This window comes from Staphylococcus sp. URHA0057 (assembly GCF_000620265.1).
In the GTDB taxonomy this organism is placed as follows: Bacteria; Bacillota; Bacilli; order Staphylococcales; family Staphylococcaceae; genus Staphylococcus; species Staphylococcus pasteuri.
Genome location: NZ_JHVS01000001.1, coordinates 288,358 through 346,028 on the forward strand (window position 1 = coordinate 288,358; position 57,671 = coordinate 346,028).

The 57,671-nt window shown below is 32.1% G+C and carries 47 protein-coding genes (1 of these 47 running past the window's edge); 3 read left to right on the forward strand and 44 right to left on the reverse strand.

Annotation, left to right across the window (positions count from 1 at the left end; genetic code table 11):
- Positions 1-180: 180 nt before the first annotated feature.
- From N524_RS0101305 to ylqF, 20 genes are all read right to left on the reverse strand, one after another.
- Positions 181-4,491: a PolC-type DNA polymerase III gene (locus tag N524_RS0101305; protein WP_155979879.1), complete on the reverse strand. Its 4,311-nt coding sequence runs from the start codon at positions 4,489-4,491 to the stop codon at positions 181-183.
- Between the two features lie 285 nt (positions 4,492-4,776).
- The gene (locus N524_RS0101310; protein WP_029055442.1) at positions 4,777-6,477 is read right to left on the reverse strand and encodes a proline--tRNA ligase; all 1,701 of its coding nucleotides are present in this window, start codon (positions 6,475-6,477) and stop codon (positions 4,777-4,779) included.
- A gap of 19 nt (positions 6,478-6,496) precedes the next feature.
- On the reverse strand, positions 6,497-7,783 hold the full coding sequence (gene rseP, locus N524_RS0101315; protein ID WP_017638373.1) for an RIP metalloprotease RseP: 1,287 nt from the start codon (positions 7,781-7,783) through the stop codon (positions 6,497-6,499).
- A 242-nt stretch (positions 7,784-8,025) separates the two neighbouring features.
- Positions 8,026-8,808 (reverse strand): phosphatidate cytidylyltransferase, encoded by a 783-nt coding sequence (locus N524_RS0101320; RefSeq protein WP_017638374.1) that lies wholly within the window; start codon positions 8,806-8,808, stop codon positions 8,026-8,028.
- A gap of 6 nt (positions 8,809-8,814) precedes the next feature.
- Complete coding sequence (locus tag N524_RS0101325) at positions 8,815-9,585, reverse strand: isoprenyl transferase (RefSeq protein WP_029055443.1); 771 nt, start codon at positions 9,583-9,585, stop codon at positions 8,815-8,817.
- A gap of 230 nt (positions 9,586-9,815) precedes the next feature.
- The gene (gene frr / locus N524_RS0101330; RefSeq protein ID WP_017638376.1) at positions 9,816-10,370 is read right to left on the reverse strand and encodes a ribosome recycling factor; all 555 of its coding nucleotides are present in this window, start codon (positions 10,368-10,370) and stop codon (positions 9,816-9,818) included.
- A 15-nt stretch (positions 10,371-10,385) separates the two neighbouring features.
- Positions 10,386-11,108 (reverse strand): UMP kinase, encoded by a 723-nt coding sequence (gene pyrH, locus N524_RS0101335; RefSeq protein ID WP_017638377.1) that lies wholly within the window; start codon positions 11,106-11,108, stop codon positions 10,386-10,388.
- A 138-nt stretch (positions 11,109-11,246) separates the two neighbouring features.
- On the reverse strand, positions 11,247-12,125 hold the full coding sequence (gene tsf, locus N524_RS0101340) for a translation elongation factor Ts (RefSeq protein ID WP_017638378.1): 879 nt from the start codon (positions 12,123-12,125) through the stop codon (positions 11,247-11,249).
- 151 nt (positions 12,126-12,276) lie between these two features.
- Entirely contained in the window at positions 12,277-13,065 is a 789-nt protein-coding gene (gene rpsB / locus N524_RS0101345; RefSeq protein WP_029055444.1) for a 30S ribosomal protein S2, read from the reverse strand.
- A gap of 293 nt (positions 13,066-13,358) precedes the next feature.
- Positions 13,359-14,132 (reverse strand): GTP-sensing pleiotropic transcriptional regulator CodY, encoded by a 774-nt coding sequence (codY, locus tag N524_RS0101350; RefSeq protein WP_017638380.1) that lies wholly within the window; start codon positions 14,130-14,132, stop codon positions 13,359-13,361.
- A 23-nt stretch (positions 14,133-14,155) separates the two neighbouring features.
- The gene (hslU, locus tag N524_RS0101355; RefSeq protein WP_017638381.1) at positions 14,156-15,559 is read right to left on the reverse strand and encodes an ATP-dependent protease ATPase subunit HslU; all 1,404 of its coding nucleotides are present in this window, start codon (positions 15,557-15,559) and stop codon (positions 14,156-14,158) included.
- Between the two features lie 90 nt (positions 15,560-15,649).
- The gene (gene hslV, locus N524_RS0101360; RefSeq protein WP_017638382.1) at positions 15,650-16,192 is read right to left on the reverse strand and encodes an ATP-dependent protease subunit HslV; all 543 of its coding nucleotides are present in this window, start codon (positions 16,190-16,192) and stop codon (positions 15,650-15,652) included.
- 3 nt (positions 16,193-16,195) lie between these two features.
- A complete protein-coding gene (gene xerC, locus N524_RS0101365) occupies positions 16,196-17,086 on the reverse strand; it encodes a tyrosine recombinase XerC (RefSeq protein ID WP_017638383.1) in 891 nt (296 codons plus the stop codon).
- 165 nt (positions 17,087-17,251) lie between these two features.
- Positions 17,252-18,559: an FADH(2)-oxidizing methylenetetrahydrofolate--tRNA-(uracil(54)-C(5))-methyltransferase TrmFO gene (trmFO, locus tag N524_RS0101370; protein ID WP_029055445.1), complete on the reverse strand. Its 1,308-nt coding sequence runs from the start codon at positions 18,557-18,559 to the stop codon at positions 17,252-17,254.
- Between the two features lie 112 nt (positions 18,560-18,671).
- The gene (gene topA / locus N524_RS0101375) at positions 18,672-20,747 is read right to left on the reverse strand and encodes a type I DNA topoisomerase (protein WP_029055446.1); all 2,076 of its coding nucleotides are present in this window, start codon (positions 20,745-20,747) and stop codon (positions 18,672-18,674) included.
- Between the two features lie 177 nt (positions 20,748-20,924).
- Positions 20,925-21,794: a DNA-processing protein DprA gene (gene dprA / locus N524_RS0101380; protein ID WP_017638386.1), complete on the reverse strand. Its 870-nt coding sequence runs from the start codon at positions 21,792-21,794 to the stop codon at positions 20,925-20,927.
- A gap of 224 nt (positions 21,795-22,018) precedes the next feature.
- Positions 22,019-22,924: a succinate--CoA ligase subunit alpha gene (sucD, locus tag N524_RS0101385; protein ID WP_029055447.1), complete on the reverse strand. Its 906-nt coding sequence runs from the start codon at positions 22,922-22,924 to the stop codon at positions 22,019-22,021.
- A 21-nt stretch (positions 22,925-22,945) separates the two neighbouring features.
- Positions 22,946-24,112, reverse strand: a complete 1,167-nt coding sequence (gene sucC / locus N524_RS0101390; RefSeq protein WP_017638388.1) for an ADP-forming succinate--CoA ligase subunit beta — start codon at positions 24,110-24,112, stop codon at positions 22,946-22,948.
- A gap of 110 nt (positions 24,113-24,222) precedes the next feature.
- Positions 24,223-24,990: a ribonuclease HII gene (locus N524_RS0101395; protein ID WP_017638389.1), complete on the reverse strand. Its 768-nt coding sequence runs from the start codon at positions 24,988-24,990 to the stop codon at positions 24,223-24,225.
- Entirely contained in the window at positions 24,983-25,858 is an 876-nt protein-coding gene (ylqF, locus tag N524_RS0101400; protein WP_029055448.1) for a ribosome biogenesis GTPase YlqF, read from the reverse strand. The genes N524_RS0101395 and ylqF overlap by 8 nt, the downstream gene beginning before the upstream one ends.
- 261 nt (positions 25,859-26,119) lie before the next feature.
- On the opposite strand from ylqF, the gene N524_RS0101405 reads away from it, so the two are divergent.
- Both N524_RS0101405 and N524_RS0101410 read left to right on the forward strand, forming a co-directional pair.
- Entirely contained in the window at positions 26,120-28,720 is a 2,601-nt protein-coding gene (locus N524_RS0101405; protein WP_029055449.1) for a YfhO family protein, read from the forward strand.
- Entirely contained in the window at positions 28,713-31,322 is a 2,610-nt protein-coding gene (locus N524_RS0101410) for a YfhO family protein (RefSeq protein WP_029055450.1), read from the forward strand. The genes N524_RS0101405 and N524_RS0101410 overlap by 8 nt, the downstream gene beginning before the upstream one ends.
- 200 nt (positions 31,323-31,522) lie before the next feature.
- Here N524_RS0101410 and rplS read toward each other — a convergent pair whose 3' ends face one another.
- The 17 genes from rplS to N524_RS0101495 form a co-directional block, all read right to left on the reverse strand.
- A complete protein-coding gene (gene rplS, locus N524_RS0101415) occupies positions 31,523-31,873 on the reverse strand; it encodes a 50S ribosomal protein L19 (protein ID WP_017637117.1) in 351 nt (116 codons plus the stop codon).
- 105 nt (positions 31,874-31,978) lie between these two features.
- Positions 31,979-32,716 carry a tRNA (guanosine(37)-N1)-methyltransferase TrmD gene (trmD, locus tag N524_RS0101420; RefSeq protein WP_029055451.1) on the reverse strand — a complete coding sequence of 246 codons (738 nt, stop codon included), beginning with the start codon at positions 32,714-32,716 and terminating at the stop codon, positions 31,979-31,981.
- Positions 32,716-33,219: a ribosome maturation factor RimM gene (gene rimM, locus N524_RS0101425; protein ID WP_017637119.1), complete on the reverse strand. Its 504-nt coding sequence runs from the start codon at positions 33,217-33,219 to the stop codon at positions 32,716-32,718. Before rimM ends, trmD begins: the two co-directional genes overlap by 1 nt.
- A gap of 166 nt (positions 33,220-33,385) precedes the next feature.
- Positions 33,386-33,661: a 30S ribosomal protein S16 gene (gene rpsP, locus N524_RS0101430; RefSeq protein ID WP_017637120.1), complete on the reverse strand. Its 276-nt coding sequence runs from the start codon at positions 33,659-33,661 to the stop codon at positions 33,386-33,388.
- Between the two features lie 598 nt (positions 33,662-34,259).
- Positions 34,260-35,627 carry a signal recognition particle protein gene (gene ffh / locus N524_RS0101435; RefSeq protein WP_029055452.1) on the reverse strand — a complete coding sequence of 456 codons (1,368 nt, stop codon included), beginning with the start codon at positions 35,625-35,627 and terminating at the stop codon, positions 34,260-34,262.
- A 19-nt stretch (positions 35,628-35,646) separates the two neighbouring features.
- Complete coding sequence (locus N524_RS0101440; protein WP_029055453.1) at positions 35,647-35,979, reverse strand: putative DNA-binding protein; 333 nt, start codon at positions 35,977-35,979, stop codon at positions 35,647-35,649.
- Entirely contained in the window at positions 35,966-37,213 is a 1,248-nt protein-coding gene (gene ftsY / locus N524_RS0101445; RefSeq protein WP_017637123.1) for a signal recognition particle-docking protein FtsY, read from the reverse strand. Before ftsY ends, N524_RS0101440 begins: the two co-directional genes overlap by 14 nt.
- Positions 37,210-40,779, reverse strand: coding sequence for a chromosome segregation protein SMC (gene smc / locus N524_RS0101450; protein ID WP_029055454.1), 3,570 nt, complete (start codon positions 40,777-40,779; stop codon positions 37,210-37,212). The genes ftsY and smc overlap by 4 nt, the downstream gene beginning before the upstream one ends.
- A 146-nt stretch (positions 40,780-40,925) precedes the next feature.
- The gene (gene rnc, locus N524_RS0101455; RefSeq protein WP_017637125.1) at positions 40,926-41,654 is read right to left on the reverse strand and encodes a ribonuclease III; all 729 of its coding nucleotides are present in this window, start codon (positions 41,652-41,654) and stop codon (positions 40,926-40,928) included.
- A gap of 110 nt (positions 41,655-41,764) precedes the next feature.
- A complete protein-coding gene (locus tag N524_RS0101460; protein WP_000426914.1) occupies positions 41,765-41,998 on the reverse strand; it encodes an acyl carrier protein in 234 nt (77 codons plus the stop codon).
- Positions 41,999-42,428: 430 nt separating this feature from the next.
- Positions 42,429-43,163, reverse strand: a complete 735-nt coding sequence (gene fabG, locus N524_RS0101465; RefSeq protein WP_029055455.1) for a 3-oxoacyl-[acyl-carrier-protein] reductase — start codon at positions 43,161-43,163, stop codon at positions 42,429-42,431.
- Positions 43,163-44,083, reverse strand: coding sequence for an ACP S-malonyltransferase (gene fabD, locus N524_RS0101470; protein ID WP_029055456.1), 921 nt, complete (start codon positions 44,081-44,083; stop codon positions 43,163-43,165). Before fabD ends, fabG begins: the two co-directional genes overlap by 1 nt.
- On the reverse strand, positions 44,076-45,062 hold the full coding sequence (gene plsX / locus N524_RS0101475; protein WP_029055457.1) for a phosphate acyltransferase PlsX: 987 nt from the start codon (positions 45,060-45,062) through the stop codon (positions 44,076-44,078). The genes fabD and plsX overlap by 8 nt, the downstream gene beginning before the upstream one ends.
- Positions 45,055-45,624 carry a transcription factor FapR gene (gene fapR, locus N524_RS0101480; RefSeq protein WP_017637129.1) on the reverse strand — a complete coding sequence of 190 codons (570 nt, stop codon included), beginning with the start codon at positions 45,622-45,624 and terminating at the stop codon, positions 45,055-45,057. Before fapR ends, plsX begins: the two co-directional genes overlap by 8 nt.
- Before the next feature lie 148 nt (positions 45,625-45,772).
- Complete coding sequence (gene recG, locus N524_RS0101485) at positions 45,773-47,821, reverse strand: ATP-dependent DNA helicase RecG (protein WP_029055458.1); 2,049 nt, start codon at positions 47,819-47,821, stop codon at positions 45,773-45,775.
- 245 nt (positions 47,822-48,066) lie between these two features.
- Positions 48,067-49,716, reverse strand: coding sequence for a fatty acid kinase catalytic subunit FakA (gene fakA, locus N524_RS0101490; protein WP_017637131.1), 1,650 nt, complete (start codon positions 49,714-49,716; stop codon positions 48,067-48,069).
- Between the two features lie 14 nt (positions 49,717-49,730).
- Positions 49,731-50,105: an Asp23/Gls24 family envelope stress response protein gene (locus N524_RS0101495; protein WP_017637132.1), complete on the reverse strand. Its 375-nt coding sequence runs from the start codon at positions 50,103-50,105 to the stop codon at positions 49,731-49,733.
- 307 nt (positions 50,106-50,412) lie between these two features.
- On the opposite strand from N524_RS0101495, the gene rpmB reads away from it, so the two are divergent.
- On the forward strand, positions 50,413-50,601 hold the full coding sequence (gene rpmB, locus N524_RS0101500; RefSeq protein WP_002435210.1) for a 50S ribosomal protein L28: 189 nt from the start codon (positions 50,413-50,415) through the stop codon (positions 50,599-50,601).
- Positions 50,602-50,765: 164 nt separating this feature from the next.
- On the opposite strand, the gene N524_RS0101505 is transcribed toward rpmB, so the two are convergent.
- The 7 genes from N524_RS0101505 to rsmB form a co-directional block, all read right to left on the reverse strand.
- A complete protein-coding gene (locus N524_RS0101505) occupies positions 50,766-51,410 on the reverse strand; it encodes a thiamine diphosphokinase (RefSeq protein ID WP_029055459.1) in 645 nt (214 codons plus the stop codon).
- Positions 51,411-51,415: 5 nt separating this feature from the next.
- Positions 51,416-52,060: a ribulose-phosphate 3-epimerase gene (rpe, locus tag N524_RS0101510; protein WP_029055460.1), complete on the reverse strand. Its 645-nt coding sequence runs from the start codon at positions 52,058-52,060 to the stop codon at positions 51,416-51,418.
- Positions 52,061-52,936: a ribosome small subunit-dependent GTPase A gene (gene rsgA / locus N524_RS0101515; protein WP_029055461.1), complete on the reverse strand. Its 876-nt coding sequence runs from the start codon at positions 52,934-52,936 to the stop codon at positions 52,061-52,063.
- A 140-nt stretch (positions 52,937-53,076) separates the two neighbouring features.
- On the reverse strand, positions 53,077-55,089 hold the full coding sequence (pknB, locus tag N524_RS0101520; protein ID WP_029055462.1) for a Stk1 family PASTA domain-containing Ser/Thr kinase: 2,013 nt from the start codon (positions 55,087-55,089) through the stop codon (positions 53,077-53,079).
- On the reverse strand, positions 55,086-55,829 hold the full coding sequence (locus N524_RS0101525; protein WP_029055463.1) for a Stp1/IreP family PP2C-type Ser/Thr phosphatase: 744 nt from the start codon (positions 55,827-55,829) through the stop codon (positions 55,086-55,088). Before N524_RS0101525 ends, pknB begins: the two co-directional genes overlap by 4 nt.
- A 5-nt stretch (positions 55,830-55,834) precedes the next feature.
- A complete protein-coding gene (gene rlmN, locus N524_RS0101530; RefSeq protein ID WP_029055464.1) occupies positions 55,835-56,929 on the reverse strand; it encodes a 23S rRNA (adenine(2503)-C(2))-methyltransferase RlmN in 1,095 nt (364 codons plus the stop codon).
- 1 nt (position 56,930) lies between these two features.
- Positions 56,931-57,671, reverse strand: partial view of a 16S rRNA (cytosine(967)-C(5))-methyltransferase RsmB gene (rsmB, locus tag N524_RS0101535; RefSeq protein ID WP_029055465.1) — the 3' portion only. The gene runs 567 nt beyond the window's last position; only the last 741 of its 1,308 coding nucleotides appear in the window; the start codon falls outside the window, past its right edge — the gene reads right to left on this strand; it ends in the stop codon at positions 56,931-56,933.

The following is a 57,671-nucleotide window of genomic DNA, read 5'->3' on the forward strand; positions in this document are numbered from 1 at the left end:
GCAAATAGAAAAGAGCGGGTATATGCCCACTCTTTTGCCTGAGTTACTAATTTTTTAAGCAACATAAGTATATCATAAGTTTCACTTGTAAACAAATCACAGCATAATCACTATGGTTGTTCATTAAAATGAAATAGTTATTCTATAAATTGATTACTAAAATTAACTCTTATTTTTAATTTACATATCGAAAATTGATAATTGTGCTTTATCAGGTAAGCCTGGTAATGAACCTAAATCATCTAAGTATTCAATTACCTTTTGTGATAGACCTGCTTTTTTATTTAAGTCTTCTTTTGATAAAAATGGTCCTTCTTCTCGCGCTTCAACAATTCTCTTAGCAACGTTTTCCCCTAGTCCTGGAACAGCAATAAACGGTGGAATTAAACTGTCATCTTCAATTATGAAATCGAATGCTTGGCTTTTTTCAAGGCTGATAGGCTGCATGCGGTAACCACGATGTGCCATTTCATTCATAATTTCAAGAACAGTTAACACGTCTTTTTCTTTTTTGCCTAAATCCATATATCTTGAGTACATATCTTTAACTGTATTTTTAATACTTTCTTTATCTTTAATCATTGTAATTAAATCAAAATCAGATGCTCTAACAGTAAAGTATGACGCATAATAATATAGTGGATGATGCACTTTGAAATACGCAATACGAACTGCCATTAATACATAGGCAGCTGCATGGGCTTTAGGGAACATGTATTTAATCTTACGACATGAATCTAAATACCAATCAGGGACATCATTTTCTTTCATAGCTTCAACCATTTCATCAGTCAAACCACGACCTTTACGCACAAACTCCATCGTTTTGAAGGCCATAGAAGGCTCTAAACCTGCATACATTAGATACACCATAATATCATCACGACAACCAATTACTGATGATAGATCACAAATGCCTGCACGGATTAATTCTTGTGCATTACCTAACCAAACGTCTGTACCATGAGATAATCCTGAAATTTGAACTAACTCAGAGAAAGTAGTTGGCTTAGTATCTTCGAGCATTTGTCTTACGAATCCAGTACCGAATTCAGGGACGCCAAACGTACCTGTTTTACATAAAATTTCTTCTTCAGTAACGCCTAAACTTTCAGGACTACTAAAGATTTTCATCGTCTCTTTATCATCAACAGGTATCGTATGAGGATCAATGCCAGATAAATCTTGTAACATACGTATCATTGTAGGATCATCGTGTCCAAGTATATCGAGTTTCAATACATTATCATGAATTGAATGGAAATCGAAGTGTGTTGTCATCCAAGCTGAACTCTGATCATCGGCTGGATATTGTATTGGTGTAAAATCATAAATATCCATATAATCTGGAACAACGATAATACCACCAGGGTGTTGACCTGTAGTTCTCTTAACGCCTGTACAACCTTTAACTAAACGGTCAACTTCTGCGCCACGTTTGTGAATACCTTGATCATTTAAATAACCTTTAACGAAACCGAATGCTGTTTTTTCAGCAACTGTACCGATAGTACCTGCACGGAAAACTTTATCTTCACCAAACAATACTTTTGTATAGTTATGTGCATTGGGTTGGTATTCACCACTAAAGTTCAAGTCAATATCTGGTACTTTGTCCCCTTTAAATCCTAAGAATGTTTCGAACGGGATATCTTGTCCTTCTTTAATTAAATCATTACCACATTGTGAACATTTCTTATCAGGTAAATCAAAGCCTGAACCAACAGAACCGTCATCAAAGAACTCACTCGTTTTACAATGCGTACAAATGTAATGAGGTGGCAATGGATTAACCTCAGTAATCTCTGTCATCGTTGCCACAAAACTTGATCCAACTGATCCACGTGAACCAACTAAATAACCATCATTTAATGATTTTTTAACTAAACGTTGTGAAATTAGATAAATAACTGAGAATCCATTACCTATAATACTATCTAATTCTTTCTCTAAACGATCAATAACTATTTGAGGTAGGTCTTCGCCGTATAATTTTTTAGCATTGCTATAACTTAATTCTCGAATTTCCTCGTTAGCTCCATCCATTCTCGGTGTATATAGTTTGTCTTTAATCGGAACAACACGTTCAATTCGGTCAGCTAAAGCATTAGTATTAGTTACTACGAGTTCATATGCTTTTTCTTCGCCTAAAAAGTGTAACTCATCTAACATTTCATCAGTTGTTCTAAAATGTGCTTCTGGTAATGTCGAACGATTTAACGGATTACCTGGTTGTGAAGCAATAAGTATTTTACGTGCAATAGCATCATGTTCATATAAATAATGTGCATTACCTGTCGCAATAACTGGGATATTCGCACTTTTACCCGCTTCTATTAATCGATTATAGATTTCATGTAATGTTTCAGTATCTCTGATAAGTTCTCGATCGATTAAATCTTGATACAATGCAGGAGGTTGTACTTCTATAAAGTCATAATATTTAGCTATTTTTTCAACTTCAGATTGATCACGTTGCATTACTGCAGTGAATAACTCACCTTCATCGCATGCAGTTCCAACAAGTATACCTTCTCTATATTCATTTAATAACGATCTAGGGATTCTAGGTGTTCTGTAATAATAAGTAACTAGCGATTCACTTACTATTTTAAATAGATTTTTCAATCCTTGTTGGTTTTGTACGATTAAAGTGACGTGTGAAGGTCTTGCCCTTTTATAAGCATCTTCATTGGTTAACTTTTTATTTATATCAATATGGTTAGTTACACCTAATTCTTTCATTTGTTGTACCATTTTAATGAAAATATAAGCAGTTGCTTCGGTATCATAAATGGCTCTGTGATGTTGTGTTAAATCCACGCCATATTTTTTGGCAAGGAAATTCAAACCGTGTTTTCCGTATTCTGTATTGATTGTACGTGATAATTCTAACGTATCAATAACTCCGTTAGTTGATGGTCCAAAGCCTAATCGTTCATAACCCGTGTCAATGAATCCCATATCGAAAGAAGCATTGTGAGCTACAAATATTGCGTCGCCAACCCATTCTTTAAATTCTGTAAGCACTTCTTCGATTTCTGGAGCATCTGTTAACATGTCATCTGTAATATGTGTCAAGTTAATGATTGTTTCGGATAGTTTTTCATGTGGGTTACTGAATCTCTCAAATTTATCAATGATTTCTCCATCGTGTACTTTAACGGCAGCTAATTCAATAATCTTATCGTATTGGTTTGATAAACCTGTAGTCTCAACGTCGAATACTACATAGGTAGCATCTTTTAAATCTCGATCAGTAGGTTTATATGCAATTGGAACGCCATCGTCTACTAACATACCTTCCATACCATATATCATCTTAATACCATTTTTCTCAGCTGCTGCATGGGCATCTGGAAATGCTTGAACAACATTATGGTCAGTAACAGCTATAGCTTTATGTCCCCATTGAGCGGCTTGGTCAACATATCCGCTAATATTAGGAATACCATCCATTTGACTCATTGATGTATGTAAATGGAATTCAACTCTTTTTTCTTCAGCTTTATCTTTTTTAGGAGATTTTTTAATTTCTTCTATGTCAGACATCATCATAACTAGGTCTCTGACAAATGTATCTTCTTCGATACGACCTTGTGCACGTACCCATTTACCTACACTTAATGCTTTAAAATGATCTAAATCATTTTTATTTTTACGTGTAAACATTTTTAACACTAATGAATCGGTATAATCTGTTACTTTTAATTCTACAATGTGGCGTCCACTTTTTAACTCTTTTAAGTTGATATCAAAGATAACACCTTCTACAGCCACTTTAAATTCTTCTTCGATAATAGACTCTATAGAACGTATATTTTCAACTTGAATTGGTTTACCAATTTGACAATTATCTACATCACTTTCATTATTATCTTGTTGTTTAGCTTTTTCTGCTTTCATTTTTTCTAATTTTTCAGTAGCTTCTCGTGCACTTTGTTCATCTTCTTCTTGAATATGTGCTTCTAGTGATGCTAAGTCATCATCATGATTGGTATTATCTGTTTCAAACACAATTTTATCAATATCAAATCCGCAATTTTTAAATGCTGCTATTAAACTACCATTACATGCTTTATCAAAGTGATTACGCTCGATATCATTAGATACCATTACTTTTAAAATGTTACCTGACATAATCAAACGTTTTTGTTTTAACTGACCTTTAACTTTAGGTGACAATGCTGTTTGGTCAATACAATGCCCAAAATATTTGATAGCATGTTCATCTTGATTATCAGTATTTTTTACTGTGAAATAGCATTTTACAGTAGCTATTTCTTTAAACTCTTCTACTATTGCATGATTAAAGAGTAGGTAGTCTTCATGTGATAAAAAATGCGGCAATGTAATATGAAATTCCCATGTTCTGTTTTTACTTGAGACATCAATTCTTGTTAACTCGCCTTGCTCTATGATTTCTGAATCTAGCTGATTAGAAATTTTAATTTGATCAGCAAGTACTTTAAATTTTTCCTGATTTGTCATTGCCAATACGAAAACCACCTTAAATATATAATTCTCTCGAAAATTTCCATGATTAATATGATAACAACGCTACAAATTATACTGATTTATGCTATGAAGTTCAAAGCAAATTTATATTATATTATACGCTTAAATGACTTATATTTCATTGATTACATTTTGAAATTTTAAAAGAAAATAAAGGAGTGGATAAGAACTCAATTTGAATTCGTTATCACACTCCTACTCAATGCTCGAATACTAAATAATGTAAATATTTCTTATACAATATTTATTAATCGTAATTTAGTTTAATGTTAAATATAAATCTTTAATGTAATCTTCTAATTGATCAATATGAATTTCTTCACTTTCTCCTGTTGAACGTTGTTTTACTTCAACAATTCCTTCTGAAGCAAGTTTACCCACAACAACTCGAATAGGTAATCCAATTAAATCTGAATCATTAAATTTAACGCCGGCACGCTCTTGTCTATCGTCATATAATACATCATATTGCTTCATTAATTGATTATAAAATTGGTCTCCAAGTTCGCGTTGGTCATCTTTTTTAGGATTAATAGTGATTAAATGTAAATCAAATGGTGTTACTGATTTAGGCCAAATAATTCCATTATCATCATTATGTTGTTCAACGATTGCACTTAACGTTCTTGATACACCAATTCCGTAACATCCCATAATAAGTGGCTGAGCTTTTCCTTGATTATCTAAGAACGTTGCGTTCATTGCTTCAGAATATTTAGTACCGAGTTTGAATACTTGTCCTACTTCAATTCCTTCAGCAAATTGTGCAGCAGAACCATCAGCTAATGTTTCTCCTTCGAGAATGAATCTAAAGTCTCCAAATTCATCTACTTTAAAATCACGGTCTAATTGTACATTATCGAAGTGATATCCATCTTCATTTGCACCCACAACTAAATCAGATAAATCTTTCACAAAATGATCTGCGTAAATTTTTATATCTTTATCGTGAACTGGACCTAATGAACCAGGACTAGCACCCAATAAATTGACAATTTCATCTTGCGTAGCCATTTCAATATTATCAGTACCAAAATAAGCTTTTAATTTTACGTCATTTAATTCATGATGCCCTCTAACCAACACCATTATAAATTCGCCATCTACTTTGAAAATCATTGTTTTAACAATCTCATCTAACGGTCTGTTTAAAAAGTCTGCTAATTCTTGAGATGTTTTAACACCTGGTGTAGCTATTTTTTCCATAGCTTTACCGCTTGATTCTTTAGGATTGGCATGATATACGACTTCAGCTTTCTCAATATTCGCAGCATAGTCTGTCTCGTTACTATAAACAATAGTATCTTCACCAATTTCACTTAATGCCATAAATTCGTGAGTATGACTACCACCAATAGCACCAGAATCTGCTACAACTGGACGCGCATTGATACCTACACGTTTAAAGATGCGATCATATGCGTTATACATGTCTTGATATGTTTCATCTAATGAAGCTTCATCGGCATGGAAAGAATATGCATCTTTCATAATAAATTCTCTTCCACGTAGTAAGCCAAAACGAGGACGTTTTTCGTCTCTGAATTTAGATTGAATTTGGAATAATGTTATCGGTAATCGCTTATATGATTTTAATTCATCTCTTACAAGTGATGTTACGACTTCTTCATGTGTAGGTCCTAATGCAAATTCGCGTCCATTACGGTCTTTTAAACGCATTAATTCAGGACCATAGGCACCCCAACGACCTGATTCTTCCCATAATTCAGCTTGTTGTAGCGCTGGCATTAAAATTTCTACTGCATCAACGCTTTCCATTTCTTCACGAATAATCTTAGAAATGTTATTAAGTACACGAGTTGCTAGTGGTAGATAACTATAAATTCCACTCGTACTTTGTTTAATTAAACCTGCTTTTAATAGTAATCTATGACTTAAAGCTTCTGCTTCTGCAGGTACTTCTCTCATTGTTGGTATAAAAACTTTAGATTGTTTCATAGTAACTTTGCCTCCCTATTTATAAGAAATATCGTTGTATGTCATTCCAAGTAACTAAGATCATAATAATAATTACGAAAATAGCACCGACTGCAATAATAGTCGTTTCTGCTTTTTTGTTTATAGGTTTTCTAAATATTGCTTCGTAGAAAACAAATAAAATACGTCCGCCATCTAATGCAGGTATTGGTAATAAATTCATAATCCCTAGGTTAACACTTAATAGTGCTGTATAAGTAATTAAATTAATGATACCTGATTTCACCACTGAATCCACATTATGGTATATACCAACAGGACCATTTAACATATCAAATGAAAATCCGCCTGTGAAAATACTAGCTATCATTCCGACAACAGCTGTAAATATTAAAGTGCCTGCTTTGAAGAATTGTTCAACACCCATAACTAAAGGTTTAAATACGGTGTGTTCTTTCTCTGGTATAAAACCAATTTGATAAACGGTTTCAGATTTATTTTTAGTTTGTTTGATTTCTCTTTTCTTAGGTTCTAAATCAATTGATTTAGTCTTGCCATCTCGATCAACTTTAATAGTTGTTTTAGCAGATTTATTTTTATCTAAAACCTTTTTAATATCATTGTAGTCTTTAACCTTATGATTGCCGACTTGTACAATTTTATCTCCAGCTTTTAGGCCTGCTTTTTCAGCTGGTAAACCTTTTGCCAAATCTCCTACTGTTGTTGTAGGTGTACCTTGATAATAAGCTAACCCAATAAATAAGACGATTGCTAAAATAAAATTGAATAATGGTCCTGCAAATAATGTTAAAAATTTAGGTAAAGGTTTTTTATGTGTGAATTGACGATCTCTTGGGGCAATTTGAATTAAACTACCATTTTCAACAAAATATGCTTTCTTAGCAATATTAAAGTGATGTCGTTCTTCATCATATGAAGTAATTCCTTCAATAAATAAATTATCTTTAAAATCACATTGTTTTACTTCAATTGCTTCAATTTGTTGAAATTTGTGTTGATCATCTAAGATGATATGTGTAATTTCATCTTGTTCATTTAATTTAATTTTAACGTTCATACCAGGTTCAACAGGTGGTTCTTCAAGTCCATCTCCTGCCATACGAACGTACCCACCTACAGGTAAAATTCGAATTGTATATAAGGTTTCATCTTTTCTAAAACTAAATATTTTAGGGCCCATACCAATAGCAAATTCCGGGCACATAATGCCTGCTCTTTTAGCAAAGAACATATGTCCATATTCATGAACAGTGACTAGTACACCAAATACTATGATGAACGCTAATATTGTAATTAAATAGCTCACGCGCTACACCTCAATTTTTTAAGTAATATTTCAATTTATAACTTCCATTAATAATAAGACAATAATAAAAACATTATATTACGATTACCAAATTTAGCATACAAATTTGGATAAGCTTTTCAAAATTTCTAATTTTTCCATAAAAGTTATGTATGAGTTATGAAAAGGAGTTAAGAAATGATAATACATTTCAATAACTCCCCCATTATAACATTATATTTATTTGAAAATGATTGATGATATTAAATTTGAATTAAAAGAATGTTTAATAATGGTAATACAAACATAAAGCTATCAAATCTATCTAATATACCACCATGTCCTGGTAAAATTCTTCCTGAATCTTTAACACCAAAATGTCTTTTAAATCCTGATTCTACTAAATCACCTAATTGACCAAACATGCTTAAAATAATAGTTACAAGCAATAGTAACCATACATTTAAGTTGAAGTCTACAAAAAATTGCATGAGTAGAGGTACTAATAAACTACAGAAAATACCACCTATAAATCCTTCAATTGTTTTATTAGGACTAATAACCGGCCATAATTTGTGTTTTCCCATTAAACGTCCAAACAAATAAGCACCAGTGTCAGTTAACCAAACAATCAAGAATGCAAATAATATATAATGTAAACCTTCAGAACGTGTTTCATAAAAATACATAAAGCCTATTCCTACGTATGCAACACTCATTAAACAAAATGCCGCATCCATAAAACTAAATCTATTTTTAGATAAAACAGTATAACTTAACACTATAAAACTCATAGCAATTAAACTTTTCAATTGAATGACTTGTACCCAATTTCCAGCATCTTGTGGCAACATAATGATAATTAATCCAATAGCACTAATAATCCCTGGAATTGATACAAATTTAATCATATTCATATTTAAAAGTTCTTTTAATGCAATTAATGCTAATAAATTAGCAAAAAGCATTAGTACTAATCCACCCTTTAATAGGATGGGCAAGAATATTAATAGAGCAATAATTGCTGTCAATGTTCTTACTTTCATACTACTTTACTCCTCACTCAATCCTCCAAAACGTCTTTGGCGAGATTGGTAAATTTTTAAACAATTTTTCAATTCTTCACCATCAAAGTCTGGCCATAATTTTTCATTAAAAATGAATTCACTGTATGAAACTTGCCAAATTAAAAAGTTACTTATTCTTTGTTCGCCAGAAGTTCGAATTAATAATTCTGGATCAGGATAATTTTGGGTCATTAAATGCTGATCTATCATCGTTTCATTAATATCATTACTATTAAGTCCTTTTTCTTGAAACTCATCAAATATCATCTTCATACTTTGGACAATTTCAGCACGACCACCGTAATTAATTGCAAAAATTAATTTCAATCCTGTGTTATTTTTTGTCTTTTCTTTGGCATGATCAATAGCTTCGATTGTTGATTTCGGTAACCCTGTTTGAAAACCAATTGTTTCTACTTTAACATTCTTTTCAATTAATTCAGGTAAAAATGTTTTTAGAAAATTAACTGGTAAATTCATAATATAGTTTACTTCACTTTCAGGTCTAGACCAATTTTCAGTGGAGAAAGCGTATAAGGTAAGATATTTGATACCGATATCACTAGCTTCTCTTGTGACTTTCTTGATTGTTTGCATACCTTCATAATGTCCTTTTATGCGAGGCATTCTGCGTTTTTTAGCCCAACGCCCATTTCCATCCATAATAATAGCAACATGTTCAGGTATATTATGTAAATCTAAATCATTAAATTGATTATTTTCACTCTTGTTATTATTTCTAAGCTTTTTAAACATGGTCTTTCCTCCGAGCCTGATCATCTCTGTAATATAGTATAGGTTGTTTAAACAATCATCTACCATTTTATCATACTCATTTATAGCATTGAATAAGCAAATAAAAAAACTGTACCAAAGTCTTACTTGGTACAGTTTAGACTAGAATGAAAATAGCATCATTTTGTCTTTCAATTTCATCTCCAGATGTATTGTATCTGGCAAGATGAAACTATCGCATTAAAGTTTAATTACACTGACATAATGTCTTTTTCTTTATCATCTACTAATTGATCAATTTCTTTAATTGAATTATCAGTAGCTTTTTGAACATCGTCTGTTTGACTTCTTAAATCGTCTTCAGTAATGTCACCATTTTTTTCATCTTTTTTGATTTGGTCGTTTACGTCACGACGGATGTTTCTTATAGAAACTTTTGCGTCTTCACCGATTTTTTTAACTTCTTTAACTAATTCTTTACGACGTTCTTCAGTTAAAGCAGGTACAGAAATACGAATTACTTCACCGTCACTAGTTGGATTAACACCAAGGTTAGCAGCGTTTATAGCTTTTTCGATATCAGCAACAGATGATTTATCATATGGTGAAATAACAAGTAATCTTGCTTCAGGAACATTAATACTTGCTAATTGTTGCACTGGCGTTGGTGCACCATAGTAATCTACATTTACACCATTTAATAAATTAGAATTGGCTCTTCCTGCACTAATATTAGCTAATTCTTTAGATAAACTATCGATTGATTTTTGCATTCTTGATTTAGTATCTTTAATAATGTCACTCATTTTTTACACCTCGTATTATTTTGTAATTAATGTACCAATTTTATCGCCCATAACAGCACGTTTAATGTTGCCTTCTTCCATAATTGAGAACACATTTAATGGAATATTATTATCCATACAGAATGATGATGCTGTTGAGTCCATAACTTGTAATCCTTCTTGTAACATTTGAATATGTGTTAAATGTTCATATTTAACTGCATTTTTATCTACTTTAGGGTCAGCTGAATATACGCCATCAACATTATTTTTACCCATTAAAATGACATCAGCTTCGACTTCAGCTGCACGTAAAGCTGCTGTAGTATCCGTAGAGAAATAAGGATTTCCAATTCCAGCCGCAAAGATAACAACACGTTTCTTCTCTAAGTGACGAATAGCACGACGACGAATATATGGTTCTGCAACTTGTTTCATTTCGATTGAAGTTAATACTCGAGTATCGCAATCTAATTGTTCAAGGCTATCTTGTAAAGCTAAAGCGTTCATAACTGTAGCTAACATGCCCATATAGTCAGCAGTACCGCGATCCATACCTAAATCGCTTCCTGTTTTACCTCTCCAAATATTACCGCCACCAACGATGACAGCAATTTCACAATCCATTTTTGCTACTTCAGCAACTTGTTTAGCTACACTTTTAATGATCATTGGATTTATACCAAAACCTTTGTCACCTGCAAGTGCTTCACCACTAAGTTTTAAGACTACACGTTTATATTTTGAAGTTTGAGCCATTTTCTTATCCTCTCTATAGTAGAAATATGTAAAAGTATATAAGTAAAGAAGACACGGATGTCTTCTCTAAAGCAAAGTATCTACTTCACTTTGAGAAAACCTTTCAGGTGTCTTCTTTCTTGTTAACAATATGACTAATTATTTCATTTGTCCTTTAACTTCATCTGCGAAGTTTTCTTCACGTTTTTCCATACCTTCGCCTACTTCATAACGTACGAAGTCAACAAGTTTACCACCTTTAGATTTTAAGAAAGCTTCAACTGTTTCGTCTGGGTTTTTAACGAAGTTTTGGTCAACAGCACAAATTTCTTGTAAATATTTACGTAAACGACCTTCAACCATTTTTTCAACGATGTTTTCTGGTTTACCTTCGTTTAATGCTTGTTGTTTAAGTACTTCTTTTTCATGGCTAATTTCATCTTCGCTTACTTGATCAGATGAAACGTATTTAGGGTTGATTGCAGCGATATGCATAGCAACATCTTTAGCTGCTTCTTCGTCAGTAGTACCTTCAACAACTGTTAATACACCGATACGTCCACCCATGTGTAAATAAGCACCAAAAGCATCGTTATCAGTTTTAGTTCTAACTGAGAAACGACGGATACTTAATTTTTCTCCAATTGTAGAAATAGCTTCTTTCATTTTTTCGTCAACAGTTTTACCGTCTTCAAATTTAGTTTCCATTAATGCATCAACTGATTCTGCTTTTGTAGCAAGAACTTGGTTAGCAATTTCTTTAACTAAATTTTGGAAACCTTCGTTACGAGCAACGAAGTCTGTTTCTGAGTTGATTTCAACGATAGCTGCTTCGTTACCATTGATTTCAACATGTACAAGACCTTCTGCAGCGATACGATCAGCTTTTTTAGCTGCTTTAGCAATACCTTTTTCACGTAAGTAGTCGATCGCTTTATCCATATCACCATCAGTTTCAGTTAGCGCTTTTTTACAGTCCATCATACCAGCGCCAGTTTTTTCACGTAATTCTTTTACAAGTTTAGCTGAAATTGCCATTAATTATTCCTCCAGTATATATAATTCTATTATAGATATATCTAAATTCTACCATTATTGTTAGTAAAATTTCCAATACTCTATACTTTATTTTTATTTTTTAAAAAAAGGTGATAAGCATTAGTATCTTATCACCCATTTAAACTATAACTTAGTTTGATTCAACAGAAGTGTTTTCTTCAGTTGTTTCTGCTTTGTCAGATTCTTCTTTATCATCTAAATTGATGTTTTGTTCTGCAGCTACTTCTTCGTTTGATACACCTTGTTGACCTTCTAAAACAGCGTCTGCCATTTTACCAGTTAATAATTTAACGGCACGGATAGCATCGTCGTTTGCTGGGATTACATAATCAATTTCATCTGGGTCACAGTTAGTGTCAACAATACCCACGATTGGAATATTTAATTTACGTGCTTCAGCAATTGCGTTGCGCTCTTTACGAGGATCAACTACGAATAATGCTTGAGGCATAGTTTTCATATCACGAATACCGCCTAAGAATTTAATTAAACGGTCGTATTCTTTTTTAAGTTCAACAACTTCTTTTTTAGGTAATACTTCGAATAATCCGTCTTCTTCCATTTTTTCAATTTCAGAAATACGTTTGATTCGTTTTGAGATTGTTTTGTAGTTAGTTAAGATTCCACCTAACCATCTTTGGTTAACGTAGAATTGTCCAGCACGTTCTGCTTCAGCTTTAACTGATTCTTGTGCTTGTTTTTTAGTACCTACGAATAAGACTTTACCGCCATCTTCAGATACTTGTTTAATAAAGTTGTATGCTTCTTCAACTTTTTTCACTGTTTTTTGTAAGTCAATGATATAAATACCATTTCTTTCAGTGAAGATATATTTTTTCATTTTTGGGTTCCAACGACGTGTTTGGTGGCCGAAGTGAACACCAGCTTCTAACAATTGTTTCATTGATATAACTGCCATTATAAATTCCTCCTATTGGTTAATTACCTCCATAACAAACTCATATAAAGACAATAATTAAATATTGCACCCTCTATATTTACATTTATTATGTGCGTATTGGCTTCATAGCCGAAAATAAATATATCATAATTTGATGTTTAATGCAATGGCTTTCTACTGATTAGTTGAATGTAATTGAGCAACTTTTAATCTCTTAATTAATGTTAAAATCACAATCAAAAAACAACTGAGTAGATAACATAAAAAAGGTTCAGGTATAAAAGTACACTACCCAAACCTAAATTGATTTATTATTTATTTCGCTCTAATTCGTCTAAGAATTTTTCTTTTTTAACTTTTATAAATGTACCCTTCATACCTAGTGAACGTGACTCAATAACACCAGCACTTTCAAGTTTACGTAAAGCATTAACAATTACTGAACGAGTAATACCAACTCTATCAGCTACTTTAGATGCGATTAGTAATCCTTCGTTACCACCTAATTCATCAAAGATGTGTTCAATAGCTTCTTTTTCAGAATATGATAATGAATTAATCGCCATAGTAATTGAAGCTTTATCGCGTGCTTCTTTTTCTACTTCATTGTGTTTTTCACGTAAAATTTCCATTCCGATAACAGTAGCTGCATATTCACCTAAAACTAAATCGTTTTCGTTGAAATCGTCTTGTACTCTTCCTAAAACTAAGGTACCTAATCTTTCTCCTCCACCTAGTATAGGGAAAATAGTTGTTTTACTATTAATAAATACTTCTCTATTTTCTGGAGGGAATACAGTTAAAACATTATCAATATCAATATTTGATTGTGTTTCTTTTACGTCCATTAATTGATCAGTGTATTCTGCAGGGATGTGTCTATCTTCAAGCATGTGAATGATACGATCACTTTTAAGTAATTCGTTTAAACTTGATCCTAAAATTTTACCTCTTCTCGACACGATGAATACATTTGTAACTGTAACGCTACTAATTGTTTGGGCTACGTCCTTAAAATCTACTGCGATGCCTTTGTGTTTCTGTAATAAAGTGTTTAACTCTCTTGTTTTAGATAATAAGCTCATAATTTTTCTCCTTCTTTGTATATTTATAGAATAAATGCACTTAAATCTTTATTTGTTGAGATTGATTTTAATTTATCGTCTACATATTGCGGTGTAATATCAACTACAGCATTTGGCATGCTTGGTGCCTCAAATGATAAATCCTCTAACATTTTTTCTAATATTGTGTGTAATCTACGAGCACCAATATTATCTGTATCTTGGTTAACTTGATATGCGATTTCAGCTAATCGAGTAATAGCTTCGTCAGAGAAATTAACAGTTACTTCTTCTGTTTCAAGTAATGCTTCATATTGTTTAACTAGTGATAATTTAGGTTCTTTAAGAATTCTTACGAAGTCTTCGACTGATAGACTATCAAGTTCTACTCTAATTGGGAATCTACCTTGAAGTTCTGGAATTAAATCACTAGGCTTAGAAACATGGAATGCACCAGCACCAATAAATAGCATGTGTTCAGTATTTACAGTACCATATTTAGTTTGAATCATGCTACCTTCAAGGATTGGTAAGATATCTCTTTGAACACCTTGTCTTGAAACATCTTGTCCGCTATTTTGGTTATTTGTTGCCACTTTATCAATTTCATCAATAAAGATAATTCCCATTTGTTCTGCCAATTCTAATGCTTCTTGGTTTGCAGTTTCTTGATCAATTAACTCATCAGCAAAATCATCTGCTAATATTTTACGTGCTGTTTTAACTGGTACTTCACGTTCAACTTTCTTCTTAGGCATAAGTTGATTCATCATATCTTGCATTTGTTGATTTTGATTCGTTCCTAACATGCCTAATGCACCAGGATCTTGTTCAACTTTAATACGTACTTTTTCTTCTTCTAACTTACCTTCTTGAAGTTGTTGCTTGATTTCAGAACGTTTTGTTTTAATCTCTTCTGTTGGTGGTTCTTCCTCTTCTTCATTGTTCTGATTAAAATTAGGAATAGCACCACCAAAAAGTGATTCTAACGGATTGTTTCCTTGAGAAGCTTTTTTCTTCATACTTGGAACTAACAATTTAACTAGTTTGTCATTGGCTTTTTGAGTTGCTTCATCTTTAACCAATTCTTTCTTTTCATCTTTGACTAAACGAACGGATACATCTACTAAGTCTCTTACCATGCTTTCTACGTCTCGTCCTACATAGCCAACTTCAGTAAATTTAGTTGCCTCTACTTTAATAAATGGCGCACCAACAATTTTAGCCATTCTACGAGCTATTTCAGTTTTACCAACACCAGTTGGTCCAATCATTAAAATATTTTTAGGTGCAATTTCTTGTTTAGATTCTTCATCTAATAAACTTCTTCTGTATCTATTGCGTAGGGCAATGGCCACTTTTCTTTTTGCGTCATCTTGCCCGACAATATATTCATTTAATCGAGATACAATATCTTTCGGTGTTAATTTAATACCATTTGTATCCATGAATGCTTTACCTCCATATATCATAAATTACTTGAAATTAGTGTTATTTAATTTATATACAAATCAATTTGCTCGAATGATTAAATATATTTATAATGTTTCAACTATAATATTATCATTTGTGAATACACAAATGTCAGATGCAACCTTCAAACTTTCATATGCCATTTCTTCAGCAGACATATGTGTTGCATGTCTCTTAAGTGCTCTACCTGCACTTAATGCATAATTCCCACCTGAACCAATAGCGATTAAATCGTCATCAGGTGCTATAACTTCTCCTGTACCACTTACAACTAAAATAGCATCTTTATCCATAACAATTAGCATTGCCTCAAGTTGACGTAGTTGTTTATCTCCTCGCCATTCTTGCGCAAGTTCAACAGCAGCTCTTTCAAGATTTCCGCTAAATTGTTGTAATTTAGTTTCGAATTTTTCAAAAAGTGTAAATGCATCGGCAACACTACCTGCAAAGCCTGCAAGCACTTTACCATCATATAAACGTCTCACTTTTCTAGCTGTTTGTTTCATAATGACTTGTTGGCCTAATGTGACCTGTCCATCTCCTGCCATTGCAGCACCGCCATTATGTCTAACAGCATATATCGTTGTTGCATGTAATGAATTATCCATAAATCATTCTCCTTTTTTTGCTCGAGGGTGTGCATTGAGATAAACTTTTCTCAATTGTTGATTCGATACGTGCGTATATTTACCAGTTGTTGATAAATTAACGTGACCTAATAAAGATTGTACTGTTCTTAAATCAGCGCCTTGATTAAGTAGATGAGTTGCAAACGTGTGTCTTAACTTATGCGGATGAATATTTGTAACACCTGACGTACGTTTGACCACATCATTAAGTACATATCTTACGCCTCTTTCTGTAATAGGCTGACCCTGCATATTAACGATTAAATAATCATGATCAACATTTTTTAAAGGTTTGAATTCCTCTAAATACCGTTCGATACTTTGTTTACAAAATTCTCCAAAAGGTATAAATCTTTCTTTATTACCTTTACCTAATACTTTGACACCAGGTAAATTCATATCTAAGTCATTTCTTTTTATATTCACTAACTCAGAAACGCGAATTCCCGTGGCATATAGTAATTCAAGTATGAGTTTATCTCTCATGCCCTTTTTATTGTCAGTATCAACTGTTTTAAATAATGCTTCCATCTCTTCTTCATAAAAAAATTGAGGAAGATATTGTTCTTTCTTGGGATGAACAAGTTGAACAAAAGGATTAACGACCGTCTCATCTTGCGTCATCCAATATTCATAAAAAGTACGTAACGTAGAAATTTTACGTGAAACTGTAGTTCTTTTCAAATTTTTCGAATATAAAAAACTTAAATAATTTCTTGCATCTTTATATTCAAAATCATTTAAATCTAAACACTCTTGATCTAAAAAGTGATTAAATTGCACAATATCGTCATGATAAGACTTAAGTGTATGATCTGAAAAATTCCGTTCAACTTTTAACATATAGAGAAACGCTTTTTGAATATCATTCAATAAATTTCGCCTCCATCATATTGAATTGTAGCATATTCATGGTAGGGCTTACAGTGATTTGATATTCAATTCAAAATCTTTCGAGAATTGTAACACTATATCTTTATAAGCAGTAACCAACAAAAAACTAGATAGCATTTGCCACCTAGTTCATGTACTTGAAAATTATAAAGTTTTTTTATAATTCTCAAGATATTCTAAAGCACGATTCGCTTGAGTTTCATATCTTTCTTTTTTATCTTTAATACGTTTTTCTAACGATGGTAATAATCCAAAATTAGCGTTCATCGGTTGGAAGTTCTTTTCATTCTTAGCATGAGAAATGTAATATGCCATACTACCAATCATTGTTTCTCTTGGGAAAATGACTTCACCTTTATTTAATAATTTATGTGCCAAGTTAATACCTGAAACTAAACCACTTGCAGCACTTTCAACATATCCTTCTACACCTGTCATTTGACCAGCAAAGTAAATGTTGTCATGTCCAATTAATTCATATTTTTCATTTAAAACATCTGGCGAGTTAATAAATGTGTTTCTGTGCATCACACCGTATCTAACGATATCTACGTTTTCTAAACCAGGAATTAACTTAATAACTTCTTTTTGTGCGCCCCATTTTAAATGTGTTTGGAAACCAACAATATTGTATAGTGTGCCAGCAGCATCGTCTTGTCTTAATTGCACTACGGCGAACGGTCTTTTTCCTGTTTTAGGATCTTCTAATCCAACAGGCTTCATTGGTCCAAATAACAATGTTTTACGACCACGTTCTGCCATAACTTCAAATGGCATACAACCTTCAAAATATTTTTCTTTTTCAAATTCATTTACAGGCGCTACTTCTGCTTCTAAAACAGCATTATAAAAACGATCAAACTCTTCTTCAGTCATTGGACAATTTAGATAAGCAGCTTCACCTTTGTCATATCTTGATTTTAAATATACTTTATCCATATCTATACTATCTTTTTCAATGATAGGTGCTGCAGCATCATAGAAATATAGTTGGTCTTTACCAGTAATGTCTACGATTTCTTTAGCTAAGTTTTCAGTTGTAAGTGGCCCAGTAGCTATTATTGTATAACCCTCTGGAATACTGTGCACTTCTTGATTTAGCACTGTCACATTAGGATGATTTCTAAGTGTATCTGTAATATGACCTGCAAAATCATGTCTATCTACTGCAAGTGCACCACCAGCTGGAACTCTTGCTTTATCTGCTGCTTGAATAATAAGTGAATCCAAGCGTCGCATTTCTTCTTTTAAAACACCTACAGCATTTGTAAGTGCATTACCTCTTAACGAGTTTGAACATACAAGTTCAGCAAATTTGTCAGTGTGATGTGCAGGTGTCTGCTTAACTGGACGCATTTCTATTAAATTTACTTTAATTCCTCTTTTTGCTAATTGGTAGGCAGCTTCAGAACCAGCTAAACCTGCACCAACTACATTGACTGTTTGTGTCATGTTAATGCCTCCTGCTATTCTCATTTATATAAAATTCTAACGAGTAATTTTATTAATAAAACTATAAAAATAGCTCTCGCAATGTAATGCGTAGCTATTTTTATATAGATATCTATTTTTGTACTTCTTCTTTATAATCACAATTTGAACAAGTTACTTGGCTGCTTCTGCCTTTTTTCTTTTCAACTAAGTAATGATTACATTTTGGACAGTCTCTACCGATTGGTTTATCCCATGAAATAAATTCGCATTCTGGATAATTTGAACAACCATAGAAAATTCTGTTCTTCTTAGATTTACGTTCTACAACATCGCCATCTTTACAAGTTGGGCATTTCACGCCAATTGTTTTAACGATGGCTTTCGTATTACGACAATCTGGAAAATTAGAGCAAGCCATAAATTTACCGTAGCGACCCATTTTGATAACCATCGGAGAGCCACATACTTCACAATCTTCACCTGCAGGTTCGTCTTTGATTTCTATTTTTTCCATTTCTTCTTCGGCACGTTCAACGTCCTGTTTAAAACTATTATAAAAATCTCCAACTACTTTTCTCCAATTTGTGTCGCCTTCAGCGATTTTATCAAGAAGTGTTTCCATATTTACAGTAAATTCAACGTCAATGATTTCAGGGAAGTATTCTTTAACTTGTTCATAAACAATTTCCCCTAATTCAGTTGGCATGAATCGTTTACTATCTAATTTGACGTAATTACGTTTTTGAATTGTGTCAATTGTTGGTGCATAAGTTGATGGTCGACCAATTTTTAATTCTTCTAATGTTTTAACTAGTCTAGCCTCTGTAAATCTTGGTGGTGGTTGAGTAAAGTGTTGTGCAGGTTCAATTTGAGTGGCAGTTACTTTATCTCCCTGTTCTAATTTAGGTAATTTATTTTCTTTTTCACTATCTTGGTCATCTTTAGTTTCAACATATAATGTCATGAAACCTTTAAACTTAATTGTTTGACCATTAGCTCTAAATTTAATGTCATTTTGTGTTACATCTAAAGCGATAGTATCTAAAATTGCTGGAGCCATTTGACTTGCAACAAAACGTTCCCAAATCAATTTATATAAACGATGTTGATCACGAGTTAAGAATGGTTTCATTTCATCAGGTGTTCTTAAAGTACTTGATGGTCTAATAGCTTCATGGGCATCTTGATCCCCTTGTTTACCAGTTGCTTTTCTTTTAGAAACATATTCGTTTCCGTATTTATCGATTATATAATTTTTAGCTTCAGACTTTGCTTGGTCTGAGATACGAGTTGAATCGGTACGCATATATGTTATTAGACCAACTGTACCTTGTTTCTTTAAATCAATACCTTCATAAAGCTGTTGTGCAACCATCATTGTTTTACGGGCTTTAAAATTAAGTTTACGTGCTGCCTCTTGTTGTAATGTTGATGTTGTAAATGGATTAGCTGGATTACGTGTTTTTTCTTTCTTATTCACGTTAGTGATTTCAAATTCGTCACCATCTAATGCAGCAGTGATTTTTTCAACATCATCTTTTTTATTTAGTTTATATGGTTTGTTTTTATAATGAAGAAATTTAGCTGTGAATTTAGATTTTTTATATCTAAATTCTCCTTCTATTGTCCAATATTCTTCAGGTTTGAAGTTTCTAATTTCATTTTCTCTATCAATAACAAGTTTCAATGCTACAGATTGTACACGTCCTGCAGATAGACCTTTTTTAACTTTCTTCCATAATACAGGAGAAATATTATAACCAACTAATCTATCAAGTATACGACGTGCTTGTTGCGCATCAACTAGATCCATCTCAATACCTCTTGGGTGTTTGAAACTATCTTTTACAGCATCTTTTGTTATTTCATTAAATACTACTCTGTTTTCTTTTGAATCTTCTAATTCTAATATTTTTGATAAATGCCAAGCAATTGCTTCACCTTCGCGGTCAGGGTCACTAGCCAGGAAAACTTTTTTAGCTTTCTTAGCATGTTTCTTTAATTCTTTAACTACGGGACCTTTACCACGTATTGTTATATATTTGGGTTCATAGTTATCTTCAGTGTCCACGCCCATTTGACTTCTAGGTAAATCACGAACGTGTCCCATTGAAGCGATAACTTTATATCTTTTTCCTAAATACTTTTCAATGGTTTTAGCTTTTGCAGGCGATTCAACTATGACTAAATTATCTGCCAAAGTGATTTCCCCCTTGCTAATCTAATTACTAAAGATAAATGATAAACGGTCAATTTTGTTTTTGTCAATGTTTTAATATTTTATGACGCATTTTGTTATATTTTTTAATTAACTATTTGTCTTTTTCTTTAATGATTTTAATCCATTTTATTACAGTCTAATTGCTTAATATACACTATATTCTTAAATTGAATAGTCTTGTAAAATATCATGTTCATTCACAACAATCGTTGCGCCTTCTTGATGCAATAATAAATTCCCTTTTGTTGAGGTATCAAATATTTTTCCTGGTAATACATAGACATTTCGATTTTGTTCAAGTGCACAATCTATAGTAATACGACTTCCACTTCTTTCATTAGCTTCTGTTAATAAAACACCTTTTGATAAACCACTAATCAATCTGTTCCTTGCAGGAAATTTATATTTCGCTATTGGAGAAAATGGTGGATATTCGCTAATAACAATACCTTGTTCTTCAATTTTCTTTCTAAGTGAAAAAGTAGATTTTGGATAATGATGTGTATGTCCATAACCTAATACAGCAATTGTAGGCAAATAGGCATTCAATGCTTGTTGATGTGCCTCACTATCTGCTCCTGCAGCAAGACCAGATACAATTGTAAGTTGAGCCCTTTTAAATGAAGGAAAAAGATAATTAAGTGCTTGGCTTGTATAGTTTGTACACTTTCTAGCACCAACTATAGCTAAAGTTTTATCGTTTTTTAAAATGTCTTTATTACCCTTATAAAATAAGACAAAAGGATAATCATATATTTCTTTTAATAAATAGGGATAATCTTTATCAAAATAGGTGATATAGTTGATATCTAATTGTCGAAGAACTTTCATAATTTCATTATATTGAAATTGTTTGTAGTCAAGGAACTTAGGCAATAATCGTGGCTGGTATTGAGTAATCCAACAATGTAATAACGATTCTTGTTCATAATCATTAACATGAAAGAGCTGTGGATAATATTGGTTGAGTTGATGTATTTGTGAAGTAGTAAACTGAGCCCAGTATAATTTAAGTAAAAAATGTTTGTTCAAAATCATTGCTCCTTTAATTAAATTATACACAGAAACAACTTGCTTTTGTGTTACAGTTCATAAACATATAAATGGAAAATGTAATTCAATTTTAAGAAGTAAAATGATAACGTGACATTTCATTTTCAAGCTATATTGTGGCTGTATATTTCTATATAAATAACGACACACAAATAAAAAGCTTAGATGCCTTTAAAGCACCTAAGCTAGTTAATCAATTAAAATTATTTAATAGTTAATAATTCTTCGTAAATGCCTGCTTCTTTTGCTGCTTCGATTAAAGTTGTACCGATTTCTGAAGGTGTATCTGCAGTGTGTACACCACAGCTGTTAAATGTTTTAATTTTTTCTTCAGCAGTACCTTTACCACCAGAAATAATCGCACCAGCATGACCCATACGTTTTCCTGGAGGTGCTGTTTGACCACCAATGAATCCAACTACAGGTTTATCCATATTTTCTTTAATCCATTGAGCTGCTTCTTCTTCAGCTGTACCACCGATTTCACCAATCATTACTACAGCTTTAGTTTCAGGATCTTCATTGAAAGCTTTTAAAACATCGATGAAGTTAGTACCGTTAACTGGGTCGCCGCCAATACCTACAGCAGTTGTTTGACCAATACCTTCTTCAGTTAATTGGTGAACTGCTTCATAAGTTAATGTACCTGAACGAGATACAACACCTACGTGACCTTTTTTGTGAATGTAACCTGGCATAATACCAATTTTACATTCATCCGCTGTAATTATTCCTGGACAGTTTGGTCCTACTAAACGTGTTTTTCTACCTTGTAAATAACGTTTAACTTTAACCATGTCTACAACAGGAATATGTTCAGTAATACAAATCACCATATCTAAATCAGCATCTGCTGCTTCTAAAATTGAATCTGCAGCAAATGGTGCTGGAACGTATACTACTGATACGTTTGCTCCAGTTTCTTGTTTAGCTTCTTCAACAGTATTGAATACTGGAACACCTTCTACTACTTGTCCACCTTTACCAGGTGTTACCCCTGCGACAATTTGTGTTCCATAATCTAACATTTGTTTCGTATGGAAAAGGGCAGTAGACCCTGTAATACCTTGTACCATTACTTTTGTATTTTTATCTATAAATACACTCATCTTAGTGTTCCCATCCTTTCCTTATGATTCTTTAACAAGTTTAACAATTTTTTGAGCGCCGTCAGCCATAGTTGATGCTGGCTCAATTGCTAAACCTGAATCATTTAAGATTTCTTTACCGCGTTCTACGTTAGTACCTTCTAAACGTACTACAAGTGGTAAAGTTAACTCTACTTCTTTAACTGCTGCAACGATACCTTCAGCGATAACATCACATTTCATAATTCCACCGAAGATATTTACAAAGATACCTTTAACATTTTCGTCACCTAAAATGATTTTGAATGCTTCAGTAACTTTTTCTTTAGTAGCGCCACCACCACAGTCTAAGAAGTTAGCTGGATTTCCACCAAAATGATTGATTGTATCCATAGTAGCCATGGCAAGTCCTGCACCATTAACCATACAACCAATATCACCATCTAATGCAATATATGATAAATCATATTTAGATGCTTCGATTTCTTTTGGATCTTCTTCTTCTAAATCTCTTAATTCCATAATGTCTTTATGTCTGAATAAAGCATTGTCATCGAAGTTTAATTTAGCATCTAATGCTAAAACTTCACCGTCACCAGTTGTTACTAGTGGGTTAATTTCAACGATTGAACAATCTTTTTCAATAAATACATTGTAAAGTGACATTAAAAATTTAGCAGCTTTACCAATTGATTCTTTAGGAATATTGATATTGAAAGCAATTCTACGTGCTTGATAAGGTGATAATCCTACAACAGGATCAATTGTTTCTTTAAAGATTTTTTCAGGAGTTTTAGCAGCTACTTCTTCAATTTCAGTACCGCCTTCTTCTGATGCCATTAAAGTAACACTATCAGTAGCACGATCAATTACAAATCCTACATAATATTCTTTTTGAATGTCGCAACCTTGTTCGATATATAAGCGTTTAACTTCTTTACCTTCAGGTCCTGTTTGATGTGTAACTAATTGTTTACCTAATAATTCATTAGCGTAAGTTTCAACTTCAGATAGTGATTTAGCAATTTTTACACCGCCTGCTTTACCTCTACCCCCAGCGTGTATTTGTGCTTTAACCACGTATACATCTGAATCTAATTCTTTCGCTTTTTCCACCGCTTCTTCAGCAGTAAATGCTACTCGTCCTTCTGGAACGGCTACGCCCATTGAACGAAATATTTCTTTACCTTGATACTCGTGGATATTCATCTTCCATCCTCCTGTTTCTTAGGTTAAGTTCCTTTTCAATTATAAAAAATGAAAGCGTTATTGTAAACTGATACCACTCTTTTTTTGCAATTAATTTAAAATTCAAACTATTATTTGATTGATTTAATAGGTTCAAACGTTTTTCGGTGTTCTTTTATAACGCCATATTCTTCTATACCCTTAAGGTGTTCTTTAGTACCATAACCAACGTTATTTTCAAATCCATATCCTGGAAATTGCTCAGCTAATTCTTTCATATAGTTATCTCGATGTTCTTTAGCCATAATACTTGCTGCTGCAATTGATACACTTTTAGCATCACCTTTAATAATAGACGTCTGGTTAATTTCGTTATCTAATTTCATCGCATCAATTAATAAATGTGTGGGTTTTAATTTTAAATTGTCTATTGCGCGTTGCATGGCGATTTGTGTCGCTTTATATATATTGAATTGATCAATTTCTTCTGCTGTTGCAACACCATAAGCGTATTCAGTAACACCATCTATTAATTGTTGGTTTAATTTTGCTCTATTTTTAGCAGATACCTTTTTAGAGTCATTAAGGCCTAGATAATTATGGTCATTATTCAAAATCACTGCACAAGCTACAACTGGTCCAGCAAGTGGACCTCTTCCCACTTCATCGATGCCACAAATAACTTCGTCGGCATTATTTGCTAACAATTCATTTTCATAGAAAGTCATCTCATGATATTGTTCTATGAGTTGTAATTCTTTTTCTAATTGCTTTTTACGACTAGCAATTGCTTGCTGTACACCTTTTCGATTATCCAAATTAGCTTCATGTTGTTCTAGTTCTTCAATCGTATCAATTTGTTCAAGCAACTGCTTCATTTCTTTAATCGTTTTAGACATGTTCAATGTCACTCTTCATTTCTTTAAATATATCAAAGCAATATGTGCCGATTTTAGCATTTCTAATTTCATAAATAATTAACTCAATAACCGCTTCATAATCCACTTCATTACCCTTTTGTAATAAACCTCTTCGACGCCCAATTGCATCAAACCACTCTAATATTTCTGCATCTTCATCCACTTCAATATTGTAATGTGATTTTAAACCAACTAAATCTTTTTTAATCATAAATTGAAGTCCATAAATAGCTACTTCATCTAAGTGAACGATGCTATCTTTAATTGCACCAGTTAGACTTAGTTTCTTCCCTACTTCTTCATCTTCGAATTTTGGCCATAAAATTCCGGGTGTATCTAATAATTGTAACGAGTTTCCTACTTTAATCCATTGTTGTTGTTTCGTAACTCCAGGTTTATTACCAGTTTGAGCAATGCTTCGGTTCGCTAGTTTATTAATTAGCGTTGACTTACCTACATTAGGAATACCAACTATCATGGCACGTATTGCTCTAGGTCTTAATCCTTTTGCTTTTTCTCGATCGAACTTTTCTTTCGTCGCTTGTATTGCTGCTTTTTCAACATCTTTTAAATTTTTACCATGTTTAGCGTCGACAGCTACTGGATAGTAACCTTTATTTTCAAAGAATTGTTCCCATTTTTCCAATTCCTTTAAGTTAGTCATGTCTTTTTTATTTAAAATAACTACTCTTGGTTTTTGTTTTATTACTTCATCAATCATTGGGTTTCTTGAACTATAAGGAATACGTGCATCTACAAGTTCAAATACAACGTCTACTTTCTTTAATTGTTCGCTTACTTCCCTTTTAGCTTTGGCCATGTGGCCAGGATACCATTGTATTGTCATTGTCATCACCTTTCATCAATACTTTTCATCTTTTACATTGTATAAATTATACTCTAACATCTTCTCATAAACTAGGTTTAGTTTAACACGCGAACTATAATAACTTGTTTTTAAATATTTTAGCGATTCTATACTTTAAGATTCTGTAAAATAGTTTAAATTAAAGTATAAATACTTTTCACCGTCATTACTATCCCCTACAATTTGGGAATAGTCATAAAAAATTATAATCAAGATAAATATATGGAGTAGGAGTCAGTCATGAAAAAAATTCTCAAATACTCACTTATTTTCTTCTTTCTATCATTAATTGGTCATAGTTATGTTATTTATAAATTCTATCATGACGGCATACTATTTACTGGCCCTAATGATGGTATGGAACAAATGGTACCTATCCAGATGTACTTATTTAATCAATGGAGTCATGGTAATTGGTTTTATTCATCTGACTTTGGAATAGGTGGAGATTTCTTTACAGATTTAAGTTATTACTTTTCAACCAATATTATATTCATTATCAATGTTTTAGTAATTATGCTATTAAAGCTATTCATACATATTGATACTACACAATTATTATTTTGGATGAACAATGCGCTTATCGTTTCAATTTTCAAAGCAAGTTTAGCGCTTTATTGTACATATTTATATGCAAAGCACTTAACAAAAAATCACATCATTAGCTTGTTAATGGCATTTTTATTTGTAATTTCACCTTTGTATTTCAGATTTACAGTATACTGGCCGTTTTTCAGTGATGTGTTTATTTGGTTGCCATTATTGTTATATTCGATTGAACGATTTTTTAAAACTAAAAAAATAGGTTTATTCATAACATCAATGACATTGATATTAATTAATAATTTTTACTTTGCTTATTACTTATTCATTATCGGTGCAGGATATATTATCATTCGAATCTTGTTTAAACATGACAATGATAAAGTTTCACGTAAAAAGGCATTTTTGATTTTCATCCTCAGTGGGATTTTATCTTTAGGGAATAGCTTATTTATTTTCTATCATAGTGTGCAAGGTTATTTAGGTAATCGACGTATTCCATTTACAGGAAAAGTGCCTCGTTTTGAACATATAGATGCAAATACAAATTTATTTTTTGATAATTATCTTATTGTCATTTTATTTATTACGATTCAAGCTATTTTATCCTTTAAATTATATAAACATTTTTATTATCGTTTATTTGCTATTCTAACTTTTGTATTTATTTTATTTAATTTTGTACCGTTTATAGACCAGTTATTTAATGGATTCTCTGCCCCACAAAAAAGATGGCATTTTATCATTGCATTTAATTCAGCTATGTTAATAGGACTTTATGTTAAATATTTTAAAACTGTAAAAATTAAATCTTATCTTCTAACAAATATTATTGCGCAAAGCGTCATATTTATAAGTGCCTTCGCCTATCATACTTATGTTGCTTGGATGATATTTGTACCTATAGTTTCTCTTATAGGATTGTTGATTTTAGTACTCAATGATAAAACAAGCCGTATTAAATTATCATATTTATATATTGTTGCTATAGCTTTATTAAATATCATGGTGTCATTTGTATTTATTAAAAATCAAATTTATTTTGAAGATCATAAGGATAGAGCTAATACGTTCTACTTAAATTCAAATATGTATAGTTCAGATTTACAAAGATCACTAGTTAATCAAATGAAATCATCTAAACGTGAGGATGAGCGTATCGATTGGAGAGTTAATGAGCAAGATAATACACCTATGTATCAAAATTTCAAAGGATTGAGCCTATATTCAAGCATTTTCCATCATAATATTCTAGATGATTATTATGATGATTTAAAAATTAACTTAGCAGAGGAATCATTAAGTAGGTATCAATCTACAAATGGTAGACAAAATATAGCTAGTCTTTTCTCAATTCGTTATCTCATGTTGAAAGAATATCAAGATAATGTCCCAAGTTACTTTAAAAAGGTTAAAAAAGCAGGTCAATATTCAATTTATGAAAACACACTAAATCTGCCTTCAGTTAAAGTTACAGATAACGTTTTTAATGAAAAGTCTTTAAAAACACCAATTGACCGTGAACATGCCATGTTAGATGGTGTTGTTTTAAATAAAAAAGGACAAAACTATCATAAAAAAGCAGATAATTTACTAAACAGAGTGAAAATTTCAAGCGACAATATTTCTAAATTAAAGCATCATAATATTAAAGTTACTCAAAATACAGGACATATTAAACTTCATATTCCTAAAAAATTAAGAACTCAATATACTGATTTTTACTTAACGATGAAGATCAAAAGAGGTGTTCCAGATAGCAATTATACGGTCAACGTAAATCAATATAATAACAATCGTCTATATAACGATTCTGTATACCGCACAGGTGTAGATACCCAATTATACCGTGCTCAACCAGATAAAAATGGCGATATCACGATTCAATTATCTCCTAAAGGTACATTTAACTTACAATTATTAAACCTAAATGGTGAAAATTATGATACGCTCAAAAAAGCAAAGCAACATGCAAATTTTAAAATGAATTATCAGGACATTAAAAATGGTGTGAAAGTCAATTTAGATCAGCATAATAAAGGTATTGCGACCATCAATATTCCTTATAGAAAAGGTATGAAAGCTTTCGTAGATGGTGAAAAAACAGAAGTCTATAAAGCTAATGGCATGATGACAGGAGTTCCAGTAAATAAAAATGACAAAACGATCATCATTAAATATCAACCACCTTTATGGAATACAATGATTTTTATATCAATAATTAGTATGATTGTAAGTTTGATATTTATTAAATATTTAAAATCTATAAAGAGAAAGAAGAGAAAGCATAATGTATAAAAAGATCACTTCCAATCCTTATTCATTTCTATTATTAATTATCATTGCAAGTGCTATTTTATCACTATGCATTTATCTCCCTTTCATTTATCTTTTTATTACTAAAGGAACAGTGTTTAGTGGTAATGGAGATGGATTCAGACAAATGATGCCATTTCAAATGTATTTATATGAACATTTCTCTACTTTCAAAGGATTCTATGATGAATCCTTTGGTTTAGGTGGAGATTATGTAAAAGGACTTGCCTATTATTATTCAATGTCACCTCTTATGTGGATTAACTTTGGTTGCATTGGGATTTTAGAAAAAATAGGTTTAGCGCACCCACACGATATCAATTTTTGGCCTGCAAACCAATTAATAATGGCATATGTTAGAACCGTCCTTACATTTATTTGTACATTTTATTTCTTTAGATATTTAAAATTCAAACCTACTTCAGTCATCATAGCTACAATAATGTATTGTATTTCTACAGTTGTTATCTACTACAATTTTACATGGTCTTTTTATGGTAATTTATTAATTCTATTACCACTTTCTTTACTCTCTATGGAACGTTTCTTTAGAGAAAAGAAAATTGGACTTTTTATATTTGCCATTGGTTTGACACTTTTTATGAATTTTTACTTTAGTTATTATCAAGCAATCGTATTAGGATTTTATTTTATTTATAGAATAATCATGACGCATCCAAAAGATATTGTGACTAGATGGCAAAAATTCTATATGCTTCTAATTGCTGTAATATTAAGTGTATTAAGCAGTATATTTGGATTGTTTACAGGACTTTCTTCATTTTTTAACAATGATAGAGCACAGAATTCTAAATTTGAAATCACTTTATTGACAGATCTTACAAACAGTAATTTCAATATTTTTGCAGATGGATTTTATATAACGATTACTTTTATAACGATTATTGCTTTATTTTCATTCAAATTATATCGTCATTATTATTTTAGATTATTTGCCATAGTGACATGGATATTATTGATTGGCTCATTATCACAATACTTTGATAGTGCATTTAATGGTTTTTCAATGCCCCAAAGACGTTGGGTTTATGCATTAACGTTATCTTCTAGCGCATTAGTTGCATTATTAATACAGCATATTAGTGAATTATCACTTAAAAAATACTTAATAGTTGCAATACCTATTAGTTTATATGGAATCATTTACTTTTTGGAAGCAAGTCATACTATTTATTGGATTCCGGTATCAATCATACTTATTGTCGTATTAGGTTTCATCATTAAAAAACCTATGCTTGCTAATCAATGGTGGCTCCAACTTTTATTAATATTACTCATTTTTCTACAACAATTAGCGATTGAACATGTTACTTTTAAGAAGACAATTGAGCCTTATCAATCAACGATGAAGGATATCAATGATCCTAGCTATAGAGGTCATACTTTAAACGATAAAATACAACAAATTAAACAATCACAGTCCAACCCATTGTCTAGAATCGATTACATGTCTTTTTACGGGTTAAATTCACCATTCATTTATCACTATAATGGGATTTCTTTATACTCAAGCATTTTTGATGGAGACATTTTGAAGTATTATGATAAGACAATGCAAATCAATATGCCAGTAGATAAAAATAGTACTTATCGTTATCTAGGCAATCGTGCAAACTTAATGGCATTATGGGGAGTAGAAGATCGACTTAGACATCCTAACGATTTAAATATGCCTTATGGATTTAAAAAGAAAGCGTTAATTAACGATAGCGGTGATCAATGGATTCATTCACATAACATGATGCATTATCCAGCTGCACATATTACAAATAAAATATATGATGCTAAAGATTTAAAATCTCCTTTAGATCAAGAACAAGCTATGCTTCAAGGTGTTGTATTTAATCAGAAAGACGATAAATCGAATACGTCTTTCAGTTCAAATCCAAATCTGTTATCACATACTAAACGTACGTTAGTTAATGCTAAACGACTTGATAATAATCATATTGAAGTTACTAAAAATAATGGAGGCATTCATCTTCAATTACCTCAATTCATTTCTAAACAATATAAAGATTTATACGTTGAAATGGATGTTGAATTATTATCACCAGATAAAAAACATACAGTAGGTGTAAATGATTACAGTCAAAACCGTAATGAGCTCACTTATAAATATCGTCGATTCGTAAGCCCAGTCACAATGCGTATTAAATCATCAGATGATTTAAATATAAAATTATCTAAAGGCAAATACCGTATTAAAGTTAAAGGTATATATGGCGAAAATTATCAAATATTAAAACAAAGTACGCAACAATTAAAGCATGTGCATATTGATAAACAACGAAATGGTTATACAATTAAAAAAGATAAAAAAGACAGTGGTTATTTAGTTATGCCTGTACCTTATGCTAAAGGAATGAAAGCATCTATTGATGGTCATACAGAAAAAGTTGAAAAAGCAAATGGTATCATGACAGCGATTCCTGTTAAAAAAGGACAAGAAATGATTAAACTAACTTATACACCACCTCATTTTTACTTATTAATCATTATTTCGATTATTGGTATCATCGGCAGTATAATATTTACCAAAAAATTAAATAAAAGAAATTAAAAAAGTATGAGTCTTATCAAATGTTTAAGTTGATAGGACTCACACTTTCTGTATAGATTTTTAATAACATTAAAGGATTTGTATTCACAAACGAATATATACCCATTCATACAAAAAGCCATTAAGCTATCATATTAAGATAACTTAATGGCTTTTCTAAAGTATAGTCTTCATACGTAACTACGTTTTCAGTATGCTGATTAACGAATTTCTTGGATTCTAGCAGCTTTACCACGTAAATGACGTAAGTAGTATAATTTAGCACGACGTACTTTACCGCGACGTTTAACTTCGATTTTTTCGATTTTTGGAGTGTGTAATGGGAATGTACGTTCCACACCTACACCTGAAGAAATTTTACGAACTGTGAAAGTTTCTGAAATTCCTCCACCACGGCGTTTGATTACAACACCTTCGAATACTTGGATACGTTCACGTGAACCTTCAATGATACGAACGTGTACACGTAAAGTGTCACCAGGACGGAATGAAGGTAAATCTGTACGTAATTGTGATTTAGTTACTGCTTCGATTAACTTATGATTACTCATTATAAATTCTCTCCTTCAACCTATGTTCTTGCCTAGACAAATGTATAGCAGCGGATCATAGTGATTTTTAGTGCTTTTTCACACTTAAATTATGTTAGCACAACGTTAGTCGTTTTTCAATTGGTTTTTATATGTTTGTATGATTTTTTTATCTTTATCAGTCAAATCATATTGTTTTAATAAATCTGGTCGTTTATTTAATGTACGAATAATTTTCTGTTCATGACGCCACTCATCAATATGTGCGTGATTACCTGATAATAACACATCTGGTACTTTTAAACCTTTAAATTCTCGTGGTCTTGTATATTGTGGAAATTCCAATAAGCCATCTGAGAATGAATCATCTTGATGTGATTGTTCATTACCTAATACACCAGGAATGAGTCTAACAATGGCATCTGTCATCGTCATTGCAGGTAATTCCCCACCTGTTAATACATAATCACCCATAGATATTTCATCAGTGACTAAATGTTCCCTAATACGTTCGTCATATCCCTCATAGTGGCCACAGATAAACACAATGTGCTCTGCTTCACTTAATTCTTGTGCAATTGCTTGGCTAAATGGACGTCCTTGAGGACACATTAAAATAACTCGAGTATTATCTGTTCTGTTTAAGTCTTCCATTGCATTAAACACTGGCTCAGGCTTTAAGACCATACCTTGTCCACCACCAAAGGGATAATCATCAACTTGATTGTGTTTATTGATAGAATAGTCTCTAAAATTAATAGTATTCACTTCAATAATATTTTTGTCTTGAGCTCTTTTTAGTATCGAATGGTTAAGCACGCCATCAAACATCTCTGGAAAAAGTGTTAAATAATCAATTTTCATTAATCTAACAATCCTTCCATTGGCGTGATAATCACTTTTTTACCTTCAACATCTACTTCTTTAACTACATCTGCAATATAAGGAATTAAATATTCTTTATCTCCTTTTACAACCCAGACATCGTTAGCTCCAGTTTCAAAAATACTTGTAATTCTACCAATAGGTTGTTCATTATCATCAAAGACAGTACAACCTATAATATCAGAATAATAAAATTCATTTTCTTCTAATTCTATTTCTTCATGGTCTCTTTCTTGGTAAAGCGTAGCACCTTTTAAATATTCGATATCATTGATATTATCAATGCCTTCAAATTTCAACATATGAAATCCTTTATGTACACGATATGATGTTATAGTTAAATCTTTTTCAGTTTGATTTAATTTAGCTGTTAACACTTCTCCTGGTTGAAAACGAGTATCTGTAAAATCAGAATTAGATTTTACTTTCACTTCTCCTTTAATTCCATGAGTATTAACGATTTGTCCTACTTCTACTTCCATTAATACTAACCTCCTTATATTGCAAGTTTATTTCATAATATCACTTTACCATTGATTAAAGTTATTAGTTATTGATTTGTTATAAGTAAGACATTGATATAAATAAAAAAGGCACCAAATAATGGCGCCCTAACTAAATTGATAGATTAGTCAATAATGACTAGAATTATTTAGTGTGTTTTTGGTCATCAAATTTTTTCAAAATACCTTCTCTTGATAAGATATTGTGAACTGTATCTGTTGGTTTAGCACCGTCTTTTAACCATTTTAATGCTAATTCTTCGTCAATTTTCACTTCTGGAGCATTAACGTGTGCTGGGTTGTAAGTACCGATTTGTTCGATGATACGACCATCACGTGGTGAACGTGCATCTGCAACTACGATACGATAGAATGGGTTTCTTTTAGAACCTAAACGAGTTAAACGAATTTTAACTGCCATTATAAAACTCTCCTTTGAACATTTCAATTTTTATTTTCTACAAGAATAAATAATAACAGGTCTATAAAACTTTGTAAAGACATTTTTCTTTACCAAATCTAAATTCATGAAATGAATTGTAGATTTGATTATGCATTAGCTTTAGCTAAGGCGTTCCTCTTCGTTACTTTTTTCTGAAAGAAAATCAGTGTTGGTTATGGGAGTGGGACAGTTAAAGTTTAATTTACAAGGGACATCAATAAACAAAATCATGTGTATTAAACAGCTTACTAAATTTTAAATAATTACAACTTTAACGTCGTCCCACCCCGGCAAGGTTGACTAGTATAGAAAAAAGCTTAAAAAGCGCATTTTCTATACAGACAACTACTGCCAATATAAGATTTTATCCCTTTATATCAATATATTTCAAACATATCTGTTCTAAATTCATGAAATGAATTGTCATAAATAGGTTCCTAATCGTACATACGATTAGGTTAGTCATACTATTTCGTTTCACAAAAAATATGACTTTATATGCATTAGCTTCAGCTAAGGCGTTCCTAATACATAAAAAAATTCCAACAGACTGAAATCTGTTGGAATATATAAAATATTAGAAAGGTAAATTCATGCCTTTTAGCATATTTTGCATTTGATTACGTTTTGCTTTTTTACCTTTACCGCCACCAGTAAATTGTTTCATCATTTTCTTCATGTCGTTAAATTGTTTCATTAAACGATTCACTTCTTGTAATGAACGTCCTGAACCTTTAGCGATACGCTTTTTACGTGATACATTTAACATTGCTGGATTTTCTCTTTCACTAGGTGTCATTGATTGAATAATCGCTTTAATATGGTCGATTTGTTTATCGCTCATATTAAGTTGATCTAATCCTTTCATCTTATTCATACCTGGAATCATTTTCATTATGTCATCCAATGGTCCAAGATTTTTAACCTGATCAAGTTGCTCTAAGAAGTCATCCAATGTAAATGATGAATCTCGCATTTTTTTCTCTAAATCTTTAGCTTTTGTTTCATCAACATCTTGTTGTGCTTTCTCAATTAAGCTTAGTACATCACCCATACCTAAAATACGAGATGCCATACGTTCTGGATGGAATAGTTCTAAACCATCTAATTTTTCACTCATACCTACAAATTTAATTGGTTTTTGAGTAACGGAACGAATTGATAGCGCAGCACCACCACGAGTGTCACCATCTAACTTAGTTAATGTTACACCCGTTACATCTAATTGGTCATCAAATGATTGAGCTACATTAACAGCATCTTGACCAGTCATAGCGTCAACAACCAACATAATTTCATTAGGTTTCGCTATTTCTTTAACTTCTTGAAGTTCATTCATCAATGCTTCATCGATGTGTAAACGACCTGCCGTATCAATAATAACAAAATCTAAATGTTCTTCTTTAGCGTGTGCCAATGCGTTTTGAACAATTTGTTGAGGTTTAACTTGGTCACCTTCACTATAAACAGGTACATCCAATTGTTTACCTACTGTTTGTAATTGGTCAATGGCAGCTGGTCTGTAAATATCTCCAGCAACTAACATTGGTTTTTTATTATATTTTTTACGCATTAAAAGCGCTAATTTACCAGCAGTTGTTGTTTTACCTGCACCTTGTAAACCTACCATCATGACAACAGTTGGTGGTTTATTAGCCATTTTGATAGATGAATTTTCGCCACCCATTAAATTAGTCAATTCATCTTGAACAATTTTAATGACTTGTTGTCCAGGTGTTAATGACTGCATTACATCTGAACCTAAAGCACGTTCTGAAACAGTTTTGACGAAATCTTTAACAACTTTAAAGTTAACGTCGGCTTCTAATAATGCAAGACGCACTTCTCGCATCATTGCTTTAATATCCGCTTCGGTAACTTTACCTTTACCACGCATTCTTTGCATTGATGCTTGTAAGCGATCCGACAATCCTTCAAATGCCATAATTATTCCCTCCTCATCGTTATTCTAATTCTTCTAATTGATCTATATATTGCTTTAATAATTCTGGTTTATCAAGAGATTGTTTCATTTGATTATAAATATCTCGTCGTTGTTTAAACCTTTTGTATAATCCTAATTTAGCTTCATAATCTTCAACTAAATCGCCAGTTCTTCTTATATTATCATAAACTGCCTGTCTACTCACTTTAAAAGTATCAGCAATTTCACTTAAAGCATAATCTTGTAAATAAAATAATTCTAGATAATTTCGTTGTTTATCAGTCAAAAGTGACTGATAAAAGTCGAAGAGATAATTCATACGTAACGTTTTAACTAAATCATTTTGGCTCATTATTATTTTCCTCATGATTATCAGCTGAAACGTCACTACTTTCTTCTGGAATTTCTTCATTTTGTTCAATCATATCTGCAAATAAACCATAAACATAACTTTCGGGATTAAATGGTTGCAAGTCGTCTAATTTTTCACCTAAACCTACATATTTAACTGGTATTTTAAGTTCATTTCTAATAGCTAACACAATACCACCTTTAGCTGTACCATCTAATTTAGTTAATACGATACCTGAAACATCTGTTACCTCTTTAAATGTACGAGCTTGTGATAATGCATTTTGTCCAGTTGTGGCATCTAAACAAAGTAATGCTTCATGTGGCGCGTCTGGAACGGCTCTACCAATAACACGTTTAACTTTTTCAAGTTCTTGCATTAGGTTAGATTTATTTTGTAAACGTCCTGCTGTGTCACATATTAAAATGTCTACTTGTTTATGTTTAGCAGCATTAATTGCATCATACATTACAGCTGCAGGATCTGAACCTTCACTTTGGCTAATCACTTCTACACCAACACGTTCGCCCCAAACTTTTAATTGTTCAATAGCGCCCGCTCTAAAAGTATCACCTGCTGCAAGCATTACTTTTTTACCTTCCATTTTATAACGATATGCTAATTTACCGATTGTTGTTGTTTTACCTACACCATTAACACCAACCATTAAAATAACATTTAAACGTCCATCTTCTAAATTCATCACTTCAGATTTATCATCTTCTTGGTGATAAATTTCAACAATTTTTTCTACGATAACTTCTCGTAAATCTTCTGTCTCTTGAATGTTACGACGTTGTGCTTCAACACGTAATTCTTCAGTAAGTTGCATTACCGTATTAAAACCAACATCAGCTGTAATTAACATTTCTTCTAATGCTTCAAAGAATTCTTCATCAACTTTTCTATAACGCGCTATTAAGTTATTTAACTGTTCTTGGAAATTTTCACGAGATTTTTCTAATCCAGCTTTAAATTTCGCTCCGATTTTTTGTGCTTCTATTTCTTCAAAATCTTCAATTGAAATTAATCCATCTTCATCAAAGTCAGCTTCACTTAACTTTTTAGGTTTCTTTTTAGGTTTTTCTTCTTCAATTTCATTTTGTAACCCTTGTTGTGAATCGTCAGTCTTTTTCGAAGACTCATCAATTTCTTCCTCATTGGATAATTCTTTTTCTATATCTTTTTCACTCGATCCTGAAAATTTATCTTTTAAGCGTTTAAAAAAGCTCATGCTTCTTCCTCCTTCATAACCTCATCTATTGTATTTAGGTTAACACTTACTAATTTAGATACTCCTGATTCTTGCATCGTAACACCATACAAACGATCTGAAAATTCCATCGTTCCTTTACGGTGCGTAATCACAATGAATTGCGTTTGATCAGATAACTCATTGAGATATTGAGCATATCTGATGACATTTGCTTCATCCAATGCCGCTTCGACCTCATCTAAGATTACAAATGGGGCTGACCTTACTTTTAAAATAGCGAATAATAAAGCTATTGCGCTTAATGCACGCTCTCCACCACTTAATAATGATAAATGTTGTAATTTTTTGCCGGGGGGTTGCACGATAATATCAACGCCAGCTGCTAGATAGTCATCTTCAGTAAGTTGTAACTCAGCCTTACCACCGCCGAGCAGTTGTTTAAACACATTACTAAAATGATTTTGAACAGCGTGAAACGTCTCTTTAAATCGTCCTTCTACTTCTTTATCCATTTCATTAATAATTTGTTCTAATGTAGATTTTGCCTCACGCAAATCTGTTCGTTGTTCATTTAAGAAAGTATAACGTTCATTTAATTCTTCAAATTGTTCAATTGCATTTAAATTAACTGGGCCTAATTCATCAATGGACATTTTTGTTAATTTAACCTTTTTACGTAAAGAATCGATCTCTTCATCATTGTCATAAAGTGTACGTGCTCTTTCTACCGTAAGTTGATATTCATCATTAAGATGATCGATAGCATGATTGATTAATACATCTAATTTAGATTGATTTGCTTTAATATCTTGGTAATGATTTTCGATAGACAATAAATCTTGGTGGCATTCTTGAAGCTTATTATCATTGTCTTCAATCATTTGATTTAAGTCAACTCGTTGTTGTTTAACTTGATCTAGTTGCTGATTTAATTCAGTTCTTTCACGTTCTTTATCCTTAATTTGTGTTCGGATTTTATCAAACGTTTGCTCACCCATCATTTCATCTGAATTAAATAATTCTATTTTTTCTTTAATAGTATCAAGTTGTTGTTCTGTACTTTGTAATTGTTTATCTAAACGTTCGATGTCTTGTTGTTGAGCTTTAATACGCTCTTTGACTACTGCTAAATCTGATTGTTTTTGATGCAGTTGTTGTTGTGTTTGTGTAGTAGATGCTTTACCTTCTTTGGATAATTTTGTATAACGCTCGATATCTTCTTCAAGTTGTTTTAATTCTGCTTTAATTTCAGCTAAATGTTGTTGCTTTTGTTCGAGTGTTTCTTTACTCTTATCACTTTGATAACCATCATTTTTTTCAAATTCAAATTCTTCATGTTCATCTTTAAGATGTGCTTCTTGTTTCTTCAGACGATCAAGTTCTAATTCATAGCCATGTGCTTTTTCTTTCAAAGTATTATAACTTTGACTGATATCAAAATATTGTTCACTTAATTTTTCAGAATGAGATTGATGGGCTTGAAATTGTTTTTCAAATTCTTGAGTCTGTTGTTGATAATCTGCTAATTGCTTGCGCATTGTTGTAAGTTCATCTTTTTGAGACAAGATGCTTTTTGTTTTACGAGCGCCACCACCTGTCATAGAACCACCAGGGTTAACTACATCTCCATCAAGTGTAACAATTCTTGTACGATAGCGAATTGATCTCGCTAAGTCATTAGCATGCTTTAAGTCTTCAACTATAATTGTATTACCCAATAAATTCTCGACAATGTTTTTATATTGAGACGATACCTTAACAGCATCTGAAGCAATATTCACAAATCCTTCTGAAGATTGTGCTGTTGATTTGATATCTGAAGCTAAATAACGCGGTTGAATTACATTTAACGGTAGAAATGTTGCTCTCCCTAAACTGCGCTGTTTTAAAAACTGTATTGCTTGGCGTCCATCTTTCTCATCTTCAACTATAATGTGTTGTAATGATGCACCTAAAGCTGTTTCGATAGCCTGTGTTAAATGGGATGGAACGTCAATAACTTCTGCTACAGCACCATGAATACCACTTAATTCTTTACCTTTAGCTTTTAATATATGTTTTACGCCATTAAAGAAATACGTATAATCCTCTTCTTGTGTTGCTAAACTATCAATACGAGATTTTAATTTTTCGTTATAACGATAAGCTTGATACAATTTATTTTCAAATTCAGACTGGTGTTGTTTCGATTGAGTCAATTGTTTCTCTACTTCTTTGATTTGTTGTTCAGTCTTTTTCATTTCTTTCAGAGTTTGATTATAATCTTTTTCAGTATTGGAAATGTTATTTTGTATTTCTTTCAATTGATTAAAAGCTTCAACTAATCTAGAATCAAGCCTTGATTTTTTAGCTTCATTTTCATTAATAGTATGCTCTAAAAAACGAATATCATTATTCACGTCTGACTGTTTAGACATCAACTCATAATATTGGTTCTTTATTTCTTCTAATTTTTCATCATGTTGTTCATCAGAAACATATAATTTAGATTCAAGTGTCTGTATTTCTTTATTTAATTCTTTTTGTTTCTGTTTTAATTGATTAAGTGTATGAATTGCCTCTTCTTTTTCTTGTTGAACATTTTCTAATTGAGTCTGTAAGTTGTCTTGTTCTTCTTCAAATCTTGCATTAGTTTCTGACTGATTCTTTTTACGTTCTTCCAATACATTTAGTTGACCAGAATATTTTTCAAATTCTTCAGTTGCCTTAACTAGGTTATAGTTTAATTGTTCAATCTGTTGGTCTAACTCTTGACGTTTACCTTTATGCTTTTGCAATAATTGATTAATTTGGCTTTGTTCAGCCTCTTTATTTGCTTGTTTCCCTTTTAAATCATTAAGTTGTTCGTCTAGTTGAGCGTTATCTTTTGTATATTGATCAATATCATGGACAGTAACAATTACATCACTTTTCTCCATTTCTGATGATAATTGTTTATATTCTTTCGCTATAGCCGCTTCTTCTCTTAAAGGTTCAACGCGTCCTTCTAAATCATATAGTATATCTTCTACACGTGTTAAATTATCTTCAGTATGATCTAATTTTTGAACGGATTCAGCTTTACGTTTTTTATATTTTAAAACTCCTGCTGATTCTTCGATAATTTGTCTTCGATCTATTGGCTTTGCATTTAAAATTTCATCAACTCTACCTTGAGAAATAATCGAAAATGCCTCTTTACCTAACCCAGAATCTAAGAACAAATCAATAATATCTTTTAATCGTGCACGATCATTATTTAAATAATACTCACTTTCACCACTACGATATAAACGTCGTGTGACTTCAACTTCTTCAGCATCAATTTGTAATTTTTTTGAATGATTATCTAATTTTAATTTAACTTCTGCATAATTTTGGGGTTTGCGATGTTCTGCACCAGAAAAAATAATATCTTCCATCTTAGAACCACGAAGTGATTTTGCAGATTGTTCACCTAAAACCCATTTAATCGCATCAGTAATATTACTTTTACCGCTACCATTTGGACCAACAATTGCTGTAACACCTTTATCAAACTGAACATCAGTATGGTCTGCAAATGACTTAAATCCTACGGCATCTATTGATTTTAAATAAACCATGCTATTCTCCTTATCCAAATCCACGTTGATTTTTACTTCGAAATCAACTTATTGTTTGATGCATATTCATGTTGATTGCATCAGTATTCAACTTATACAAATCACATAACGTTAATCTCTATTGGATGTATTTGTATGTCGTAACATTATTTGTTCTTCATCATTTTATAGGCACGTTCAGCTGCTTTTTGTTCAGATTCTTTCTTAGTTTTACCCTTACCTTCAGCAACAGCTTGCTTTTCTAATATCACTTCGGAAGTGAATAAACGGTGATGTGCTGGACCTTCTTCTTTAATCAAACGATAAGTAACATCACCTTTGTTTTGTGTATGAACAAATTCTTGAAATTGTGTTTTGAAATCTACAACTCCATCTAGTTCATCATCTTCTACATAAGGGAAGATAATTTTTTCGGCGAATTTCCACACCGTATCTAACCCTTGATCCAGATATAAGGCACCAACAAATGCCTCAAAAGCATCAGAAATAAGGGAAGGTCTAGTTCTACCACCAGTTTTTTCTTCACCTTTTCCTAACAAGATGAGTTCATTTAATTTAATTTTATTTGCAAATATTACAAGTGAAGGCTCACATACGATAGTCGCTCTCATTTTTGTTAAATTACCCTCTGGTAAATCTGGGTGTTTATCAAATAAATAACGTGAAACCGTCAATTCTAATACCGCATCACCTAAAAATTCTAAACGTTCATTATGAGCTAAACGATCCATATTAAAATCATTGATGAAACTAGAATGTGAAAATGCTTGTTGATATAAATCTATATTTTGATATTCAAAACCTAACTCTTGCATCTTTTGTGCAAATTGTTTTCGAAATTGATTAACCATCTCTGTCTTTTTATGATTGGTCATAAATCTTACCTCCTCAATTAATGATGCGTTAACTATAATTTTACGTGAAATTGCAATAAAACAAAAGAAAAAATCTGAGCCGACACAAAGACGACTCAGATATAGGTTTATTATTTTTCAAGACTATTGATGAATTTAACAGCATCACCAACAGTGTTGATTTTTTCAGCTTCTTCATCAGGAATTTCAGTACCAAATTCATCTTCTAATTCCATTACTAATTCAGCGATATCAAGTGAGTCAGCGCCTAAATCATCTTTGAAAGATGCATCTTCAGTTACTTTATCAGCATCTACACCTAAACGGTCAACGATGATATCTTTTACTTTATCGAAGTTTTCCACGTCGATTCACCTCCTTTAAAAGCGTCTATCCATAGACTATTATATTTTCCCATTTTAGATTCTAAAATACAAGTAGAATTTGGTCGCAAGACAGAAATTCTACTGATTTCGTTGTCTTGCACCCGCAAGGTTGACTAGATCAATCATGAACTTTGTGAAATGATTGGTCAGACAACTACTGCGTCACTTGCATTTCATGCATAGTGTTTCTTATGCATGAGCTTTAGCTCAGGCGTTCCTTAATACTAATCGCCCCAACTTGCGTTGTCCGGCGATTTTCTTTTCGAAAATCTCTGTGTTGGGGCCCCGGCACCCGCAAGGTTGACTATAAAGTATCACTACTATTTTAATAGTTTAGTGATACTTACACATTAGTTTTAACTAATGTGTTCAATAATTTTAACTAAGTCAACTAATTTGAGCATAATCGTTACATATACATTCCACCATTAACATGGATAGTTTGACCAGTAATGTATTTAGCTTTATCAGAAGCTAAGAATGCAACTGTATTAGCGATGTCAGTATCTTCACCAAAACGAGCTAATGGAATTTGACCTAACATTTGTTCTTTTAAGTCATCACTTAAAGCATCTGTCATGTCTGAAACAATAAATCCAGGTGCTACTGCATTAACTGTAATGCCTCTTGAAGCTAATTCACGTGCAGCAGATTTAGTTAATCCTACAACTCCTGCTTTAGTTGCTACATAGTTTGCTTGACCTGGATTACCAACTGCTCCAACAACACTTGATAAGTTGATAATTGAACCACTACGTTGTCTTAACATTTGAGGCGTAACTTTTTGAATACAATTAAAGACACCTTTTAAGTTTGTGTCGATAACGTCATCCCATTCTTGTTCTTTCATACGCATAAGTAAATTGTCACGTGTGATACCTGCATTATTAACTAATACATCGACAGAACCAAATTGGCTTACGACTTCTTTAATCATAGCTTTAACTTCGTCTCCATTTGCAACATTAGCTTGAATTGCAAAACTTTCGACACCTTTTGCTTTAATTTCTGAAACGACTGCTTCTGCTTTTTCTTGATTGCCAGCATAGTTTACAGCTACATTGTAGCCCTCTTCTGCTAACTGAATTGCAATACTACGACCAATACCTCTTGAAGCACCTGTTACTAATGCACTTTTTGTCATTATTCATTCCATCCTTTCACATCTTCAAGCGTTTGAATTGAAGTTATTTTAACATCTCTATTAATTTTCTTAATAAGACCTGATAAAACTTTTCCTGGACCAATTTCGATAAAATGATCAACACCTTGATCTATTAACCATTCTGTTGATTTAATAAATTGAACTGGTGAATAAAGTTGTTTAACCATATTATGTTTAATTACTTCTGGATCAGTTTCTCCTTCAGCATTGTAGTTTTGAACGACTGGAAATTGTGCTTCATGCCATTCGAATTGATTAATATACGCTGCAAAATCTTCTTCAATTACGTTCATCATTGAAGAATGGAATGGGCCAGAAACTGCTAATGGTAATACACGTTTAGCACCTAAAGACTTTCCTTTTTCAGCTAACTCATCAATCAAGGATTTATGTCCAGATACTACAATTTGACCTGGTGAATTAATATTAGCTGGCTCAATTAATTCATCATCTGTTGAAAGTTCTTTACAAATTTTATCAACGTCATCATAATCCAAGCCTAATACTGCTGCCATACTACCTACACTATTTGGAAATGCTTGTGCCATTAATTCGCCACGTTTACGAACGATTTTTACTGCATCTTCAAATGATAGAACACCGCTCGCAACTAAACTAGAATATTCACCTAAACTATGACCCATAGTATAATCAGCATTCACATTTTCTAAAGTTTCTAATAATGCAACACTATGTGTTAATAATGCAGGTTGTGTATTTTCTGTTTCTCCTAATTTACCTTCTTCATCTGTAAACATTGTTTCTAGTAAATCAAAATCAACTGCTGCTTGTGCTTGGTTCAAAATTGTCGTAGCTTTGTCATCTACATTATATAAATCTTGAGCCATTCCGACCTTTTGTGCACCTTGTCCGGGGAATACGATTGCTGTTTTACCCATTTGAATCACCAACCATTTCTCTCATAGTTTGTACAATTTGTTGTTCTCCTGCAATTTTTGCTTGGCGAATTGCTGAATAGAATGCTTTAGCATTAGAACTACCATGTGCTTTTACAACAGTACCATCTAAACCTAATAAAACAGAACCGCCATATTCTGAGTAATCCATTTTTGAAGCAAATTGGTTTAAGTCTTTTTTAAGAACAACTGCTGCCAATTTATTTTTGAAACTACTTAATAATGTTTCTTTCAACATTTTACCAATTGATTTAGCTGTACCTTCTAAGTTTTTAAGTACCATATTACCTGTAAATCCATCGGTAACAACAACATCAACATTACCATCCATCAATGTTTTAGCTTCTACATTACCAGTAAAGTTAAAATCTTGTTGTGCTTCCATTAATTCATAAGTTTTCTTAGTAAGTGTATTACCTTTTGCCGCTTCTGTACCAATATTTAATAATGATACTGACGGTTGTTTAATGCCTCTAATTTTTTGTGCATATATATTACCTAATTGTGCATATTGCAATAAATGTTCAGGCTTAGCGTCTGCATTAGCGCCAACATCTAAAAATACAAATCCCTTGCCGTCAATAGTTGGTAAAGTAACTACGAGTGCAGGTCTTGAGACGCCTTTAATTCTTCCAACAATGAACAAACCTGCTGACATCAATGCGCCTGTATTTCCTGCTGACACACAACCATCTGCCTCTCCAGATTTTACTGCTTCAGCCATTTTAACCATTGAACTGTCTTTTTTACGTTTAATTGCTCTAACTGGTTCATCTTCCATTTCGATTTTTTCAGAACAATGTCTAAAATCTATACGTCCATGATTTAAAGTATATTGGTCTTTATCACCAAATAAAATAATTTCTAAATCTTTAAAATTATCTACAGCTTTTTTTACGGCTTCTAATACGATTCCTGGTGCGTCGTCTCCACCCATCATGTCTACTGCAATTTTAACCATTAAATTCATCCTCACTTATATAGAACATTTTAAAATTACCTTTAAATACTAGATTATCTTTTACATAAGAGTTTACTTCTATAAAATAATGTTTATCTGTTTGTTTTATTACTTTTGCTTCAGCTTTCACTGTATCATTTAATTTAACTTTATCCAGAAATTTAATATTACTTTCTTGAGTTAAAACTGTTGGGTTATGTATAAGTGCTACACACAGTGAATTTGCTTGTGCAAATAAAATATGACCTCTAGCTATTGATGATTTCGAAAAAACTGAATCTGTTGTAATTTCAATCATTGATGTAGCAGTATGATTCGGTTTCAACTGTACTAAATCACCTATAACTTCATTAGCTTCCATTGATTTAATTTGATCATAATTGTGTTCTGCCACTAACTTAACACGTTTTCTTAATTCTGGAATATTAAGATGTGTACGGTCTAGTCGAATTGTTTGTATACTCACTTGGAACATTTCACAAAGTTCATTATCAGTAATAAAGGGGTTATTATCTATCGCTTGTTGAATAGCTTGTCTACGCTCGTTTTTCTTTAATTTCACTATCTCACCCCTCATTTTAGTACCAAGTCTTAAACATTCCTCACATATCATAACACTTTCTATTTCAATCCCTCAACAATAAACTATAATAGATATTTAAAATAGTTTTTAGATTATTGAAAATGGCGTCTTAATAGTACTCCAACAATTAATCAAAGCTCATATCTAATAAATTATCTTCAATGAAATGTCTTAAATGATCATAATTTGAATTGAAAAATTCTCCTGATTGAATTAATTCACCAGCTTCATCTCTAGCAACTTCTAACATTCTATAATCTTCTACTATATTTGCAACTAAGAAGTCAGGCAATCCACTTTGCTTAACGCCAAAGAAATCTCCTGGACCTCTCATTTCTAAATCGCGTTCACTTAATTCAAATCCATCCGTTGTTTGTGTCATGATAGTCATTCTTTCAATACCTGTTTCTGTTTTAGGTGAAGCTATAAGTACACAATAACTTTGATGCTCACTTCTACCAACTCTTCCTCGTAATTGATGTAGTGTAGATAAACCGAAACGATCTGCATCATAAATCATCATAAATGTTGCGTTAGGTACATTTACACCAACTTCAACAACAGTAGTAGAAACTAAAATATCAATCTCATGTTGACTGAATCGATGCATTACTTCATCTTTTTCCTCATTAGTCAATTTACCATGTAATAACCCTACTTTATTTTGCCCATAGTATTGTTGTAATGATTCATATAACTCAACTACATTTTGTACATCTTCTAAATGTTCTGAGCTTTCTATAAGCGGACATATCACATATGCTTGTCTTCCTTTTTTAAGTTCGCTTGTCATTTGAGTTAATACTTGTTCATATTGTTCATGCTTGGCCCAACTCGTGATAATCGGCTTTCTTCCTTTTGGTAATTGTTTAATAGATGAAACGTCCATTTCACCAAATACTGATATAGCTAAAGTTCTTGGAATTGGGGTTGCCGTCATAAATAATACATTAGTCATAGCACCTTTTTCTCTTAAACGTTGTCGTTGATTTACACCGAAACGATGCTGTTCATCTGTTATAACCAAACCAACATTTTCAAATGTTACATCATCTTGTATTAAAGCATGTGTACCTATAAGACAATCAATTGTTCCATTTTCAAGTTGTTCAAGTAGAATACGACGTTTTTTTCCTTTTACAGACCCTGTTAACAAGGCTACGTTCATAGTTTCTCCGAATAAATCAATTAAACTTTCTGCATGTTGTTCAGCTAATATTTCTGTTGGTACCATTAATGCCGATTGATATCCAGCCGTTTTTAAGGCATACATACATATAGCTGCTACAACAGTTTTACCGGAACCTACATCGCCTTGTAATAATCTATGCATACGTATAGGTGCTTTTAAATCTCTAAAGATTTCATTCACACTACTTTTCTGAGCATCTGTAAGTTCAAAAGGAAGTGAGTCTATAAAAGATTTCACTTTTTGAATATCATATTTTATTTCGATAGCATCATCTGAGGTCTTTTCCAATCTATTCAACCATTGCATACGCAATTCAAACATAAATAATTCTGTAAAAGCATATGTCCGTCGTGCTCTTAACAAATCATTTTTACTTTTTGGATGATGTAACGTTTTAAGTGTGTAATCTAATGTTTCTAATTTATACTTTGTTCTTAATTCATCTGATAACCATTCATGAATGACCACATCATCTAGTGATTGACGAATATTATCTCGAAGTTGCTTTTGTTTAATGCCTTCTTTAATACGGTAAACCGGCTCTAGTTGCGTATCATTCGAATTATCTTGCTGATTAAAAAACATTCGATTGCCATTAATTTCTTGTTTAGCTCGATTCCATTTTCCTTTTACAGTTACGATACCATTTAATTCGATTTTCTTTTTTAAATAAGGTTGATTAAAAAAGACGCATTTAACGGCAATCTGATTGACCATAATATGTACTGTTAATTTAGACTTATTTCTTCCAAAGAATGCTACAGTTGGAGATGAATAGACTTCCCCTTGAACTGTCACTGTACTTTGATCTTCGGCTTCATTTAAATCTATAACAGTATTATCTTCGTAACGTGTAGGTAAATAAAGTACGAGGTCTTCCACAGTATTAATATTTAATTCTTGTAACACAGCCAAACGTTTAGGTCCAATGCCTTTTATTTGATTTAAAGGATACGGACTTTCTATTAAATTGACTTTCGCCATATTCGATCACCTTAATTTAAATTACTCTATTAAACGAGTTTTGATTATTAAACCCATTCTACCATTTACACAGCTTAACGTTGATAGAAACGCATTACGAAACTAAAGTTTACATAATATATTTATGTTAGACTTTATTATTATCATTTATTACTAAATATAAAAATAAAACGAGAATGAAGTATACAGCTATCTCTGCATAAAACTTCAATCTCGTTATCATTTATAGTTTACCTATATTACTCTTATTCAACCGCGAATAAATATTGATATATTGGTTGTTGTCCATTATGGTTTTCAATTTCAACATCAGGATAAGTAGACTCAACCCATTCAGTTAATTGATCCGTAATTTGTTGCTTACTATCTTCTCCAGCTATAATAGTTAAAATTTCACTATCTTCACTTAACATAGCTTCTAACAATTGCTTAGTAGCTGTATATTGATCAGCGTCACAAGTTATAATTTTATCTTCAGCAAGACCCATAAACTCATCTTTTTTGATTTCAACGCCATCAATTTTTGTATCTCTAACAGCAAATGTTACAGAACCTGATTTAACAACATCTAATGCATTGACCATATGGCTTTTATTATCTTCTAATGAAGAATCTGCATCAAACTGGAATAATGCTGCAATACCTTGTGGTACAGATTTTGTAGGGATTACTACTGCTTCTGCATCAACTATTTCAGCTGCTTGTTCACTGGCCATTAAGATATTTTTATTATTTGGTAAAATAATAGCACGTTTACATTCAGACTGTTCAATAACTTTGACAATATCTTCCGTAGATGGGTTCATTGTTTGACCACCACTAATGATATGAGTTGCACCCATCGATTTAAATAATTCTGAGATGCCGTCACCCATAGATATAGTAATAATTGCTGTTTCAACTGTTTGAGGTGTTTCGTGTTTATGATTGTTTGCTTCTTTTCTAATCACTTCACGATGTTGCTCTCTCATGTTTTCAACTTTAAGTTTGATTAATTCACCATATTGTTGTCCGTAATTAAATACTTGACCTGGATATTCCGTATGAACGTGAACTTTAACAATTTCATCGTCATTAATTACTAATAAGGAATCTCCAAATTCGCTCATATCTTGACGGAATTCTTCTTCTTTAAAAGGTTTCTTATCTTTACCAAAACGAACCATCATTTCAGTACAATAACCATAGACAATATCTTCAGTATTGATAACACCATGGAAATCGTGTTCATCATTTACTAAAGTATCAGTATCTAGTTTTGGTTTAGATGCTTCTATAGTTTCACCATTTAATCCTTTTAAAAATCCTTCATATACAGATAATAGACCTTTACCACCACTATCGACAACGCCGACTTCTTTCAATACGGCAAGTAAATTAGGGGTGTTATTTAATGATTTTTCAGCTGCTTCAATAGTTGATTCCATAACTTCAATACAATCATTTGATGTTTCAGCTTTATCCACTGCTGCTTGAGCTGCGTCTTTAGCGACCGTTAAAATTGTTCCTTCAACTGGTTTCATAACAGCTTTATACGCAGTTTCAACACCAGCCTGCAAACTAGCAGCTAATTGTTGAGCAGTAATTTCGGCTTCTGTTTCGATATTTTTACAGAATCCTCTAAATAATTGAGATAAAATAACACCAGAATTACCTCTAGCACCCATTAATAATCCTTTAGAGAATGTTTTACCTAGTTCTCCAATGTTTTGTGATAAATTATTTTCAACTTCTTCACGACCAGAAGTGATTGTAAGATTCATATTAGTCCCTGTATCTCCATCTGGTACTGGATATACATTAAGCGAATCCACTAAATCTGCATTATTAGATAAATTTTGTGCCCCTTGTATTATCATATCGGCAAACAATTTACCATTGATTTTGCTAATCATTTCACGTTGTCCTCCTATATCTTTTTGCCCGTTTGGTTTAATCTAACACCTTGTACAAAGATATTAACTGAATTCACTTTAACATTAAGTGTTGACTCTAATGTATATTTAACAGTTGACTGAACATTGTTAGCCACTTCTGAAATTTTCACACCATAACTTACTATAATATACATATCTATATCAACATTTCCGTTTTCTTCGCGTACTTTGATACCGCGTGCGTAATTGTCATGCCCTAAAATTTCAGCAATTCCATCTCTAACTTGTTGTCTAGATGACATACCAACTATGCCGTAACATTCAACAGCTTTACCGCCTACAACAGAGGCGATGACTTCATTCGAAATATCAATTTTACCGTAATCATTTGAAATTTCTAATGTCATATTAATATTCCTCCTGAAAAATAAAGTTATATGTTGCGATTCTCATATAATTAAGCAATCTCATTGCTAAATTTTAATAATTAATATTAGTAAATCATTTGAATTTTTAATGTTTAAATTTCATATTTCTTTACAGTATCATACTATATTACTCCACAGCTTACAATTATATCATAAAATATCAACAGTTTGCGCCATTAAATTTTAATTTGCAGAACTAATTATTGCCAATTTCGTTAAGTTATGATATCTTAATAAAGTATATAAGTAGTGACGTGTATTTATATTTATTAAAGGAGGTACTTTCATGGGTAAACAATGTTACGTAACAGGTCGTAAAGCTTCGACTGGTAATAATCGTTCACACGCTTTAAATGCGAACAAACGCAGATGGAACGCTAACCTTCAAAAAGTTAGAATTCTTGTTGACGGAAAACCTAAAAAAGTTTGGGTTTCTGCACGTGCTTTAAAATCTGGTAAAGTTACTAGAGTTTAATAAATATAATGCACTTATAAATAGTCCTTATGTGGAGGATTTATTTTAAAAGAACTTAAAGGAGCTTCCTTTAAGTTCTTTTTTTATGCAATCATATTTACAAGTAATAAAATAAAGGGGTACTATTTCCAAATAATTATATCTTTCTCTTTCCTATTATTCTATTAGTAATCTTTGTCTTTGCTTCTCATTTGTAAAACATGTCCATGACTAATTTCAATATTGCCTCGCTCATGTTTAACTTCATTTGAAATTGTTAACGTAGATCCCACTTCTAATTTTTCTTGTTGTAATTCATATTTAAATCCAGTTAAAGAAATAACTGGTTCACCACTCATAGGTATAAATGAAATATAAGGATAATTTGAATTAAAATCTACTGTATAACAACCAGGTGTCAGTAATGTAATTTCATTTTGAGTATCAATAATCTTAAACTTGACCCCTTTATTAATATATTCAGGTTTTAAGAGTAATTGAATAACACCCATAAAATGATCTAAACGACCACCAGTCGCGCCATAAATATTAATCTCTTTATACCCTTCGGCGACTGCTTGTGCTACACCGAGGCCTAAATCAGTATCATCCTTTTCTGCTTTCACTGGATGTATATTTAATTGTTGGGATAAAATGTGACGTTCTTCATCGTTTACTGAATCAAAATCACCAACCGAAAATTCAGGAATAATTTGATGCTTTAAGAGAATTAAGGCACCTCTATCTATGCCGCCCCAAATATCTTCACGGTGTTGATCAAATAAATCATTTGGAAGATTTCTATCAGAGCACATTAAATTGATTTCCATAATCATCAGCCCTTTAGTTTTTGTGTAACTTCTTTATAATCACTTTGTTTAAAGAAATATGAGCCAGTTACTAACATTGTAGCTCCATTTTTCACACAAATTTCAGCTGTTTCTGCATTGATACCGCCATCAACTTCAATATCAAATGTAAGTTGCTTTTCATTTTTTAACGTATTTAATTCTAGTATTTTATCAACACATTCTTCAATAAATGATTGACCACCAAAACCAGGGTTAACTGTCATAATTAATACATAATCTACTACATTGATAATAGGTAGTAGCTGACTAACTGGTGTTCCTGGATTAATGACAACGCCTGCTTTTTTACCTTTGTTCTTTATTTGTTCTAGCGCTCTATGAATATGGGCAGTAGCTTCTAAATGAACAGAAATGAGATCTGCACCATGGTCTGCGAATAATTCAATATATTGTTCAGGATTTTCAATCATTAAATGGACATCTATCGGTAAATCTGTTTGTTTACGAACTGCATCTAGAATTGGAATTCCAATAGAAATATTAGGTACAAATTGACCATCCATAACATCAAAGTGTAATCCATCAACTTGTACATCTTCTAATTTTATTATTTCATCTTTTAAGTTTAAAAAATCAACTGATAGTAGTGAAGGTAATACTTTAGTCATTTAATATCGAACCTTTCTCTCTGAAATTTCATTAAATAATTGTAAATAATGTTCATATCTAAATTGTGCGATGTTTCCTTTATCTAATTCTTCTTTGACATTACATTTTGGTTCTTTAAGATGATTACAATTACGGAATTTACATTGCTCACCGTATTGTGCAATTTCGATAAAGTAATTTTTAATCTCATCTTTGTCAATATGATCAAAGTCAAGTGCACTAAAACCTGGCGTATCTGCGATAAAACCACTCACCGTTTCATGTAGTTCTACATGTCTAGTAGTATGTTTACCTCGATTAAGAGATTTTGAAATATCATTAGTTTCAAGCTCAAGTTCAGGTTTAAAATGGTTTAAGAAAGTCGATTTCCCAACTCCAGACTGTCCACTTAAAACAATTAAACCTCTCCCCCATTCTTCAACTAATGTCGTTTGGTTATCATGAATACTAACAAATTGAGTTGAATAACCTATTTCTTCATAAATAGATAGATAATTATTAATTTTTTCAATTTGATTATCGTCAGCCATATCTTTTTTAGTGACTAAGATTCTTGTGTTTAACCCATATGAATGAGCAATCACTAAAAATCTATCTAATAGTTGCGTTGAAAATTGTGGCTCAACAGCACTCATTACAATAACTAATGTATCAATATTACTGACAGGTGGCCTTTTTAATTCATTATCTCTTTCATGAACATGTTGAATATAACCTTCTGTTTCATTTTGCACATCAAAATCTACAATATCTCCAACAATGGGTGAAAATTTCTTCTTTCTAAATAAGCCACGTGGTTTCGTATTATAGCGTTTACCGTTAACATCTACTTGATAAACGCCGCTTATCAATTTTACAATTCGACCTGTCTTCAAAAGGACACCTCTCATAATTATTTTACTGATAATAGTATATCAAACTCATTAATAATTATATATCTTTATAACTATAAAAAATACGATGAGTCTCGTAATTGACTCATCGTATAGCACTTCATATTTTAATGAATTATTATTTAGTCATCATAATCCACATCTTTATCTGCAACAATTTTGTTATCTACTCTTACAGTGTAACCAGCAGTTTTACCTTTTTCAATTTTCATAGGAATATTAATTGATTTGTCATCTTTAATTTCAAATGATTGAACTGCGCTAGAACCACTATTATCTTTATCTCTAACATAAACTTCTACTTTTTGGCTTTTTCCCTTTTTACCAGAATAAGGTACTTTCACTGATTCATTGTAATTCTTAACATCTTTATCTGAATCATCATCTGATTTATCATCGTCGGATTCTTCGCCTTTAGAGACAACTAATGTTATTGTTGAGCCTTCATCTACTGATTTACCTTTTGGTGATTGTGAAATAATATCATTCTTTTTCACACTGTCGCTATAGGATTTTGAAACTTTTAATTTGAATCCTTTTAATTCTAATTCTTTCTTAGCAGTATCATATGATTTGTTTTCATAATCACTTACATATACTTGTCTAACTCCTAAAGATTCATAAATTTTGATATTATTGTCATTTAATTTCACTTTTTTATTTGCTGACACACTTTGATTAGCAATATAACCTTTAGGTGTGCTTGAACTATATGTTTGTTCAACCCCTACATCTTTAAGACCTACTTCACGCAGTTTATCGAGCGCGTCATCTTTTGATAAACCAATTACACTTGGCATTTTAACCATTTCAGGTCCTTTTGATACTACAATATCAATTTTATCTCCACGCTCAACGCGCTCACCTTTAGCTGGTTTAGATTTAATGATTTGATTTTCAGGGTATTTATCACTGTAATCTTTCGAAACGTCACCAAGTTTTAGATTATGATTTTTCAACATTGTTTCAGCTTGGGATTGTGTTTTACCAGTGATATCTGGCATTTCTTCAAATTTATCACCAAACACTGCCATACTTACAAAAGAAATAAGACCGATAAGTAATAACGCAAAGATAAATGCGTATAAAAATTTCTTTTTCTTAGAACTTTTTTTGCGTGGCGGTTCATATAAATGTGTACCTTTATTTTGAGGTTGTTGATTGTCTTGGTGATCCATTATTGGAATTTGCATTGTTTGACCAATACTTTTCTCTTTTGGTGTGTCGTCAATCTTTCTGGAAATTTCTTCTTTAGAAAAAGACATTGTTTTAGTCTTGGTTTGATCTAAAGTATATCTTTCTTCGTTAGAACGATTTTCATGTAGTGCACTACTTAAATCATCACGCATTTGTTGAATAGTAGTATATCTATTAGCTCTATCCTTCTCAGTCGCTTTAAGTACAACGTTGCTCAAAGCTTGTGGCACTTCTTCGCGTTTATCTGTTGTTATGTTAGGAATGGAATCTTGTATATGTTTAATGGCAATGCTTACAGCTGTTTCACCATTAAATGGTGGTTCTCCTACTAACATTTCAAATAACACGATACCTATAGAATATATATCAGTACCTTCATCGGTAGATTCACCTTTAGCTTGTTCGGGAGATAGATATTGCACAGTCCCAAGTACATGATTCGTTTGAGTTAACGATGTTTCACTTATCGCTTTTGCTATACCAAAATCAAAAATTTTCAAGGTTTTATTTTTATCAATGAGAATATTTTGTGGCTTTATATCTCTATGTACGATTCTATTGTCATGTGCATGTTTAATGCCTTCTAGAATTTGTTGAGTAAATTGTACAGCAGTTTCTAAACTTAAGGGTCCATGGTTCTCAATATACTCAGCAAGTGTTGGCCCTTCAATATACTCCATTACTAAAAAGTAACAATCATCTTCTTCAGCTACATCAAAAATGGTAACAATATTTTTATGTGATAATTGTGATGAATTATGAACTTCTCTTTCAAAGCGACGTAATGTCTCTTCTTTCTCCCTTGGTGGGATTGAAATAGCTTTAATTGCAACCTTACGCTTCAGAATTAAATCTTCAGCTAGATAAACAATGCTCATTCCACCGCCACCAAGCTTATCAATGACTTTATAGCGCTCATTAATCAGTTTATTTATCATACTCTATCACCCTCGATAGCAGATAATATAAAACTTATATTATCTCTAGATTCGTGGGCGAATGCTAAACGCATAAGGCTCTCACCATGATCTTCTAAAGAAACTTCTTGTTTTAATTCTTCTTGAATCTCATAATTTCTAACATAATCTGTTAGTCCGTCAGAATTAAGTAATAAATAGTCATAAAAGTTTAAGCGCTTAATAAATAAATCTGGAGATACACGTTTATCTGTTCCCATTACTTTGGTAATGATATTTCTTTGAGGATGATGGTATGCCTCTTCTTCTGTAATTTGACCTGTCATTACTAGATGATTCACAAAAGAATGGTCACTAGTAATTTGATCAATTTGCCTACTATTTATAACGTAAGCTCGAGAATCACCAACATTAGCAATAACAACTACTTTATCGAATACTAATGCACAAACACAAGTCGTACCCATACCATGGTAATCAGGGTTTTCTTGAGCATAATTATAAAGATCAAAATTAATTGCTTTAATGTTCGTACTCAACCATTCTTCAGCTTGATGTTCTTCGATTAAATTTTCCGCTTCAAAGCGTTTTTGTAGTTCATAAGTAACAAACTGACTTGCAATTTCACCAGCTCTATGACCACCCATACCGTCACACAACACTAACATTTGTTGACTAGTTTGGTTATAAAATATACCGCCTGCGTCCTCGTTCTTATCTCTATGTTGTCCAGTATCAGTGAAAAATTGTGCATTTAGCATTGCTCTTACCTCGTTTCTACTTGTCGTTCCTTCGCTCTTAATTGACCACATGCTGCATCAATATCTGATCCTTGTTCACGTCTTATTGTAGCATTGATACCTAATCGTTTTAACTCTTTTTCAAATTTAAAAATATCATCTTTAGGTGTTTTGACATAGTTTCTTTCTGGAACATGGTTAACTGGAATTAAATTGACGTGACAATTTAATCCTTTAATAAGATGAGCTAAATCTCTAGCATGTTCTAATTGATCATTTACACCGCCAAACAAACCATATTCAAATGTAATACGACGATTTGTTTTTTCTTGATAGTATTCAATAGCTTCCATTAATTTTTCAACATTATAGGCACGGTTTATAGGCATTAATCTTGAACGAATTTCATCTTTTGCACCATGTAAACTTACTGCAAAATTAATTTGGATATCTTCATCAGCAAAGTCATAAATTCTTGGAATAATTCCTGAAGTAGATACTGTGATATGTCTTGCACCGATATTTAAACTATTATCGTCATTTACAATACGTAAAAAGTCCATCATTTCATCATAATTTTCAAATGGTTCGCCAATACCCATAATAACAATTTGTGATACACGTTCATCTGTTTCGTCTAATGCTTTTTGTACTGTTAATACTTGAGATACAATCTCTCCTGCTTCTAAATTACGTTTTAATCCGCCTAATGTTGAAGCACAAAATGTACAACCAATACGGCAACCAACTTGTGTTGTTACGCATACTGAATTTCCATATTCATGTCGCATTAATACAGTTTCAATTGTATAGCCATCTTGTAATTCGAACAAGAATTTGATTGTGCCGTCTCTACTTTCTTGTTTAACAACAGTCGTTAACGTTGTCATTGCAAAGTTGTCTTTTAATAGTTGACGTAAATCTTTTGAAAGATTTGTCATTTCATCAATGCTATCAACACGTTTTTGATATAACCATTCAAAAATTTGTTTTGCTCTAAATTTCTGTTGACCGTGTTCAATTAACCAGTCTTGCATTTCATCGTATCTTAAAGAGTAAATAGACTGCTTCTCAAAATCAGGAAGGAATTTATTTTTCTTTTTCTTTTTTTCAGTAATCATATTAACTTTCCTTTCTTTTAATTCTAGCGATAAAGAATCCATCTGAATGATAGTCTTGGGGGAAGACTTGTAATGTTTTAACCATTTCACCAGTTGTTGGGTGTTGGAATGGTTCAAATTCAAAATCATCATTTTGTTTTAAGAATGTATACACTACATTTTCATTTTCCATTTGTTCTATTGTACATGTTGAATAAACAATTGAACCTCCAGGTTTTACGTTATGTTTTACATTCTCCAATATTTGTAATTGTAATTCAACTAGTGATTGAATTGTATTTTTCGACTGACTATATTTAATTTCAGGTTTATGTCGTAATACACCGAAACCGCTACATGGAGCATCCACTAAAATTTTGTCATATTGATTTTCATAGGGTTCTGTTGCATCGTGTTGAAAGGCTTTAATATTTTTAAGTCTTAATTTTCTTATATTGAAATCAATCAGTTTTATTTTATGATCATGTATATCTGTCGCATCAACATGCCCTTCTGGAGATAATATTTCAGCAATGTGACACGCTTTCCCCCCAGGTGCACTACATGCATCTAATACAGAATCATTTCTATCTAAATCCATGATATGCGCTACAAACATGGAACTTTTATCTTGAATTGATACTAAACCATCTTTAAAAGCTCTTGAGTTCACAATTGGTTTTCCAGAAATGTGAAGACAGAAAGGTAAAACGTCATCTTTTTTTACTGTATACTCTTCTTTTACTAACGCACTTATAATGTT

Excerpts from the sequence above, each read along its gene's own strand:
- N524_RS0101305 (WP_155979879.1), bottom strand. The coding sequence starts at position 4,491 with ATGACAAATCAGGAAAAATTTAAAGTACTTGCTGATCAAATTAAAATT.
- N524_RS0101310 (WP_029055442.1), bottom strand. The coding sequence starts at position 6,477 with ATGAAACAATCTAAAGTTTTTATACCAACAATGAGAGAAGTACCTGCA.
- N524_RS0101320 (WP_017638374.1), bottom strand. The coding sequence starts at position 8,808 with ATGAAAGTAAGAACATTGACAGCAATTATTGCTCTATTAATATTCTTG.
- N524_RS0101325 (WP_029055443.1), bottom strand. The coding sequence starts at position 9,585 with ATGTTTAAAAAGCTTAGAAATAATAACAAGAGTGAAAATAATCAATTT.
- frr (WP_017638376.1), bottom strand. The coding sequence starts at position 10,370 with ATGAGTGACATTATTAAAGATACTAAATCAAGAATGCAAAAATCAATC.
- pyrH (WP_017638377.1), bottom strand. The coding sequence starts at position 11,108 with ATGGCTCAAACTTCAAAATATAAACGTGTAGTCTTAAAACTTAGTGGT.
- tsf (WP_017638378.1), bottom strand. The coding sequence starts at position 12,125 with ATGGCAATTTCAGCTAAACTTGTAAAAGAATTACGTGAAAAAACTGGC.
- rpsB (WP_029055444.1), bottom strand. The coding sequence starts at position 13,065 with ATGGCAGTTATATCAATGAAACAATTGTTAGAAGCTGGTGTTCACTTC.
- codY (WP_017638380.1), bottom strand. The coding sequence starts at position 14,132 with ATGAGCTTATTATCTAAAACAAGAGAGTTAAACACTTTATTACAGAAA.
- hslU (WP_017638381.1), bottom strand. The coding sequence starts at position 15,559 with ATGGATACAAATGGTATTAAATTAACACCGAAAGATATTGTATCTCGA.
- hslV (WP_017638382.1), bottom strand. The coding sequence starts at position 16,192 with ATGGATAATTCATTACATGCAACAACGATATATGCTGTTAGACATAAT.
- trmFO (WP_029055445.1), bottom strand. The coding sequence starts at position 18,559 with ATGACACAAACAGTCAATGTAGTTGGTGCAGGTTTAGCTGGTTCTGAA.
- sucD (WP_029055447.1), bottom strand. The coding sequence starts at position 22,924 with ATGAGTGTATTTATAGATAAAAATACAAAAGTAATGGTACAAGGTATT.
- sucC (WP_017638388.1), bottom strand. The coding sequence starts at position 24,112 with ATGAATATCCACGAGTATCAAGGTAAAGAAATATTTCGTTCAATGGGC.
- N524_RS0101395 (WP_017638389.1), bottom strand. The coding sequence starts at position 24,990 with ATGTCTAAAACGATTAAAGAAATGAAGCAGTTGCTTGAACAAATTGAT.
- ylqF (WP_029055448.1), bottom strand. The coding sequence starts at position 25,858 with ATGACAATACAATGGTATCCTGGCCACATGGCCAAAGCTAAAAGGGAA.
- N524_RS0101405 (WP_029055449.1), top strand. The coding sequence starts at position 26,120 with ATGAAAAAAATTCTCAAATACTCACTTATTTTCTTCTTTCTATCATTA.
- N524_RS0101410 (WP_029055450.1), top strand. The coding sequence starts at position 28,713 with ATGTATAAAAAGATCACTTCCAATCCTTATTCATTTCTATTATTAATT.
- rplS (WP_017637117.1), bottom strand. The coding sequence starts at position 31,873 with ATGAGTAATCATAAGTTAATCGAAGCAGTAACTAAATCACAATTACGT.
- trmD (WP_029055451.1), bottom strand. The coding sequence starts at position 32,716 with ATGAAAATTGATTATTTAACACTTTTTCCAGAGATGTTTGATGGCGTG.
- rimM (WP_017637119.1), bottom strand. The coding sequence starts at position 33,219 with ATGGAAGTAGAAGTAGGACAAATCGTTAATACTCATGGAATTAAAGGA.
- rpsP (WP_017637120.1), bottom strand. The coding sequence starts at position 33,661 with ATGGCAGTTAAAATTCGTTTAACTCGTTTAGGTTCTAAAAGAAACCCA.
- ffh (WP_029055452.1), bottom strand. The coding sequence starts at position 35,627 with ATGGCATTTGAAGGATTGTCGGATCGCTTACAAGCATCAATGCAAAGA.
- N524_RS0101440 (WP_029055453.1), bottom strand. The coding sequence starts at position 35,979 with ATGAGCCAAAATGATTTAGTTAAAACGTTACGTATGAATTATCTCTTC.
- ftsY (WP_017637123.1), bottom strand. The coding sequence starts at position 37,213 with ATGAGCTTTTTTAAACGCTTAAAAGATAAATTTTCAGGATCGAGTGAA.
- smc (WP_029055454.1), bottom strand. The coding sequence starts at position 40,779 with ATGGTTTATTTAAAATCAATAGATGCCGTAGGATTTAAGTCATTTGCA.
- rnc (WP_017637125.1), bottom strand. The coding sequence starts at position 41,654 with ATGACCAATCATAAAAAGACAGAGATGGTTAATCAATTTCGAAAACAA.
- fabG (WP_029055455.1), bottom strand. The coding sequence starts at position 43,163 with ATGACAAAAAGTGCATTAGTAACAGGTGCTTCAAGAGGTATTGGTCGT.
- fabD (WP_029055456.1), bottom strand. The coding sequence starts at position 44,083 with ATGGGTAAAACAGCAATCGTATTCCCCGGACAAGGTGCACAAAAGGTC.
- plsX (WP_029055457.1), bottom strand. The coding sequence starts at position 45,062 with ATGGTTAAAATTGCAGTAGACATGATGGGTGGAGACGACGCACCAGGA.
- recG (WP_029055458.1), bottom strand. The coding sequence starts at position 47,821 with ATGGCGAAAGTCAATTTAATAGAAAGTCCGTATCCTTTAAATCAAATA.
- fakA (WP_017637131.1), bottom strand. The coding sequence starts at position 49,716 with ATGATTAGCAAAATCAATGGTAAATTGTTTGCCGATATGATAATACAA.
- N524_RS0101495 (WP_017637132.1), bottom strand. The coding sequence starts at position 50,105 with ATGACATTAGAAATTTCAAATGATTACGGTAAAATTGATATTTCGAAT.
- rpmB (WP_002435210.1), top strand. The coding sequence starts at position 50,413 with ATGGGTAAACAATGTTACGTAACAGGTCGTAAAGCTTCGACTGGTAAT.
- N524_RS0101505 (WP_029055459.1), bottom strand. The coding sequence starts at position 51,410 with ATGGAAATCAATTTAATGTGCTCTGATAGAAATCTTCCAAATGATTTA.
- rpe (WP_029055460.1), bottom strand. The coding sequence starts at position 52,060 with ATGACTAAAGTATTACCTTCACTACTATCAGTTGATTTTTTAAACTTA.
- pknB (WP_029055462.1), bottom strand. The coding sequence starts at position 55,089 with ATGATAAATAAACTGATTAATGAGCGCTATAAAGTCATTGATAAGCTT.
- N524_RS0101525 (WP_029055463.1), bottom strand. The coding sequence starts at position 55,829 with ATGCTAAATGCACAATTTTTCACTGATACTGGACAACATAGAGATAAG.
- rlmN (WP_029055464.1), bottom strand. The coding sequence starts at position 56,929 with ATGATTACTGAAAAAAAGAAAAAGAAAAATAAATTCCTTCCTGATTTT.